Here is a 56,065-nt window from a genome sequence, read left to right on the forward strand (position 1 = left end):
CGAGATCGAGAAGCGCCTCGTCGCCAAGTCGAAGGAGCTGACCGAGCGCCTCGACAAGGGCGAGGCCATCGAGACCGTGGCGCAGGAGGCGGGCGTGCCGCTGAAGACGATCACCGAGATCGGCCGCAACCAAGCGAAGGACGACCTCTCGACCGAGATCGTCGAGCGCATCTTCACCACCCCGGTCGGTAAGGCGGCCTCGGCGCCCGCTGGCGAGGGACGCGCGGTGTTCAAGGTCACGGCCGCCACGATGCCGGCTTTCGTGCCGGGCACGCCGAGCGACGGGCAGCTCGTGACCTCGCTGCGTACGGCGCTCGCCGACGACGTGCTCGGCGAGTTCATCGCCGAGGTGCAGAAGAGCGCCGGCGTCAATGTGAACCAGACCGCCCTGCGGCGGGCGTTCGGCGGCGAGTACTGAGGTCCCCCTATGACCGAGCCTGCGCACGAGGCCGTAGCGCGCGCCTATGACGCCGGACGGGCAAGCCTGCTCGGCCTCACCCTGGTGGCCGATCTGGAGACGCCGGTCGCGGCCTTCCTCAAGCTGAAGGCGGTCCATGCCGGCCCCGGCTTCCTGCTCGAATCGGTCGAGGGCGGCGCGGTGCGCGGGCGCTACTCGATGATCGGGCTCGACCCCGACCTGATCTGGCGCTGCCGCGACGGGCGCACCGAGATCGCCCGCGACGCAGGCCTCTCAGACTTCGTGGCCGACGAGCGGGCGCCGCTCGCCTCGCTGCGCGCCCTCATCGCCGAAAGCGCCGTGGGCGACGATGCCGAGAGCGCGGCTCTGCCGCCGATGGCCGCCGGCCTGTTCGGCTATCTGGGCTACGACATGGTCCGCGCCATGGAGCGGCTGCCCGAGCCGAACCCCGATCCGCTCGGCGTGCCGGATGCGATCCTGATGCGTCCGCGGGTGATGGTGGTGTTCGACGCGGTGGCCGACGCGCTCACCGTCGTCACCCCCGTGCGTCCAACGGATGGCGTGAGCGCCCGCGCCGCGCTGGAAGCCGCGCAGGCCCGGCTCGACCGGGTGGCGGAAGCCCTCGAAGGCCCGTTGCCGGTCGAGGCACGCCTCGACGTCTCGAGCCTTCCCCTGCCCTCCCCGGTCTCGAACACCGAGCCGGACACGTTCCTCGGCATGGTGGCCAAGGCCAAGGAGTACATCGTCGCAGGCGACATCTTCCAGGTGGTGCTGTCGCAGCGCTTCGAGGCGCCCTTCACCCTGCCGGCGCTTGCGCTCTACCGCTCCTTGCGCCGCACCAACCCGGCCCCGTTCCTGTGCTACCTCGATTTCGAGGCGTTTCAGATCGTCTGCTCAAGCCCCGAGATCCTCGTGCGGGTGCGCGAGGGCAAGGTGACGATCCGCCCGATCGCCGGCACCCGCCGCCGCGGCGCCACACCGGCCGAGGACCGGGCGCTGGCCGACGAACTCCTGGCCGACCCGAAGGAGCGCTCCGAGCACCTGATGCTGCTGGATCTCGGCCGCAACGATGTCGGCCGCGTCTCGAAGATCGGCAGCGTCACCGTCACCGACTCGTTCTTCCTCGAATACTATTCCCAGGTCATGCACATCGTCTCGAACGTCGAGGGCGACCTCGACCCGAGCCACGACGCGCTCTCGGCGCTGGCCGCCGGCTTTCCCGCGGGCACCGTCTCGGGCGCGCCGAAGGTGCGGGCGATGGAGATCATCGACGAGCTGGAACGCGAGAAGCGCGGACCCTATGGCGGCTGCATCGGCTATTTCGGTGCGCGCGGCGAAATGGACACCTGCATCGTCCTGCGTACGGCCATCGTGAAGGACGGCCGCATGCATGTGCAGGCGGGTGCGGGCATCGTCTACGATTCCGATCCGCACTCCGAGCAGCAGGAATGCGTGAACAAGGCGAAAGCCCTGTTCCGAGCGGCGGAGGATGCGGTGCAGTTCGCGAGCCGGGCCAAGCGCGGGCAGTAGGCGCTGCAGCGAAACCGGGCGTGAGCCCCCGCGCTGCGGCGGGGGCCGCGCCTCGACAGCCTCAGGCCGCCTTCACGTCCGCGAGAAAGCTCGCGACCGTGCGGCCGAGCCCTTCGGAGTCGCGGGCGACCTGGCGGGCCGCGTCGAGAACCTGCGTCGCCGCCGATCCGGTCTCGCCCGCGCCTTGCCGCATGCCGGCAACGCTGCCGGTGACATGTTCGGTGCCGCGCGCCGCCTCCTGAATGTTTCGGGCGATCTCGCGGGTCGCGGCTTCCTGCTCCTCCATGGCCGCGGCAATGCTGGCCGAGACCTGCTCCAGGCCGGCGATCTGCCCGCCGATGGCGCGGATCGCGGCGACCGCCGCCTTTGTCGCGTTCTGAATCGCGCCGATCTGGGCAGAGACCTCCTCCGTCGCCTCGCCGGTTCGCGCGGCAAGCTCCTTCACCTCCGTAGCGACGACCGCGAAGCCGCGGCCGGCTTCCCCGGCGCGGGCCGCCTCGATCGTGGCGTTGAGCGCCAGCAGGTTCGTCTGACCCGCGATCCCCGAGATCATGGCCACGACAGCGCCGACGCGCTCGGCCGTCTCGCTCAGGGCGTGGATCGTCGCGTCGGTCTCCGCGACGCGACCGACCGCTGCCTCGATCAGGCTGATGGACTGGGCGACCTGGGCGGTGATCTCCGCAATCGAGGCCGACAATTCCTCCGTGGAGGCGGCGACGGTCTGGACGTTGGCCGCGGTCTGCGTCGCGGTCGAGGACGCCGCCATCGCCTGCGTGGTCGTCTGGTCGGCGATCCCGCTCATCGAGCGGGCGGTCATCTCCATGTCGGCGGCCGCCGTGTTGAGGCCGCTGGTCATCCGGGTGGCGTCGGTCTCGAAGGCGCGGGTCACCGCGTCGAGCCGCTCGGCGCGCACCATCTTGGCCCTGGTCTCACGGGTCTGTTCGGCCTCGAGCCGCTGCCGGGCCAGAGCGCTGTCCTTGAACACCGCAAGCGCCCTGTTGAGGGCACCGACTTCGTCGCGCCGCGCCACGTCATCCACCGGCGTGGCGAGGTCGCCGGCCGCGAGTCGCTCGGTCGCCTGAACCGCCCGTCGGATCGGGCGCGCGATCCCAAAGACCGTGATCAGGCCCGCCAGCGAGGCCAGCACTCCGACACCGACGACGGCGACGACGATGAGGCGCGTCATGGTCGCGCGCCCTTCCTCCTTCACCGACCGGATCGTGGTCTCGGTGCTGGCCGCATTGACGCTCAGGTGGGATGAGAGGCGCTCCTCGAGGCGTCGGCGTGCGGCCCGCCCCTCGCTGATGGAGATGGCAATCGCCCCCTTCTGATCGCCCTGCAGGGCGCGCTCGATGCTCTTGTCGACCACGCTGAGATAGGTGTTCACCACGCTGCGGGTCTCCGCATAACGCTTGTGCAACTCGCTCGTCTCGGCCGCCGCGAGGATGTTGTCGATCTGTCGGAAGATCTCCGCGCGACTCGCGTCGAACAGCGCCTTCGACGTCTTCATCTCGGCGAGGTCGGTCTCGATGATGATGTTCTTCTCGTGAATCGTCGCTTCCTTGACCGCGCGATCGAAGTCGCTGACCGCGATGCGGCGGCGAACGGTGTAGTCCGTGAGTTGCGCCACCCGTTCCAGCGTCCCCTCGATGCCGGATTTGGCCGTGAGCACGAGGCCGACGCTCAGACAGATCAGGAGGCCGATCGGGATCGCAAGCTTCAGGGGCAACTTGAGATCATTGAGTTTGCGCATCATCGATTTCCGAGCACGGCTTGAAGTAATTTGTCATTCAAACAAATGATAAGACGAGGGTTTTAATAGGCGGTTTCACGCCCGCGGTTTTTCAATGTCCGGTTGAGCTGGGGCTCTTGCCCCGCACTGGGGCAACGACCGGCTGCGGCCACGGTCATGCTCACGGCCGCGTCGGTTCCACCGAGCGTGTGTGGGGGATGCGGTGCGCCCCGGGCACCCGTTGACCCCGGCCCGATCAACCGTCACATCGACGGGGAAACTCCGCAAAGCCGGCGGCCATGTCCAACGTCCTCGTCATCGACAACTACGATTCCTTCACTTGGAATCTCGTCCACCTGATCGGCCCGCTCTGCGGGCGGATCGACGTGGTGCGCAACGATCAGATCGATGTCGCCGGCATCCGCGCGCGGGCGCCGGACGCGCTCGTGCTCTCGCCGGGGCCCTGCACCCCGAACGAGGCGGGCATCTGCCTCGACGTGGTGCGGGAGTTGGGCTCCGAGATCCCGATCTTCGGCGTGTGTCTCGGGCTCCAGACCATCGGGCAGGCCTATGGCGGCGACGTGGTGCGTGCGCCCTCCCCCATGCACGGCAAGGTCTCCACCATCCGCCACGAGGCGAAGGGTGTGTTCCGCGGCATCAACGAGGGCTTTGCCGCCACGCGCTACCATTCGCTGGTGGTGGACCGCGCGAGCTGCCCGCAGGATCTCGCGGTGACGGCGGAGGCCGACGGGCTCATCATGGGCTTGCAGCACCGCGAACTGCCGGTGCACGGCGTGCAGTTCCACCCCGAGAGCATCCTCTCGAACCACGGCACACAGATCCTGCGTAACTTCCTCGACATTGCCGCCGCTTGGCGGAAGGACGCCGCGCCGCGCGCGTGACAAGCCCGGCCGCGGCGTGCATTGACGGCTCCATACCCCCTCCCCCTCCTGACCATGGGTGGAGGGCCCGAACAGAGCCACGACCCCGATGGACGCCTTCAAAACTCATCTCGCGATCGTCGCGTCCGGCGCCCCGCTGAGCCGCGAGCAGGCCCGCGCCGCCTTCGACGACCTACTCTCGGGCGAGGTCACGCCGATCCAGGCCGGCGCCTTCCTCACCGCCCTCTCGGTGCGTGGCGAGAGCGAGGACGAGATCGTCGGCGCGGTCTCGGCGATGCGCGCGCGGATGTTGCCCGTTGCAGCACCCGAGGGCGCCATCGACATCGTCGGCACCGGGGGCGACCATTCGGGCAGCTACAACGTCTCGACGCTGGCCGCGATCCTCTCCGCCGCCTGCGGCGTGCCCGTGGCCAAGCACGGCAACCGCGCCGCGACCTCACGCTCCGGCGCCGCCGACGTCCTAGCCGCGCTCGGCGTGAAGATCGGGCTCCCGCCCGAGGCCCTGGCGCGCTGCCTTTCGGAGGCGGGGCTCTGTTTCATGTTCGCGCAGACGCATCACGGCGCCATGCGCCATGTCGCGCCGGTGCGCACCGAATTGCCGTTCCGCACCATCTTCAACATGCTCGGGCCGCTCTCGAACCCGGCCGGGGTCACCGCGCAGGTGTTCGGCGTCTCGCGCCCGGCCTGGGCCGAGCCGCTGACACGGGTGCTGGCCACGCTCGGCAGCCGCCGTGTCTGGACCGTGCACGGCTCCGACGGGCTTGACGAGATCACCACCACCGGCCCGACCGCGGTGGTCGCGCTGGAGGACGGCGCGTTCCGGCACTTCACCCTCGATCCGCGCGAGGTCGGCCTGCCGCTCGCGACCCTGGACGACCTCCGCGGGGGCGACCCCGAGCACAACGCCGCCGCTTTGGCCGCCGTGCTGGAGGGCGCCCGCAACGCCTATCGCGACATCGCCGTGCTGAACGCGGGGGCCGGCCTCGTGGTGGCAGGCGCCGCCGGGACGCTCGCCGAGGGCGTCGCGCAGGCGCAGGAGGCGATCGATTCCGGCGCGGCGCGGGGCACGCTCGCGCGCCTCGTCGCCGTTTCCAATGCGTGATAGACGGCTTTGAGCGGTTCTAAGGAATAACCGATGGACGACATCGTGGCCGACGTGACCGTCGGGCCTGCCACCTCGACCCCGGAGCGGGCGAGCGTGCTGGCCCGGATCGAGGCCTATAAGCGTCGCGAGATCGCCGAGGCGAAGCTGCGTCTGCCGCTGGCCAAGCTGGAAAAGCAGGTCGCCAAAGCCGACCCGCCCCGCGGCTTTGCTGACGCCATCGCCCGGCATATCGCGGAAGGCCGTCCGGCCCTGATCGCCGAGATCAAGAAGGCCTCCCCCTCCAAGGGGCTGATCCGCGCCGATTTCGACCCGAAGACGCTGGCCAAGGCCTACGCAAAGGGCGGCGCCACCTGCCTTTCGGTGCTGACCGACACGCCCTCCTTCCAGGGCGCACCGGACTTCCTGATCGAGGCGCGGGCGGCTTGCGACCTGCCGGTCCTGCGAAAAGACTTCATGTTCGAGCCGTATCAGGTCTACGAGGCCCGCGCCTGGGGCGCCGATTGCATCCTCGTCATCATGGCCTGCCTCGATGACGCGGAGGCCGCCGCCATCACCGAGACCGCGCACGATCTCGGCATGGACGTGCTGGTCGAGGTCCACGACGCGCAGGAACTGGAGCGGGCCCTGCCGCTCGGCACCCGTCTGGTCGGCGTCAACAACCGCAACCTCAAGACCTTCGAGGTCTCCTTCGAGACCGCGATCACCCTGAAGCCCGGTATCCCGGCCGACCGGATCGCGGTGGCCGAGAGCGGCATCGGCGGACATGCCGACGTGCTGCGGCTGAAGCAGCACGGGCTCAACACCGTCCTCGTTGGCGAGAGCCTGATGCGGCAGGACGACGTGACCGCGGCGACGCGCTCCCTGCTGTTCGGGGAGCAGGGCCGGTGAGCGGCGCCACCCTTACCCATATCGACCGGACCGGCGCGGCCAACATGGTCGATGTCTCGGACAAGGCCGCGACGTCGCGCACCGCCGTGGCCGAGGGCGTGGTGGTGATGAAGCCCGAGACCCTGGCTCTGATCCGCGAGGGCGACGCCAAGAAGGGCGACGTCATCGGCACCGCCCGGCTCGCCGGCATCATGGCTGCCAAGCGCACGCACGAGCTGATCCCGCTCTGCCACCCGCTGCTGATCACCAAGGTGCGGCTGACCTGCGAGCCCGACGATTCCCTTCCCGGCCTGCGCCTGACCGCGGAGGTGAAGGTGCAGGGCCAGACCGGCGTCGAGATGGAGGCGCTGACCGCCGTCTCGGTGGCCTGCCTGACGGTCTACGATATGGTCAAGGCCGCCGACCGCGGCATGCGCATCGAGGGCATCCGCCTCCTGTCGAAGGAGGGCGGCAAGTCCGGCGCGTGGAACGCCGGCTCATGAGCCTGCTCCCCGTCGCCGAAGCGCTCGCAAAGATCCTCGCCGCCATCCCCGGCCCGGTCGCGGTGGAAGAAATCCCCATCGCGCAGGGCGCCGGCCGCACCCTGGCCGCCGACCTCACGGCCCGGCGGACCCAGCCGCCCTTCCCGGCTTCCGCCATGGACGGCTACGCCGTCCGCGCCGCCGACGTGGCGACGGTCCCGGCACGCCTACGCCTGATCGGCACCAGCGCGGCCGGTCACGGATTTTCCGGAACATTGGCCGCGGGCGAGGCGGTGCGCATCTTCACCGGCGCACCGGTCCCCGAAGGCGCCGATGCGATTCTGATTCAAGAGAACGCCGAGGCCGAGGGCGAGACCGTCACCGCCCGCGAGCCGGCGGCGGGTCGCTTTCTGCGCCGCGCCGGCCTCGATTTCCGCGAGGGCGAGACGCTGGTGCGGGCCGGCGAGACGCTCGACGCGCGCCGCCTCGCGCTCGCGGCCAGCGCCGGTCACGCCGTGTTGCCGGTGCGGCGCAAGCCCCGGGTCGCCGTCCTCGCGACCGGTGACGAGCTGGTGCGGCCGGGCGAGCCGGCGGCGTGGGACCAGATCGTCGCCTCGAACGGCCTCGCCCTCGGCGCGCTGAGCCTGGAAGCCGGCGCGGAGGTCATCGATCTCGGCATCGTCACCGACGATCTCGGTGCCCTGCGCGAGGCGGTCGGTCGCGCGCGGGCGGCCGAAGCTGATCTTCTGGTGACACTTGGCGGCGCCTCGGTCGGCGATCACGACCTCGTCCAGGCGGCGCTCGGGGCCGAGGGGCTGGAACTCGGCTTTTGGCGGGTGGCGCTCCGGCCCGGCAAGCCGCTGATGCACGGGCGGCTCGGGCCCATGGCGGTGATCGGCCTGCCGGGCAATCCCGTCTCCTCGATCGTCTGCGGCCTGCTCTTCGTGGTGCCGGCGATCCGCGCGCTCCTCGGCGACCCGCGCGCGGGCGAGGACCGCAGCGAGCCGGCGCTTCTCGGCCGCGATATGCCGGAGAACGACGCCCGCCAGGACTACCTGCGCGCCCGCCTCGATACGGCGCCGGACCGGCTGCCGGTCGTCCATCCCGAGTCGCGCCAGGATTCCTCGATGCTCTCGGTGCTCGGCACCAGCGAGGCCCTGCTGATCCGCTCAGCCCATGCGAGCCCCGCCAAGGCGGGCGACCCGTGCCGCATCATCCGGCTGGATCGGCGCATCGTCTGAGCCGCCATCGCGGCTGATGCCGCTGGTTGTGGCCCCGACGGCGCAAAAGTCTTGCATCCGCCTGATTTTCTGCCGAAGAGGACGGCCTTCACCGGCAAAAAGCACGGGACCGTGCGGCGGACGCCGCCGGGCAAGCATGGGCGGGGAGCGTTGGGACCGATGAGTGAGACGCGGGAGCTGGGTTCGGCCGATATCCAGAAGGTGCTGGAACTGCTGCCCCACCGCTATCCCTTCCTGATGATCGACCGCATCATCGAGATCGACCGGGATGAGAGCTGTATCGGCATCAAGAACGTCACGGCGAACGAGCCGCAATTCACCGGGCACTTCCCCGGCTTGCCGGTCTTCCCCGGTGTGCTGCTGATCGAGGGCATGGCGCAGACCGCGGGCGCGATCTGCTGCCGCCACATCATGAATGACGACTTGAAGACCAAGCAGGTCTTCTTCATGACCATCGACAAGTGCAAGTTCCGCAAGCCCGTTGTGCCCGGCGACCAAGTGCGCTTCCACATGACGAAGATGAACCAGCGCAAGACCATGTGGTGGTTCCGCGGCGAGGCCCGCGTCGACGGCGCGCTCGTGGCCCAGGCCGAGATCGGTGCCATGCTGGTGACGGAGTGAACGCAGTGCGGGACGGGATCCATCCGAGCAGCGTCGTCGAGGACGGCGCCCGGCTCGGGGACGGCGTGCGGATCGGTCCGTTCTGCCATATCGGGCCCGACGTCGTGCTGGGGGACGGCTGCGAACTCGTCAGCCACGTCGTGGTCGCCGGCCGGACGACGGTGGGCGCACGCACCCGGATCTATCCCTTCGCGTCGATCGGCCATCCGCCGCAGGATCTGAAGTTCCGCGGCGAGCCCTCGACGCTCACGGTCGGCTCCGACTGCCTGATCCGCGAAGGCGTGACCATGAACCCCGGCACCGCCGGCGGCGGCCTGGAGACGGTGGTCGGCAACGGCTGCGCGTTTCTGGCCAACAGCCATGTCGGCCATGATTGCCGCGTCGGCGATCACGTCATCTTTTCGAACAACGTCATGCTCGCCGGCCATTGCACGGTGGGCAACTACGCCATCCTCGGCGGCGGTGCGGCGGTGATCCAGTTCGCCCGCGTCGGCGATCACGCCTTCGTCGGCGGCCTCTCGGGGCTGGAGAACGACTGCATCCCCTACGGCATGGTGCTCGGCAACCGCGCCTACCTCTCCGGGCTCAACATCATCGGCCTGCAACGCCGGGGTTTTTCGCGCGAGGACATCCACGCCCTGCGCCGGGCCTATCGGCTGCTCTTCGCCCAGGAGGGCACGCTGATGGAGCGCGTGGAGGACGTGGCCGCCGAGTTCGACACCCATCCGGCGATCCACGAAATCCTCGCCTTCATCCGGGCGGGCGGCAAGCGCTCGATCTGCACGCCCCGCCCCGTCTCCGCGGCGGCCTGAGGCGGCCCGCCGTGATCGATCCCGCCCGGCCCCTCGCCCTGGTGGCCGGCGCGGGCCACCTGCCGGAACTCGTCGCAGCCTCCCTCGATCGGGCGCGGCGGCCGTTCCGCGTGCTGGCCGTGCGCGGCTTCACCGAGCGGGCGATGCGGCGGCGCGCGGATGCGGTGGTCAATCTCCTCGATATCCCCGGCACCCTGCGCATCCTGAAGGAGTGGGCCCCCGCCGCCGTGGTGCCGGCCGGCGGCGTCACCCGCCCGAGCCCGGCGGCACTCCTCAACGCGGCGCATGCGGTTCGCAACCGCGATATCCTGAAGAGCTTGGCCGGCGGTGACGACCGGCTGCTGCGGGCCGTGCTCTTGCTGCTCGAAGAGAACGGGCACCGGGTGCTCGGCGTCCACGAGGTCGCGCCCGACCTGCTCGGTCGCCTCGGCAGGCTCGGCCGGGTAGAACCGGATTCCGACGCGACCCTCTCGATCGCCTCGGGTCGTGCCATGCTCGGCGCCCTGAGCCCGTTCGATGTCGGGCAGGCCGCCGTAGTGGCGGGCGAGCGCGTCATCGCCGTCGAGGGCCCCGAGGGCACGGACCGCATGCTGGCCCGCGCCCGTGCGCTCAACCGCAAGCCGTTCGGCCGCGGCACGCCCGCAAAGGGGACCGTGCTCGTCAAGCTGCCGAAGCTCGGCCAGGATCTGCGGATCGATCTGCCGGCCATCGGCCCGCGCACCGTGCGCCGCGCCGCGGAGGCCGGCTGCGCCGGCATCGCCATCGGCGCCGGCCATACCCTGGTGATCGATCGGGAGGCGACGGTGGCGGCTGCGGATGCGGCGGGCCTGTTCCTGATCGGCGTGGAGGTCGCCCCGTGACGCATCGGCGGATCTGGCTCGTGGCGGGCGAGGATTCCGGCGACCAGCTCGGCGCCAAGCTGATCCGGGCCCTGCGGGCACTCTCGCCCGAGCCTCTGACGCTCGGCGGCGTCGGCGGAGAGGCGATGGAGGCGGAAGGCTTCCGCTCGCTCTTCCCGATCGATGACGTCGCGGTGATGGGCTATCTGCCCGTGCTCGCCCGCGCCCGTACCCTGCTGCGGCGCATCCGCGAGACGGTCGACGACGTCGTGGCGGGCCGGCCCGACGTGCTCGTCATCATTGACAGCCCCGGTTTCACCCACGCCGTCGCGACCCGCGTGCGCAAGCGCCTGCCGGATCTGCCGATCATCGATTACGTCTCGCCGAGCGTGTGGGCGTGGCGGCCGTGGCGGGCCAAGGGCATGGTGCCCTTCATCGACCACGTGCTCGCCCTCCTCCCCTTCGAACCGGACGCGCATCGCCGCCTCGGCGGGCCGCCCTGCTCGTATGTCGGCCACCCGCTGATCGAGCGTCTGGCCGAGCTGCGCCCCTCCCCCGACGAGGCCGCGATCCGCGAGGGGCGCCCCCCGGTCCTCGCCGTGCTGCCGGGCTCGCGCCGCTCGGAGATCGAGCGGTTGATGCCGGTCTTCGGGCAGGCGACCGCCAACCTCGCCCGACGGGTCGGCCCCTTCGAGATCGAGCTGCCGGCGGTGAGCCGTCACCGCGCCCTGATCGAACGACTCGCCGCCGCGTGGGAGCGGCATCCACGGATCGTCCATGGGGAGGCCGACAAGTACGCGACCTTCCGCCGGGCGCGGGCCGCGCTCGCGGCCTCCGGCACCGTGACGCTCGAACTCGCGCTCGCCGGCGTGCCGATGGTGGTGGCCTACAAGGTATCGCGGGTCGAGGAAGTCATCGCCCGACGGCTCATCCAAGTGCCGACGATCGTGCTGCCGAACCTGATCCTGTCCGAGAACGCTATGCCGGAATTCGTGCAGGCCGATTGCACGCCGGAGCGGCTCGCCGAAACGCTGGCACCGCTCCTTGCGGGCGGCCCCGCCCGCCGCACGCAACTCGACGCGCTGGCCCGCATCGATGGCCGAATGCGGCTGCCCGGCGACGAGGAACCGAGCCGGGCGGCGGCCCGGATCGTCTTGGAGGCACGGCGGGCGGCATGAGCGAGGAAGCAACGCCGAGGATCGCGATCTACGTCGATGCCGACGCCTGCCCGGTGAAGGACGAGGTGTACCGCGTCGCCGGGCGCTACGGCCTCCACGTCTTCGTCGTCTCGAACAGCTTCCTGAACCTGCCGCGCGAGCCCTGGATCGAACGGGTCGTCGTCGGGGACAAGTTCGATGCGGCCGACGACTGGATCGCCGAGCGGGCGAGCCGGGGCGCTATCGTGATCACGGCCGACGTGCCGCTCGCGAGCCGATGCGTGAAGGCCGGAGCGGTCGCGCTCGCGCCGAACGGAAAGGCCTTCACGGAATCGTCGGTCGGTCTCGCGCTCGCGACCCGCAACCTGATGCAGGATCTGCGCGAGGCCGGCGCGATCACCGGCGGTCCGAGGCCGTTCTCACCGAAGGACCGCTCGGCCTTTCTCGGCGCCCTGGATCGCGTGGTCATGCGCCTGAAGCGCGATCTCAAGCTCTGACATCGTGTGCCTCCGGACCGCTGGGTCCGGAGGCGCCCTTTAGAGCATCGTCCTGGATATCGGATCCAGGACGATGCTCTAGGCTTCTGTTTTGCATCATCTTTTTCCGAAAGCCGGAGGCCGCCTTTCGGGATGATGCTCCAGCTCAGCTCCGCTGGCCGATCGGCGTGTAGTCGCGGCGGTCCGGGCCGATATAGAGCTGGCGCGGGCGGCCGATCTTCTGGGACGGGTCCTCGATCATCTCGGCCCACTGCGCGATCCAGCCGACGGTGCGGGCGAGCGCGAACAGCACCGTGAACATCGAGGTCGGGAAGCCGAGCGCCTTGAGGGTGATGCCCGAGTAGAAGTCGATGTTCGGGTAGAGCTTCTTCTCGATGAAGTACTCGTCCTCGAGGGCGATCTTCTCGAGCTGGACGGCGACCTCCAGCAAGTCGTCCTTGATCCCGAGTTCGTTCAGAACCTCGTGGGTCGTCTTCTGCATGATACGCGCACGCGGGTCGTAGTTCTTGTAGACCCGGTGGCCGAAGCCCATCAGGCGGAAGGGATCGTTCTTGTCCTTCGCCTTGGCGACGTATTTCTGCACGTTCTCGGGATGCCCGATCTCCATGAGCATCTTGAGCGCCGCTTCGTTCGCGCCGCCATGGGCCGGGCCCCACAGGCAGGCGATGCCGGCCGCGATGCAGGCAAACGGGTTGGCGCCCGAGGAGCCGGCCAGACGCACCGTCGAGGTCGAGGCGTTCTGCTCGTGGTCGGCGTGCAGGATGAAAATCTTGTCCAGCGCGCGGGCGTAGATCGGGTTGACGACGTATTCCTCGCACGGAACCGCGAAGCACATCCGCAGGAAGTTCGACGTGTAGTCGAGGTCGTTCTTCGGATACACGAAGGGCTGGCCAATCGTGTACTTGTAGGCCATCGCCGCCAGCGTCGGCATCTTTGCGATCATGCGCAGCGAGGCGATCATCCGCTGCGACTCGTCCGAGATGTCGGTCGAGTCATGATAGAAGGCCGAGAGCGCGCCGACGCAGGCCACCATCACCGCCATCGGGTGCGCGTCGCGGCGGAAACCCTGGAAGAAGCGGTTCATCTGGTCGTGCACCATGGTGTGGCGCGTGACCCGGTAGTCGAAATCCGCCTTCTGGGCCGAGCTGGGCAGCTCGCCGAACAGCATCAGGTAGGCGGTCTCGAGGAAGTCGCCGTTCTCGGCGAGCTGCTCGATCGGGTAGCCGCGATAGAGCAGCACGCCCTCGTCGCCGTCGATATAAGTGATCTTCGACTCGCAGGAGGCGGTCGAGGTGAAGCCCGGATCGAAGGTGAACTTGCCGGTCTGGGCGTAGAGCTTGCCGATATCGACCACGTCGGGGCCGATCGTTCCAGTCTTGATGGGCAATTCGACGTTTTTGTCGCCCACGATGATGGTGCTGGCGGAAGCGCTCATGGGATCGCGGACCCTCTCCTGCGACGGGAACAGCACTGGACCGGAAGGCAACGCCTCCCGCCCCGTTGTGGCGCCGCAGCAGAGCACTGCGCCCGCTCACTGAAGCACCGGGTTAGCGGATCGGTCGGCGCCCAGCAACGGTGGGCTGCTCCCGGCCTCTTCGCATATGCGAAAAACAGGCTGGATCTGTCACTCCGCGAACGGGATGAAATCGGATCCGGCCCGTTCGCTCATCCAGCTCTCGACGATTTCGAACGCTCTGCAAGAGCGAAGATGACGCTGAAACACGCGTCCAGGCAAGACTTTCCCGCCCTCGCCCCGACGATGGGCCGCCGTCGCAAGGTCAGGCTGTCATTCGCGCTGGATTGTCATTCGTGGCGCCACGAAGCCCATCAGCGCGCCGAGACGGCACGCGGTGCACCAGCTGAGCCGATGCACCCGGATGTTCTCTGCGGGGATCCGTCGCGTGGCCGTCTCAGGCCGGCAGGCGATCCCGGAGGCGGGCAAGCGCCTCGTCGCGGCCGAGCACGGCCAGGACGTCGAAGACCGGCGGCGAGGTGGCGCGCCCCGTGAGCGCCGCCCGGAGGGGCTGAGCGACCTGGCCGAGCTTGACCCCCTGACTGTCGGCGAACTGGCGCACCGCAGCCTCCGTCGTCGCCGCGTTCCAGTCCGGGAGAGCTTCGAGCGCCGGCAGGAGCGCGCGCAGCCGCTCGGGCGCGTCCCCCGCAAGCAGGGCCTCGGCCTTGGCGTCGAGGGCAAGCGGACGCGCGGCGTAGAGGTAGTAGGCGCTGTCGAGGAGTTCGACGAGCGTCTTGGCGCGCTCCTTCAGGCCGGGCATCGCCGATACGAGCTTCTCGCGCAGATCCGGCGTCAGCGCGGTCGGCAGGCCGCGCTCGGGGCCGCGGGCCGGCAGGATCGCGTCGATCGCATCCACCAGCACGGAATCGGCGCTGCCGCGGATGTAGAGCCCGTTGAGGCTTTCCAGCTTCGTGAAGTCGAACCGCGCCGCCGAGCGGCCGATCGCCTTCAGGTCGAAGGCGGCGATCATCTCCTCGGTGGAGAACACTTCCTGATCGCCGTGGCTCCAGCCGAGCCGCACGAGGTAGTTGCGCAGGGCCGCCGGGAGATAGCCGCGGTCGCGGTACTCCTCGACGCCGAGCGCGCCGTGGCGCTTCGACAGCTTGGCGCCGTCCGCCCCGTGGATGAGCGGGATATGCGCCATCGCCGGCACGTCCCAGCCGAGCGCCCGGTAGATCTGGCTCTGGCGCGCGGCGTTGGTGAGGTGGTCGTCGCCGCGGATCACCTGCGTGACGCCCATGTCGTGGTCGTCCACCACGACGGCGAGCATGTAGGTCGGCGTACCGTCGGAGCGCAGCAGCACGAGGTCGTCGAGATCGCGGTTGGCCCAGGTGACACGGCCCTGCACGGCGTCCTCGACCACGGTCTCGCCCTCGCTCGGCGCGCGCAGGCGGATCACCGGCTTCACGCCCGCCGGCGCCTCGGACGGGTCGCGGTCGCGCCAGCGGCCGTCGTAGCGCGGGGCGCGGCCCTCGGCGCGGGCGGTCTCGCGCATCTGCGTCAGCTCTTCCGCACTGGCATAGCAGTGATAGGCGTTGCCCGAGGCGAGCAGGCTCTCGGCGACCTCGCGGTGCCGCTCGGCGCGGGCGAACTGGTAGATCACCTCCCCGTCCCAATCGAGGCCGAGCCAGCGCATCCCGTCGAGGATCGCGTCGATCGCCCCTTGCGTCGAGCGCTCCCGGTCGGTGTCCTCGATGCGCAGCAGCATCCGCCCGCCGAAGCGGCGGGCGTAGAGCCAATTGAACAGAGCCGTGCGCGCTCCCCCGATATGCAGGAAGCCCGTGGGTGAAGGCGCAAAGCGCGTGACGACCGGTGACGACATCGGCGGCTGGGAGGCTTCTTCAAAAAGTGCGGGATGGCGCGCGTGCGGCTGCGGCCGGTCTCGGCGGGCGTGTAGCACGAGCGAGCCGATGCGTTAAGAATTCGTCATGGCTGCCCATCGCGCGGGCATCGCAGGTCTCCGAGCGCGGCGGGGTAGAGGCAGGGCACATGGCAGGGGGCGGCGGCAGGGCGATGCGCGGGGCCGTTCCGGCCCTCCTCGCCGGTCGCCTCCCCGCCCCCGCGCAGCTCTGGCAGGCCGCGCGCGACGGCTTGCGCGGCAGCGTCGCCCGCGAAGCCGAGCAGCGGCGGTTGTTTCCCTGGCTCGCCGTCGCCTTCGGGGCCGGCATTCTCGTCTTCTTCACGGCGACCGATGGAGAGCCTTCCCTCGCCGCGCCGCTGATCGCGGCGGGGCTCTGCCTTTCGGTGACGCCGCTGCTGCGGGCGCGCCCAGTGGCGCTCGCGCTGATGCTCGGCCTCGCCGCCGTCTTCCTCGGCTTCGCGGCAGGCGTCTGGCGGGTCGCCTCCGTCGCGGGGCCGGTGCTGACCCGCGTGACCATCGCGCCGCTTGTCGGCCTCGTTGAAGGGCTCGATGAGCGCGAGGGCGGCGCGCGGCTGATCGTGCGCGTCGAGCGGTTCGGCGATCTCAATGCGGAAAGCCGCCCGCGCCGGGTGCGGGTCTCCTACCGTGCCGCGCAGGCCGTGCGGCCGGGTGACGCCATCCGCGCCACCGCCCGCCTCTTGCCGCCGCCGGAGGCGGTGCGGCCGGGCGGCTACGACTTTGCGCGCGACGCTTACTTTCGCGGGATCGGCGCCGTGGGCTCGCTGGTCGGCAAGGTCGAGGTCGGGCCGCCGGCCGAGCCTCTGGCCCTGTCGCTGCGGTTGACCGCCGCCATCGACGCGGCGCGCAATGCCTTCACCCGCCGCATCACCGACGCGATCGGCGGACAGGCCGGCGCGGTGGCGGCGGCCCTCGTCACCGGAAAGCGCGGACTGATCTCCAACGAGACCAACGACGTGCTGCGCGCGGCGGGGATTTACCACGTCGTCTCGATCTCCGGGCTCCACATGGTGCTCGCCGCGGGCGTCGTATTCTGGCTGGTGAGGGCCGGGCTCGCCCTGGTGCCGATGCTGGCCCTCGCCTGGCCCATCAAGAAGATCGCGGCGGGGACGGCGATGCTGGGCGTGACCGCCTATTGCGCCTTCTCCGGCTGGGACGTCGCCGCCGAGCGCGCGCTGATCATGACGCTGGTGATGCTCGGCGCGATTCTCGTCGATCGCCCGGCGCTCAGTCTCCGCAACCTCGCCCTCGCGGCGATCCTGGCGCTCGCCCGCGAGCCGGAGGCGCTGCTGGGTCCGAGTTTCCAGATGTCGTTCGGCGCGGTCGCCGGCCTCATCGCCTGTGCGCCGCTCATCGACGGGCGGGTTTTCCGAACCCACAGTTCGTCGCGGATCGCGCGGTCCGCGTCCTGGGTGGCGAAGGCGGTGGTCGGAACGCTGGCCACGACGCTGGTGGCGCAACTCGCCACCGCGCCATTCGCGACCTACCACTTCCAGACCGTGCAGCCCTTCGGCCTCGTCGGCAACGCGCTGACGCTGCCGCTCGTCTCGCTCGCGGTGATGCCCGCGGCGGTACTCGGAATGCTGGCCTACCCCTTCGCCCTCGACCGTCCGGTCTGGTGGCTGATGGGGCTCGCGGTGCGCGGCATGCTCGACATCTCCGCCTGGATCGCCGGGTTCGGGCAAGCCAACGTCGTGCTGCCCGCGTTCGGAACGGGCGCCCTGATGCTGCTCGCCGCCGCCCTGCTGCTGGCGACACTTCCCGTGTCGCGGCTGCGTCTCCTCGCCCTCGTGCCGGCGGGGCTCGGTATTGCCCTCGCCGCGAGCCCGATCCGCTACGACATTTATATCGACCGGGACGGGGCCGGCGCCGCGGTCCGCGGCAAGGACGGGCGCCTCGTGGTTCTCGGACGCCCGCCCGGCTTCGTGCTCGAACAATGGTTGAAGGCCGATGGCGACGGGCGCCCTCCGGAGGCCGCCACTGGCGCCGCCGGGCCGCGCTGCGACCGGATCGGCTGCACCCTCACGGCGATGGACGGGCGCGCCGTCGCTCTCGTCATGGACAAGCGTGCCTTCGCGGAGGATTGCGCCCGGGCCGACATCCTCATCACCCGACTGCGTGCCCCGCCGGGCTGCGCCGCACCGCTGATCGCCGACCGGACGTTCCTGGCGGTGCGGGGCGCCACGGCGATCCGCCTCGGAACGGAAGGGCCTGAAATCGTCACCGCCCGCGGGGCCGATCAGCCGAAGCCCTGGCAACCCCGGCCTGCCAGCGCGGCGACGCCGGCAATTGAGGCGGGCCCCCAACCTTCCAATGATCCAAGTGCGGCGGATCCATCAGACCCGCCGCCCTCCGAAAATCCTCAGTAACGGCGCACGAGGCTCACGAGCTTGCCCTGGATGCGCACCCGATCGGGCCCGAGCACGCGGGTCTCGTATGCCGGGTTGGCAGCTTCCAGCGCGATCGACGAGCCGCGGCGGCGAAGGCGCTTGAGGGTCGCCTCCTCGTCGTCGATCAGCGCGACGATGATGTCGCCATTGTTGGCGGTCTCCTGTTTGTGGATCACCACGAGGTCGCCATCGAGAATGCCGGCCTCGATCATCGAATCGCCGCGCACTTCCAGCGCGTAATGCTCTCCACCAGACAGGAAGTCGGGGGACATCGAAATCGAATGGCTCTGGCTCTCGATCGCCGAGATCGGCACGCCGGCAGCGATCCGGCCCATCACCGGCACCATCACCGATTGGCCCTTGCCGTCATGGGCCTGAAGCATGGGAGGCTTCGGCGCGGCGGGCTTGGCCGAAAGACCGCCCTCGACCACGCTCGGCGTGAAGCGACGCGGCTCGGACGATGCGGGCTTGGCCGCCGGCATGTCGGGCATGCGCAGGATCTCGATCGCCCGCGCCCGGTTCGGCAGACGGCGGAGAAACCCGCGCTCTTCCAGCGCCATGATCAGGCGGTGGATGCCGGATTTGGATTTCAGGTCGAGCGCGTCCTTCATTTCGTCGAAGGACGGCGGCACACCGCTCTCCTGCATCCTCTGCTGGATGAACTGGAGCAGTTCGAGTTGCTTGCGGGTCAGCATGCGGCACCTGCTGTCGACCGCGGGCCGGGGGCGCCGCAGAATCGTTGAAAACAAAGCACGAACAGCCTAGACGTTCCTCTCCTGTTCCGCAAGCATCCCTCCGGAAGCGACAGAGGCGGCGGAGCTGTCGCCCCGCCGCCTCTCACGTCGTGCCGTGCCTCGGGATCAGGCCGGGATCACATCCACGATCTCGTAGGTGTCGGGGTCGATGATGACGATGTCGTCCCCGACGAGAATGAACTGCAGGCCGCGATAGGCCGGCACGACCGAGAGGATCGCCGGAGGCAGCGGGTGCAGCGAGACCGAGCGCGGGATCGCCGTGCCGACGCGGACGGCGAAGTTGACGTTCGTGACGGCGCGAACGCTGGAACGGGAGATCGACTGGCGGAACTCAGTGCGCTGCGTCGAGCTCAGGTTCCTCGAGGCGCCCCGTGCCTCGACGGCCGTGCCGCGACCACCGCGCTCGCCGCGTTCACCCGCAGCATCTCGGCCGCCGCGCTCGCCCGGCCCGTCACGGCCATCCCGTCCACCGCGCTCGCCCGCGCCGCTGCGGTCGGGCTGCCCGGACTCGCGGTTGCCGCGCTCGCTCGGCTGCTCGGCGCGGGCCGGGCCGCCCTCGCGCCCGCCACGGGCGCCCGGCTCTCCCGCCTCGCCGCCGCGTGCCGCCCCGCCGCTCTCGCCGCCGCGGGCAGCGCCGCCGACATCGGCGCCGCCACGGGCACCGCCAGCGCCGCCGGCCTCGCCCGCGCCGCCCCGTGCTCCGCCGGCCGCACCGCCGCCCACGCCGCCAGCGCCTCCGCCGGCACCACCAGCACCGCCTGCGCCCATCCCGGCACCTCCAGCGCCAGCACCCCCAGCGCCGGCACCTCCAGCGCCGGGGCCCCCGCCGCCGCCAGCACCGCCGCCGCCGCCTTGAGCGAGTGCGGTCGCCGCGCCTAACATCAGAATTGCGGCCGTCGCCGTACTGCGAAAGAGTTTCGTCATGTTCCGTCCCTGTCTTTTCTCAGCGACCGACCTGGTGCCGAAGCTAGGGACGCAACGGCAGCCCTCGGAAAACCGTTCCCGGCGGATGCCATCCGGTTGTTTGTTCAGAGCAATCGCGGCGATGCACGAACGGATACGGTGACGGCTGCCGGCAGTCCGGAACGTAACCGTTGATGTGCTTGGCAAAACTCGGACGGCAGTATCGCACTTGAGCCAACACGCTTGCTGCGCCGGGCCCGCTCCTTCGCGGGCGGAAGGCCGTGATACGGTGGCCGGTATGATATGCCAGCTGCCGTCCCGGAGCGCGGGGGCGATGGGCTCGGTGAGTCCAACGCTCTAAGCGTGGGAGCGCAACGTTCTCCGGCATCTGTCATGGAATGGCCGCCGACCGCGTCGGCGTGGGGCCGGTGTCGGTGAGATACCGGCCTCTGATAAGGGCTCACGGCCGCTCGCGGGCCGGACAATCAGGGGAAACGCATGCTGGACACCAGCGCTGCCGCGCCGCCGCTCGACGAGGCCGCCGACCGCCGCCGCCGCATCATGGCCATCGTCGGTTCCTCATCGGGCAATCTCGTCGAGTGGTATGACTTCTACTGCTACGCCTTCTTCGCTCTCTACTTCGCCCCGGTGTTCTTCCCGGAGGGTGACGACACGGGCCAGCTCCTGAAGTCGGCCGCGGTCTTCGCGGTGGGCTTCTTCATGCGGCCGATCGGCGGCTGGCTGTTCGGGCGCATCGCCGACCGTCTCGGGCGCAAGACCTCGCTGATGATCTCGGTGCTGATGATGTGCGGCGGCTCGCTCGCCATCGCCCTGCTGCCGACCTACGCGACCGTCGGCCATCTCGCGCCGGTTCTTCTCGTGATCGCGCGCATGGTGCAGGGCCTTTCGGTCGGCGGCGAGTACGGCACCAGCGCAACCTACATGAGCGAGGTCGCGACCAAGGGGCAGCGCGGGTTCTTCGCCTCGTTCCAGTACGTCACGCTGATCGGCGGCCAGTTGCTCGCGTCGCTGGTGCTCGTCGTACTCCAGAGCGTGCTGACGGCCGAGCAACTCACGGCCTGGGGCTGGCGCATTCCCTTCGTGATCGGTGCGCTGGCCGCCGTGGTTGCCCTGTTCCTGCGCCGCTCGCTCTCCGAGACAATGAGCGCGGAGAACAAGGATTCGAAGGAAGCCGGAACACTCTCCGGTCTGCTCAAGCACTGGCGGGCCTTCGCCGTGGTGCTGGCCTATACGGCCGGCGGGTCGCTGTCGTTCTACACCCTCACGACCTACATGCCGAAATACCTCTTCAACACCGCCCATATAGACAAGGTGACTGCGTCGCAGATTACGACGGTGGCACTGTTCGCCTACATGGCGATCCAGCCCTTCTTCGGCTGGCTCTCTGACCGGATCGGCCGGAAGACGAACATGCTGCTGTTCAGCGGCCTCGGCATGGTGATGATCGTGCCGTTGATGACGGCCATCGGCACCACCACCGATCCCGTCCTGTCCTTCGGCCTCATCATGACCGGGCTCGTCGTGATCAGCTTCTACACCGGCATCAGCGGCATCGTGAAAGCGGAGCTGTTCCCGACCCAGGTGCGGGCGCTCGGCGTCGGCTTGTCCTACGCGGTGGCCAACTCACTGTTCGGCGGCACGGCGGAGGCGGTCGCGCTCTGGCTCAAGCATGTCGGCGCGGAGACCAGCTTCTTCTGGTACGTCGCCGTGATGCTGGCGATCTCGTTCATCGCTTCACTGGTGATGCCGAACCCGAAGCGCCACGGCTATCTCGACGGGGACGGCACCGTGGAGGAGGCGCTGGGACGCAAGACGAGCCCGGTTCTGGCCTGATCGGCGCGAGGGTGTCGTTCCGGACATTGATCCGGAACGACACCCTCGCCTCGTGTTGGCGCATCGTCTTTTTCGAAACGCCGAGAGCCACCGCTCGGGGCGGTGCCTTGAGCTCAGCCGAGGCGCAGGATTGCCCGCGCCTCGGCCGGCGTCGCCGGCCGGGCGCCGTGCTCCGCGCAGATCCGGGCGGCCAGACGGACAAGGTCGGCATTGCCATCGGCGAGCCGCTCCTTCGAGAGGCGCACGTTGTCCTCCAGGCCCGTGCGCACGCCCTGCGCCCCCCGCGACACGGCCCAGCCCATCACCGGGCTTTGGAAGCGGCCGATGCCGAAGGCGCCCCAGGTCGCGCCCGGCAGCAGGCGTCGGGTCTCCGCCAGCAGGATGTCGAGCAGGTGCGGGTCGGGTGGCAGCGCGTTGCGGATGCCCATGACGAACTGGAGATGGGGCTCGGCGCCGATCACGCCCTCGTCCACGAGACGGCGCGCGTTGTGGATGTGAGTGAGGTCGAACACTTCGATCTCCGGGCGTACGCCCTCTTCCCGCATCCGCCGGCCGAGCGCCGTGAACGAGGCTGCCGGGTTCTCGTAGACGCCCTCGCCGAAATTGACCGAGCCGGTGGTCAGCGAGGCCATGTCCGGCCGATGGATCAGGCAGGCGCCCCGCTCCACCGGATCGGGGCCCGACCCACTCGTCGAGAACTGCACGATCATGTCCGGGCAATGCCGGCGGATGCCCTCCTGCACCTGTCCGAAGCGCTCGGGATCGAGCGACGGCCTCTCGTCGTCTTCCCGGACGTGGATATGGGCGAGCGCCGCGCCGGCCTCGTAGGCGGCGTGGGTCGATTCGATCTGCTCGGCGGGCGTGATCGGCACGGTCGGGTTGTCGGACTTGCGGGCGACCGAGCCGGTGATCGCGACGGTGACGACGACGGGTCTCATCGCGGCCGGCCCCTCAGCCCAGCGCCTGTTCGACCGCGCGGCCGCAGGCCTGCGTGTCGGCGGTGCCGCCGAGATCGCGCGTGCGCAAACTCCGCTCCGAAAGCACTCGCTCGATGCCGGCGACGATCTCGGCGGCAGCCTCCCGCTCGCCGAGATGCTCCAGCATCATCGCCCCCGACCAGATCTGGCCGATCGGGTTGGCGATCCCCTGTCCGGCGATGTCGGGGGCCGAGCCGTGCACCGGTTCGAACACGGACGGATAGAGCCGCTCGGGATTGATGTTGCCCGAGGGCGCGATGCCGATGGTGCCGGTGCAGGCGGGCCCGAGATCGGAGAGGATGTCGCCGAAGAGGTTCGAGGCGACCACCACGTCGAACCGGTCCGGGTTCAGCACGAAATGCGCGGTCAGGATGTCGATATGGTACTGGTCCCAGCGGATCTCAGGGTAGCCCTCGGCCACGGCCCGCACCCGCTCATCCCAGAACGGCATGGTGATCGAGATGCCGTTCGATTTGGTCGCCGAGGTGAGGTGACGCTTGGGCCGACTCTGCGCCAACGCGAAGGCGAACTTCAGCACGCGATCGACGCCGTGGCGGGTGAACACCGATTCCTGAACCGCGAACTCGCGCTCGGTGCCGGCGAACATCCGCCCGCCCGCGTTGGAATACTCGCCCTCGGTGTTCTCGCGGACGACCCAGAAGTCGATATCGCCGGGCTTGCGGCCGGCCAGCGGTGAGGGCACGCCCGGCATCAAGCGGACCGGGCGCAGGTTGACGTATTGGTCGAACTCGCGCCGGAACTGGATCAGCGAGCCCCAGAGTGAGATGTGATCGGGCACGCGCTCGGGCATGCCGACGGCGCCGAAGAAGATCGCGTCGTGGGAGCCGATCTGCGCCTTCCAGTCCTCGGGCATCATCCGCCCGTGCGCCTCGTAGTAGTCGCAGCTCGCGAAATCGAACCAGTCCTGCACGATCTCGAAGCCGTGGCGGGCGGCGGCCCGCTCCAGAACCCGAACGCCCTCCGGCATGACTTCCTTGCCGATGCCGTCGCCGGGGATCACCGCGATCCGGTAGCTGCGCTTCGTCCCGCCCATGGTGGTCGCCTTCGTGTCCGCCCCGGCGTCTCACTTGCGCCAGTGTCTCGCGGCGTCAATGGCGGGAGGAGACAAGCGGGGACTCCGCTGCCGGTCGAGGCGCGTTCGGATTCGGACGTGGGGGTGGGGGCCGGGGCTCAGTTGATCGAGCCGGTGGTCTCGCCGGGGCAGGTCTCCTGAGCGCGGGCGCGCAGGACGCGCTTCAGACGCAACGGCTGCGCGCCGTCGGCACCGTTCAGCGTGCCGACAAGCGCGTCGGATCCGGCCGTGCCGCGGAAGCTGACGAGACCGGCGCTCGTCTCGACATGGAAGGCGACATCCTTCGTGCTGTCGTCGATCGACACCGCGGTCTCGATCGGGGCAGGCAGGCCCGCCCCCTCGTAGACGAGGTTGTCGCCCTTGGGCCAGCGCTTGAGCGTGATGCGCCGGCCGGCCTGCGCGCCGTCCGCCGGCATCGTGCAGAGATCGGCGTAGACGTAGGTGCCGGAGACCCAGCTCGTGCGCGCCTCCGCCGGCAGGGCGGCGAGACCGGCGATCGTCAACCCAGCGACCAGGCCACCGAGGAGACCGGAGCGTGCGTGGTGGCCGGCTGACGACATGTCGATCCTTCCTGTCCGGCACCATGTCGGTGCCCGGAACGGAAAGGCTCAGGCCCTATCCCGTTCCGTTGCTATCGGATTGCAAGGTGCGCGCCAGCACCTGCCGGATGTCACGCGCCGGCGCCCTGCCATGCCTCGTGTCCCGCCCGGTCGAGAACGGCGAAATCCTCTTCGCTCAGGGTGAGGGTTGCGCCCGCAGCATTCTCGGCGAGGTGGCGGGGATCGCCTGTGCCGGGGATCGGCAGCATCACCGGCGATCGCTTCAACAGCCATGCGAGGGCGACCGCGCTGCCGCTCGCGCCGAGACGCCCGGCGATCGATTCCAGGGCCGAACCGGGGCCGGCCAGCGATCCCTTGTCGAGGGGCGCCCACGGGATGAAGCCGATGCCGTGCCGCTCGCAATGCGTCAGCACCGCCTCGCTGGTACGATCGACGAGATTGTAGCGGTTCTGCACGCTCGCCACGGGGAAGAATTTTTGGGCGGCCTCGATGTCCTCGACCGAAACCTCGGACAGGCCGACATGGCGGATCAACCCCTCCTCCCGCATCCGGGCGATCGCCTCGAACTGCACCTCGCGGGGGCAGTCCGGGCCGATTCGATGGAGCTGCCACAGGTCGATCCGCTCAAGACCGAGCCGCCGCAGGCTCATCAGCACGCATTGGCGCAGGTAATCGGGATTGCCGACCGGCTGCCAGATATCGGGCCCGTGCCGCGTCAGGCCGCCCTTGGTGGCGATGACGAGCCCCTCGTAGGGGTAAAGCGTCTCGCGGATCAGATCCTCGCTGACGAAGGGGCCATAGCTGTCGGCGGTGTCGATCAGGTCGATCCCGAGGCCGGGCACCGCCCGCAGGGTCGCCTTCGCCTTCTCCCGGTCGGGCGGGTCGCCCCAGATGCCGGGCCCGGTGATGCGCATGGCGCCGAACCCGAGTCGGTGAACGGTGAGATCCCCGCCGATCGCGAAGGTGCCCGATGCTTCGACGCTCGCCATGCCCGTGTTCCTCTCGCAGCCTTCGCGCTGACGGGAGAACCCGAAAGGCCGCTGCCGGGTCCGTTGGCGGCGCAGGGCGCTTCAGAACTCGCGGATCAGCCGCAGAGCCGCGACGAGCCCGGCGTCACGGTCCGTTCGGAACTCGACACCGAGGCCGGCCTGGAGGCTCGTCAGTTCCGAGAGCCGGCGGTGGATCTGGGGAATGACGAGGGCGCGGGTGCGGTCGTCCCCGGCGATGTCCTGCCTCAGGTTGACTTCGAGCCCCAGCACCGTCTCCGGATCGAAGTCGTAGAAGACGGAATGGTTGAGGAGCAGCGCGGTCGGTCCGAGCCGGCGCAGGCCGACCTGCCGCAGCCCGGCCATGCTCAGCATGCTCCAGTGCGCGTCGAAGCGGTATCCGGAGATGTAGAGCAGCGAATTGCGGAACGTCGCGCTGCCGCGCTCGACTTGGCCGAGATACTGCCAGCCGTGGATCCAGCGCCCGCCCGCCCCCGTGCCGAAGGTGCCCTGGAGGGCGAACTTGACCTGCGTCAGGCGCCCGTCCTCGAACGGAAGCTCCAGCTCGAACGACTGGCCGTCGGCGTAGGCGTATTCGAGTTCGGGGGCCCAGTCCGTCGGTCCCCGGTCCAGCGGCCGGACCGCCAGGACGTTGACCTCGCGCTCCCCCGCCCGTGCCCCGAGCGGACGCAGCAGGTCGAACACCATCGGTTCGGGGATGCGCGGGTTCTCCGCCGCAAGCGGATCGGCCCGGGCGATGGCCGGTAGGGCGGCGCAGGCGGTCAGGGCCAGCGCGACGCTCCGGATCATCGCCTCCCTCGGGCCGAGCCCCAACGCCGCTCGGCCCGCCGCGAGGGCGAGCCGATCGAAAAGGCCGTGACGGGAGCGGGCGGCACCGGTCTCAGGGTCCGTGCGTCTCATGTGGCAACGTTCGGCCCCGTGGCGGAGCCGGCCGTTGGTAGACGCTGACGGGTGGACCGCTAATCCGTCCGCTCGGTGGGGCCGTCAGGCGGCCCGGATTGCAGCGAGGAAGTCCTCGACCTCACGCCGCACGTTTTCGGACTGCGTCGAGAGTTCGGACGAGGCCATCATCACCTGCTGCGCGGCCGATCCGGTCTCGCTCGACAGCGCCTGTACCTGCGCGACGCTCATCGACACGTCCTGGGTGCCGCGGGCTGCCTCGGAGGCGTTGCGGGCAATCTCGTTGGTCGCGGCGGTCTGCTGTACGACGGTTGCCGCGATCGAGGCGGTGATGTCGTTGACCGAGACGATGGTCCGGCCAATCTGCTGGATCGCACCGAGTGCCTGGGTCGAGGCGGTCTGGATCGCGCTGACCTGATCGGAGATCGCCTCCGTGGTGCGGGCGGTTTGCGCCGCGAGTTCCTTGACCTCGGTGGCGACGACGGCGAAGCCGCGGCCCGCCTCGCCGGCCCGCGCCGCCTCGATGGTGGCGTTGAGGGCGAGCAGGTTCGTCTGGCTCGCGAGCCCGGAGATCATCGTCACCGCCTCGCCGATCTTCTCGGCCGCGCGGCTGAGATGGCTCATCGAATCGGTGGTCGTCCGGGCCTCGTGGCTGGCATGACCCGCCACGTCGTTGGATTGCTGAACGCGCCGCTCGATCTCGCTGAGCGAGGCGACCATCTCCTCGGCCGCTGCGGCGACCGTCTGCACGTTGACGGTGGCTTCCTCGGCCGCGGCGCTGGAGGTGACCGCCTGCCCGTTGGTGTTGTCGGCGACCTGCGTCATCGACCGGGCGGTGCTGTCCAGTTCGGTCGCCGCCGAGGTCACGATGGCGATGGAGGCGGCGATCTTTTCCTCGAAACCGCGCACCAGCCCATCGACACGATCGGCCCGGCGCTGGCGAGCGGATTGTTGTGCCACCCGCTCCGCCTCGAGTTCGATGCGGGCCACGGCGTTCTGCCGGAACACCTCGACGGCCTCGGCCATCCGACCCATCTCGTCCACCGCGTCCCGAGACGGCACCTCGATGGCCGTCTCGCCCGCGGCGAGGCGGCTCATCGCGGCGGTCATCCCTGAGATCGGGCGGATCAGGCTGCGGGCAATCAGGAAGGCCAGGGCGGCACCCGTGGCCAGGATCAGGCCGAGCAGGATGAGCTGGACGGTCTTCGCCCGCGTCATCAGGGCGTTGCTCTGCTCGACCCCGTCCTGAAGCGCCGTCTCGAGCTTGCTGCGCACCGACAGGCCCGTCGCGTTGATGCCGTCCACCCTCGGCTTCAGCGTCTCCTCGAAGAACGCCTCGCTCTCGACGATGGCCTGGGAGGCGGCGACGATGCTCTTGTTAAGCCGGTTCAGGGTCTCGCCGACGAGCTTTGCCGTCTCTTGGTCGGCGGCGGCGAGATCGAGACCCTTCAGTTTCGCCAGGGCCGCCTCGGCGTTGCCGAAGGCGTTGGCCGAGAGGGCACGGCCCTTCGGGTCCTTGGTGGCAAGGAAGCGCCAGTTCATGATGCGGAACAGAAGCAGCGTGCGCTCGACCTCCACGGCCTGAGCGATCACCGCATCCTGGCCCGTGGCCCGCAACTGGGCGACGAGGGCGCCGGAAGCCTTGGTCAGGTCGTCGCCGTTGGCGTAGACGCCGGCCCGGTTCTCGCGGATCTGCGCGCCGAGCTCGACCAGCTTCGGCAGCGCCTTGCCGAGATCGGTGGACTGATCCCGAAGCCGCTCATAGGCCGCGCGCCGCTCCGCGCTCGGTGTGCTCTCGATGAGCTTCTCGGAGCCCTGCCGGATCGAGTCCAACGACGCGAACATCCCGGTCGTGTAGTCCGGCGCCTGGGTCAACCTGTACTGGGCAGCCTGACCGATCAACCGGTCGGATAGACCATTGATGGTGTAGAGGGTCCGGGCTGCGGATTCGAGCTGAGCCCGCGCACGGAACATCTCGTCGAGACTGTCGAGCTGCGTGTAGGAGAACGCTCCCATACCGCAGGACAAGGCGACCAATGCTGAAAATCCGCCGTAGAGACGCGTGCGAATACCGGTTTTCATCAGACTGCCATCGAGCGAACAAATGTTGTCTCGTTGTGCCGAATGACGCCTTTCCGGGATCTTAACTTACGATGGTCGGAGCCTCATAAGTCGGCAGTTATGCATAAAAACCAGACAGTTGACCTGAGGATGTTCAAGTAACCTGAGAGAGCGTTCAGGCGGGTCGTGCCGCCTCCTTCGAACTCGTGCGACGCTTGATGCAAAACCGGGTGCGGCGGACCGCGCGGTTGCGGCCGCTTGGTGAGGCGCCGTCTGCGGGTCGCAGAGCGTCGAGACCGAACGAAAAAACGCCCGCTCTGGGAGCGGGCGCGAAGTCGGGATGAGATGCAGGGCGGTCGGCGGGGCCGGAGGCGGCCCCGCCGGGATGTCCGAGGGGATCAGCCCTCCTTCTTGCCGAGAGCTACGGCGACGAAGCGAGTCTGGCCCTTGGCGCTCTTCACCCGCATCAGCACCGCCTTGCGGCCGTTCGATTCTGCGGCGCGAATCTGCGCCTGGACGTCGGAAGGCTTCGAGACGCTGGTGCCGGCGACATCCAGGATCACGTCACCCTGGGCGATGCCCTTGGCCGCGGCCGGACCGTCGGGATCGACATCCATCACCGCCACGCCCTCGTCGCCGAGGCCGATCTCGCTGGCAGGGGCCAGGCTGAGTCCGAGGCGCGCTTGGCCACCAGACGAGCTATCACTGCGGCTCGCGACCTTGGCGTCGGTCGGCTGCGTGCCGAGTTCGACCGTCGCGACGTCGCTCTTGCCGCCCCGCAGATAGGCGAGCTTCACCTCGGTGCCGGGCTTGAGGCCGGCGATGCGGCGCGAGAGGTCGCGGGCATCGTTGACCGGGGCGCCGTTGACCGACTCGATCACGTCACCCGACTTCAGACCGGCCTTGGCCGCGGGCGTGCCGTTCTCGGCGTGATCGACCAGAGCGCCCTTGGCCTTGTCGAGGCCGAGCCCGTCGGCGATGTCCTTGGTCACCGGCTGGACCTGCACCCCGAGATAACCGCGGACCACCTTGCCGTCGGTGCGGAGCTGATCGACCACCGTCTGCACCGTCTCGGCGGGGATCGCGAAGGCGAGGCCGACCGAGCCGCCGGACGGCGAGGCGATCGCCGTGTTCACGCCCACGACCTCACCGTTGACGTTGAAGGTCGGGCCGCCGGAATTGCCCTTGTTGATCGGCGCGTCGATCTGCAGGAAGTCGTCGTAGGGGCCGGCGCCGATGTCACGGCCGCGGGCCGAGACGATGCCCGCCGTCACCGTACCGCCGAGACCGAATGGGTTGCCGATGGCGACGACCCAATCGCCGACGCGCGGGGCGCCCTTGCCGAACTGGACATAGGGGTAACTGCCGCTCTCGGTGATCTTGAGCAGCGCGATGTCGGTCTTCGGATCCTTGCCGATCACCTTGGCATCAAGGGTGCGGTTGTCGTCGAGCGTGACCTGCACGGTCTTGGCTTTGTCGACGACGTGGTTGTTGGTGACGACGTAGCCGTCCGCCGAGATGATGAAGCCCGAGCCGACCGCGCCGCGCTCGCCACGCTGCGGCATGCCGCGCCCGCCCTGACCACCCGGACCGCCCTGGCCGAAGCGCTTGAAGAACTCGCGCAGTTGCGGCGGCACCTGCTGCAGGTTGGGGCCGCCCGCGCTGTCGTCGTCATCGTCGGCGCTGTTGTCGAGCTTCACCTTCACGGCGACGACGCCCGGCTTCACCTTGTCGACGACGTTGGCAAACGAGCCCGGCGGGTGCTCAGGCGCCTCGATCGGGGTCTTCGGCAGGGCCTGGGCATAGGCCTGGGTCATGGGCTCGGTCAGGCCGAACCCGGCCGCGCCGCCCGCGACGAGGGCGGCTGCGGCGACGGAGGCGAAGGCGCGGCGGCGGACAGTCATGGTCATGGAGGTCTCCGACGGGAAATGGGCCGGTCAGCTGCCCTTCCGTTGAACGTCGGGGCGGCGATCCGTGAGGAGACTCCTAGAGGCCCGAGCCTGACCGCCGGATGGCGCGAAGATTACGGTTTGGACAGGTCCGCCTCCTCGGGCGCCGAGGCCGTCAGGCCCGAGCGCCAGCGCAGGTCGGCAAGCAGGCCCGACGGATGGGTGTCGAGCACCGGCGTGATCGGCAGCCCCGCTGCATGGAGGAGCCCCGCCGCCCAGTGGTTGCAGACATTGCTGTACGAGAAACGCCCATGCGCCTCGTAGAACAGGCTCGGGCCGTAGAGCCCTGGGCCAAGAGCGGCCGGCTGGCCATCGGTGAGCCGGAAGCTCGCCTCCAACCGCGCGAGGAGCCGGGCCAAGCCTTTGCGCGAGAGCGGGACCGGGACGATGTCGGCCTGCGGGAAGCTCGCGCGGGCGGGGCGTGCGAGGCCGACAACCTGGATCACGCCGTCGCTTCCACCGGGTGTGAACAGCGCCGAGAGGGCCAGCCGCCAGTCGAAGGCGGCGAGTGTCGGCGTCGCCCGGTAGAAGCGCGCCTCGCCCCAGCCGAATTCCAGGGCGTCGTAGGCGCGAAAGCGCGTGGCGAGATTGCGTAGGGCGGTGCCCGCCCCCTCCCCCGTTAGGCTGTCGCGCGGCAGGACGAGACCGGAATGCCAGCCGTGGCTGACGAGGAGCACCGTCTGCGTATCCGGCTCGGCCGGCGGGTAGAGGCTCGGGTCGCCGGAGCGGGCCGTCCAGAGCGTGAGCGCGAGAAGCGCGGCGGCCAGCCCGGCCAAAGCCAGTCCGGCAAAGGCCAGACCGAGCCGCCGCAGCTTTCTCATGCCTCGCTGAGCCGGACCAACGCTTCCTCGATCTTGACGAGCCGGGCCGCCTCCGCGTCGCGGCGCTCGCGCTGCTCGTCCACCACCTCTTCGGGCGCGCGGGCGAGGAAGTCGGCGTTGCCGAGCTTGCCGTCGATCTTGCCGATCTCAGCCCGCGCCTTGCCCGCCTCCTTCTTCAGCCGCGCGACCTCGGCCGCCAGATCGACGATGCCCTCGAGCGGAAGTGCGGCCACGCTGCCCCGCACGAGGAGCTGGACGGCGTTCTTCGGCGCGGCGTCGGCAAAACCGATCTCGGAGAGGCGGGCGAGGCGGGTCAGCGTCTCGCTCCAACGCTCGACCCGAGCACGGACGCCCTCATCGGCGCCCACCAGCACCAGCGGCACCTGGGCGCCGGCGGGCACGTTGGTCTCGGAGCGGGCCGAGCGGACCTCGGAGATCAGATCGACCAGCCAGCCGATCTCTTCCTCGGCTTGCTTGTTCGTATAGGCCGAGAGCTCGGGCCAGGATTCGAGCGCGAGCAGGCCGCGCGGTGTCGGCAGCACCTGCCCCTTGATCGCCCACAGCTCCTCCGTGAGGAAGGGCATGAACGGGTGCAGCAGCTTGGCGATCTGGTCGATCAGGAAGGCGACCGTCGCCTGCGTCTCGGCGCGTGCCGCCGGATCGACGCCCTCGCCCTGAAGCACGGGCTTGGCGAGTTCGAGATACCAGTCGCAGAACACGTTCCAGACGAAGCGGTACGCCGCGGCCGCCGCATCGTTGAAGCGGTAGACCGTGATGCCCTGCGCCACCTCCGCCACCGCCTTGGCGGCCTCGGTGAGCGCCCAGGCGTTGAGCGTCTCGCGCACGGCCTCGGGCCGGAAATCGGCCTTCAGTTCGCAGCCGTTCATCTCGGCAAAGCGCGCCGCGTTCCAGAGCTTGGTCGCGAAGTTGCGGTAGCCCTCGACCCGCTGCGGCCCGAGCTTGATGTCGCGGCCGGGGGCGGCGAGCGCGGCCAGCGTGAAGCGCAGCGCGTCGGCGCCGAAACGGTCGATCAGATCGACCGGATCGACCACGTTGCCCTTCGACTTCGACATCTTCGCACCCTTCTCGTCGCGGACGAGGGTGTGCAGGTAGACGGTCTCGAACGGCGCCTGATCGGTGAGGTGCAGGCCCATCATCATCATCCGGGCGACCCAGAAGAAGATGATGTCCTTGCCCGTGACCAGGGTGTTGGTGGGGTAGAAGCGGGCCAGTTCCGGCGTCTTGTCCGGCCAGCCGAGCGTCGAGAACGGCCAGAGCGCGGAGGAGAACCACGTGTCGAGCACGTCGGGATCGCGGGTCAGCGCGACCTCACGGCCGTGCTTGGCCTTCGCCTGCGCGACCGCGTCCGCCTCGCTCTCGGCGACGAATATGCCACCCTCCGCATCGTACCAGACCGGGATCTGGTGGCCCCACCAGAGCTGGCGCGACACGCACCACGGCTCGATGTTCTCCAGCCACTGGAAGAAGATCTTTTCGTAGTTGTCCGGGACGAAGCGAGTCTGCCCGTCGCGCACCGCCTGGAGGGCGCGCTCGGCCAGCGGCTTGACGTTCACGTACCACTGGTCGGTCAGGTACGGCTCGATCACCACGCCCGAACGGTCGCCATGCGGCACCGCATGGGTGTTGGGCTCGACCAGACGCAGCAGGCCGCGCTCCTCCATCAGAGAGACGACGCGCTTGCGGGCCTCGAACCGGTCGAGGCCGTCGAGCGCCAGCGCGGCTTCCTCCGGCTCGGCGCCGTCGAGGAAATCGGCGTTGCCGGCGATCTGGATCCGCGCCTCGGCATCGAGGACGTTGATCGGGCGGCAACCGTTGCGGCGCCCGACCTCGAAGTCGTTGAAGTCGTGGGCCGGGGTGATCTTGACCGCGCCGGTGCCCTTCTCCGGATCGGAATAGGCGTCGGCGACGATCGGGATCAGCCGGTTGACCAGCGGAAGGCGGACGCGTTTTCCGACAAGGTCGCGGTAGCGCTCGTCATCCGGATGGACGGCGACGGCCGTATCGCCGAGCATCGTCTCGGGACGCGTCGTCGCCACGGTGATGATCGCGCCCGTCGGCGTGCCGGCCTCGTCCACGACGGGGTAGTCGAAGTGCCAGAGATGGCCCTTCACCTCGATCTGCTGCACTTCGAGGTCCGAGATCGCGGTCTGGAACTTCGGGTCCCAGTTCACGAGGCGCTTGTCGCGGTAGATCAGCCCCTGCGCGTGCAGATCGACGAAGGTCTTGAGCACGGCGCGGCTCAAGCCCTCATCCATGGTGAAGCGCTCCCGCGACCAGTCACAGGAAGCGCCGAGCCGCTTGAGCTGGCCGATGATCGTGCCGCCGGATTCCTCCTTCCAGGCCCAGACCCGGCGCAGGAATTCCTCGCGTCCCAACTCGCGGCGGCCCGGCTGCTGCGTCTCCATCAGCTTGCGCTCGACCACCATCTGCGTGGCGATGCCGGCGTGGTCCGTGCCCGGCTGCCACAGCACGTCCCTGCCCCGCATCCGCTCGAAGCGGACGAGGATGTCCTGGATCGTGTTGTTGAGCGCGTGGCCCATGTGCAGCGAGCCCGTCACGTTCGGCGGCGGGATTACGATGCTGAAGGGCTCGGCGCCGGCCCGCTCGGGGCGGCCGGCGCGGAAGGCCTGGCCCTCTTCCCAGGCCGCGGAGACGCGCGCCTCGACGGCGGCGGGGTCGAAGGTCTTATCCATCATGGGCGGGGCGGGCTTTTCGAGGCGGCGTTCTAAAAGATGTCGCCGCCGCTATCGGCCCGCCGCGGGGCCGTCGTCAACCGTCGGCCCGTCAGTGCCGCGGGCAATCGCTTGAAGCGATCACCCTGGTTTTCTTCTAGCCTCAAGCGCCGGCGGCCGCCTCCGCGGCCTCAGGCTGCCGCTCCGCTCGATGCTTTCCGGGGCTCATGCCCCGAAAAGCCCGCTCCGCGCGGCGCTCTTCGCGCCGCGAAGCCGCCCAAGCGACTTCGATCGACGGCTCTGCAGGTGCTGCGGTGCAATCACCCCGTGATCGAGGGCCGAACGGCTCACCGCCCGCGGGCGACCCGCTCGATCTCGATGCGCACCAGCCGCTCGACCATGTGCGGAAGGTTCTCGTCGAGCCAGCTCTTCAGCATCGGCCGCAGCATGTCCTTGACGAGATCCTCGAGCGTGCGGGCGTTCTGCGACAGCACCGTGTGGGCGAGGAGCTGGAAGTTCTGACCGACACTCTCGCCGGTGCTGGACGAGACGAGCCGTTCCGTCACCTCTTCCTCGACCGCCGCGCGGACCCGATCGGTCACTCTCGGGGCGGGCGGCGGCTCGGGGGCAAAGTCGAAGGGATCCGGCTTGGCTGCCGCCGGGGGCTCGAAATCGGGCTCCGGTTCCGGGTCGAAATCCGGCATGCGGAAATCGATTTCGGGGATGTCGAAGGCAACCGGCTCGGGCTTGCGCACCGGCTCTGCCACTTCGGCGAGATCGAGCACGTCGTCGTCCGGCGGCAGCGCGGGGGCCGGCGCGGGCGGCGCTTCGGCCTCGACGGTCTTGGGAGCTTGGTCGTCGGCAATGATGCGGCGGATCGAAGCCAGGATCTCCTCCATGGAGGGCTCCTGCGTCTTGTCCTGAACCTTAGGGCTCGCTGCGCTCATCGGGACGATACTCGGTGACGATTGACAAGACGATGACTTGGTTAACGAACTATTGCATCGCCTTGCCCGGCATCAACCATGGTCCGCCGCCGGCCAACAGGAAAACGTCGTCCGCGGCGAGGCTGTCAGCGCCCGTCGGGGGTGCGCAGGCCGAACCAGAGATCGCGCACCTGATCGAGATGTTCGCGGGCGCTGTACGGGGTGACCGGCAGGCTGGTGAAGCGGACGGTGAGCCGGCCGACGGCCTGGACGACATCGTAGGAGTTCACCACGCGGTCGCGCTGGGCGCGGATCAGGGCGACGCGCGCGGAGAGCAGTTCCTGCTGCGCGTTCAGCACGTCGAGGGTGGTGCGCTGGCCGACGCGAGCCTCCTCACGCACGCCGTTCAGCGCCACCTCGTTGGCCTGAACCTGCGCCTGCGAGGCGATCACCTGCGCCTTCGAGGCTTCGAGATTGCCCCAGGTCCGCACGATCGAGGCGCGGATGGTGTCGCGGTCCTGGTCGGCGACGAGGCGGGCGCGCCCGACATTCTCCTTGGCCTGCCGGATCGCGGCGTATTCGGCGCCACCCTGATAGAGCGGAATGTTGACCCGTCCGACGATGGAGGCGGTGACGCCGTTGTCGCCGGGGAACTGCTGATCGTACCGCTGCTGCACCGCTCCGGTGATCTGCGCCTGCGGATAGAGCGCGCCTTCGTTCACCTTCACCTGCAGCTCCGCCACGTCCACGGCGTGCAGCGAGGCGAGGATCTGCGGATGCTCCTTCAGGCCGATGAGAATCGCCTGATCGAGCGAGGCCGGCACGTAGCGGTCGAGCGGGCGCCCGGGGGCGAGCTGGCGCGGTTCGACGCCGACGATCTGGCGGAAGATACCGATCGAGGCACGCAGGGCCGCCTCCGCCGCGCTCACCTGCGAGCGCGCGCCGGCGAGGCGTGCTTCGGCCTGGGCGACGTCGGTGCGGGTCACCTCGCCGACATTGAAGCGGTCGCGAGTCTGACGAAGCTGCTCTTCGAGCACCTCGACGTTGTTGCGCTGAAGCTCCAACGTCGCCGTGTCGCTCAGGACGTTCATGTAGGCCTGAGCGGCATTGAACAGCGTGTTCATCTCGGTCTGGCGCAGGCCTTCCCGCGTGCTGAGCACGGTCGATTCGGCCGCGCGCACCCGGTTGTCGGTCTGAAAGCCGTCAAAGACGTTCTGGTTGATGGTCAGGCCCGCGCCGCCCGGGCGGGTCGTGAGATTGATCGGCCCGCTGGCGCCGACGCCGCCGATCTTACCCTGGAATTGCTGGATGCCGATGTCGGCCGAAAGCGCGGCGTTCGGTCGGTAGCCGGCCTGGAAGCGATTCACATCCTCGTCGGTCGCGCGCAGGTTCGCCCGCGCCGCGTTCAGCGCCGGGTTGGCCTGATAGGCGCGGGACAACGCGCTCTCGAGGGTCTCGGCAGCCGCCGGACTTGCGACAGCCAGTGCCGAGACGACGGCGCCAGCCAGCCGAAGCGCGGACCGCGCCGCAGGGTTCCGTTCTTTCACGTCGATCAGCCCTTGCGGTTTCTCGATATGCCGTCCCGCCGCACTGCCGTGTCCGCTCCGGTGCGTCGCCTCAGCAAATGCCCCGGAGGACATCTGCAGGACGACCCGCACCGTGAGGGTCGCGGCAGGGATGCCGCATGCACATCCATGCGATGGAATGGCTAGCCCGCCTCGTGCCCGAGAGTAGCCGAGCTTGCGCTACCGACGACAGGGCTTACCGCACCGCGTCGTCGGATTGCGGGCGGGTGCCTCAAAAAAGCGACACCCCAGCGGACTAATCCCTCATGGCCGTGTGCCGGCCCGCGCGCGTGCTTTCGCGCAGTTTTCGGCGGTCGCCGTACCCGGCGCGGCAGTCGGCCTGAGATGGAATGGATTCGGTGCGTCGGCCGGGCGCGACGCGCACGGATTGCGTGGGTTCCAGGGGCCTGACGACGGCCCCGGCGTAGCCTCGGTGCCACTCACAAAGCGTTCGCTGTGCCGCCGTGTCCGGAGGGAAGACGGGGGCGGTCGGGAGCGCTTTGAAATAAAGACCGAGAGACGCCAACCGGATGCAATCAGGTCGGATACGGCTCTATGAGCGCGCTTAGAACGCGAAGCCGGGTTCGGTCGCGAAGCTCTTCAGGGCCGGCAGCGAGGCATCGAAAAGCGGGCGGGCCCCGAAGGCATCGCCCGCCCGCACGAACAGGGTCGCCTTGGCGTTGCGGTGCGGACCGAGCACGCAAACCAGGCGCCCGTCGTCACGCAATTGATCGAGCAGGGCCTGCGGCCGGACTTCGACCCGTCCCTCGACGAGGATGGCGTCGAAAGGCCCACCCTTGGCCGGAGCGGTCAAGGCGCCCTGGACGAGGTTGACGGTGTCGCCGAGGCGCTCGCGGGCGGCGCCGATGAGATCCGGGTCGGATTCCAGGGCGACGACCTCGGCGCCGAGCTGCCGGAGGACGGCCGCGCCGTAGCCGTAGCCGGTGCCGACATCGAGGGCGCGGGTGCCCGGACGGATCTTGAGTGCCTGAATCAGGCGCGCCAGCAGCATCGGGGCCGGCATCGCGCGAATCCCGTCCGCGCCCGTATCGAAGGTCAGCGTCTGGTCGATATAGGCGAAATCCTCGCGGCCCGGCGGGACGAAGCGTTCGCGGGGTACGGTGTCGAAGGCATCGAGCACCGCGACGTTGTTCACATCGAAGGTCCGGAGCTGACAATCGACCATGAGGCGCCGCGCCTGAGCATAATCGAGCATGAGCCGTCCATCCCTCGCCGCCGCGCCAGACCGTTTCCCCGCCCGCCCGTCGAGCGGCGCCGGCCCGAGCGGGTCGGGTTGTCGTGGATCGTTCCCAGAATTGCAAGGCTCGCACGAGCGCCTTGCATGGCCAGAAACGAGCAGATTGTCAGGGGTATCGGAAAGTTTGGAGGCCTCGCCCGGAATCGAACCGGGGTGCAAGGATTTGCAGTCCTCTGCGTAACCACTCCGCCACGAGGCCTCGTCGCGAATGCGCGACACTCCGGGCCGAGCGGCCGGTCCGGAGCGAGGCGTCTCTAGCAGAGGCTTGACCCGCTCGGCAACGGTCTTGTCGCTCGATCGACACAAACGCCGCCGCCGCACCGCGACCCGGTGGAAAAAGTGCGTCGTCGGCTCAGAAGGCGCAAAAAGCGGTGATAGGACCCTTGCGTCCGAAACCGGCGAAGGCTAATGACCCGCCACCGCCGCTGAGGCGGCCCGGTGATCCCCGATAGCTCAGTTGGTAGAGCAAGCGACTGTTAATCGCTTTGTCGCAGGTTCGAGTCCTGCTCGGGGAGCCAAATCTTTCAAGCACATAGCGGGTCTACGGCAGAGGCGTGTTGCCGCCGTTGTTCCTCGGCCGTTTTTAGACGCCGAGCTTCTCGCCGCGCCGTTCGTAGCTCGGCCGCGCGGCCCGACGGAACCATCGATCCGCGGTTTTAGAGCATCGTTGTCGATATCGGCGTGGGCGTCGCGGTGCTCATCACGTTGTCCGGCACCGCCCCAGCCTCGCAAGCCTCACTGATCGACCCTGCCCTGCTGTCCATGTTCCAGATGCCGTCCGGGCAGCCGGAGGCACGCGCCAGTTCGCAGTACGTGCGGCTGAAGTGCAGGCGCCGCCAAGGGGGCCGGAGCCTTCGCTGGTGACCAGGGACTAGCGCCGGGCGGCGGCATGTCGGCGAGCCGTTCGGGTTCTTGGCTGAGATCGTGCTCGGCGATCTCGTTGCCGGTCGACCCCGACGTCGACTGGGCCACCATGGATGCGCGATCCTCGAACAGCAGGGCCGGCGGTCGCCCGCGGGCGCGTTCGAATCGGGATGTGTTCCAATCCATGATCAGCAAGCCAAGTCGTCGTCGTGTCCTTCACCTCGTCGGATCGGCCCGACCCAATCTCGACGTCGGCGCTGGTGTTGTGGAGCGCCAGCAGCGTGCGAACCATCGGGTGCGGGCTCGTCCCGGTCGCAAGCCGCGTAAGAGCCGCGCCAGTCCTTCTCCTTGCCGGGACAATCAGGACCTGCGCCCGGTGCTCGGTGAGGGCCAAGGTGCCGTCCAAGTCGAACACGACGAACGCGGGCTCTCGCCGGCGTGAGGCTCTGATCGAGTGCGGGGATCGCTGGTCGCGCTCTCTCGTCGGCAGGACGTGCAGTCGTGAGCGCTCGACGGGTTCGAACGACTCGGGGGGGCAGTTCGATAAATGCGTAGTGGAGAATGGCGTGTGTGTTTTAAAATCTGGTCAGACCAAGCTAAATAAAGTCATCGTCTTATATTTGATTGAATACGGCTTCTGATCAATAGTTGATTTGGGTTTGTATTTGCCATATTTAACTGAAGTGCGTCATCGCACAGACGACTTTGTGTTGATTTTATAGATTGATGCATCCTAAACCCAGATATAGCGGCGTCTGCGGCCTTCCATAACTCTTCGTGACCCGCGTTGACGACGGTTGAGCCTCGCAGAAATGCGTCGCCAGCCGTGGAATTATGGATCTCAAAAAAGCAACAGAGACACTTATCGTTTTCGCCGATTTGGACCTTCTCGTTGAACGGGTGCTTGCGCTGGTGCGGGCGCATAATGCGCTGAGGCGGGACGGTTTTCACCTGATATCCGATGACGATTTGGTCGAGATCTATCGATTGCTCACCGAGCTTCATGAGGTGGCGATCGATGGCGTTGATCCAGACTTGGTCGCGCCGACAATTCTTCAACTGCGCCTGAAGCTCACCGTCTTGGAAGTGACGATCAGGGCCCATCTCAACGCGCCAAACCCCCAATATTTGCATTGAGGTCATGCTGAGGCAGATCGGATAACCGCCTTTGGCTTACGAATTTCGGTTGGGAGCCGAGGGGGCGCCCTCCGATACGCGGTCTGTGAAGCTATTCACCAAAATAGGGTGCATGCGTCCGTAGCCCCATCAAGCGTGACCGGCATGGGTCTAGGTGTCTGGTTCGCGATGTGGTGATACGGTTGGCCACCGTGCTGCGCGAAATGCGCCGTGGGCGCGGTTCTCTGCAGCAGCGCCACGACGACTGACGCAGTCCGTTGCGCGATACAGCGACGTCAAGACAGCGTGAGGGCGGCTGCCAAGCACGACGGCGTCGGTCCGAGCGCCGTGTAGAAGTGGTGCGATCAAGAGACGACGGCCGATGCCGCCATGGGCCGAAGGAGCCCCGCTCGACGTTGAAGACACCGGAGGAGAGACGGTCATCGTCGCTATCCGGCGGCACACGGTGCTAGCGCTGGACGACGGCCTCTACTGCCTGCAGCCCACCATCCCGCACCTGACCTGTTCGTCGCTGCGCGGCTGCCTGAGCCGGCTGCCGGAGATGGATGGCGACAAGCCCGAGAAGAAGCGCTTAACCGAATACGCCATCGGCTACCTGCGCGTCGATATTGCCGAGGTCAGGACAGAAGGAGGCGAGCTCTACCTCTTCGTCGCCATCGATCGAAACTCGTAGCACGTCTTTGCAGAGCGAGAGGCAGAAGCTAATCGCTACACTGCATCGGACTTCTTACACGCGCTGGTCGCGTTCGCCCCGTACAAGATCTACGCGGCGAGCCTAGGCGACGAAGTTCGAGATGCTCGCGCCGCACTGCAAGCCGCAGGTGGACGAGCCGCCGGTCGCGCATTGCTGCCCTGAACTGCCAGTCGTGCCAGCACCTTCAAGACGAAGTGTGTGGCTTGGAGACTGGTGATCCAGCGCAGAGGGGCCGTCGGCGTCAGCTCCGCCAGACAGTCCCCTCTGACATAACTCAGCGAGCGGACGCTGCTGTGGCGTCGGCCACGATCTTGCGGTTGGCGGGCGCAGCAACCGTGATGTGAGGCGTGGTCGTAAGCTCGGACGCCGGACGGACCGAAGCAGTGGCGCGAGCCTGTTCGCGGAACAGCGGCGGGGTCAGATGAATGCTCTCATCAGCCACGGCGGAGTTCGCCACAGCGACAGACGCGAGAGCGACGAGGGAAAGAAGCTGCATCGTACGCATGGATCATCTCCGGTGTGGTCAGCCTGTCACGGCGACCGATGGAGGATTGAACCATGGAATTTGTGCAGTGCGATAATCGCTGTGTGCATCGCACCATAATGCGCTGTCAGGCGTCTCGTCTCGATATTATGCAGAACCTCTAGGCATGTTGCGTCGCTTCGGGTCCATGAGCCATGCGCTCGGCGGATATCAAGAAAATCTTGAAATGCTCAAAAAGATTTATTCTGACGCGTTATATTTCGCTTAGGCGCCTCCACGACCGTTTGAGTGCATAGGCCTGCGCAAAAAGTATTTCCGCTACGCAATGAAACCAACCCTCGCTCGGCCAGGCATCGCAATTTAAAACCTGGATACTGATAGGTTGCTGTCGTTGCTTGGCCTGGGCAGATCGCGGATATGCCGATCGTGCACGCGTGAGTGGATCGACCTATTTGGCCGACCATGCTGAGAAAGCTCGCCCAATGACGAAAACCCGGAGCCCAAGGAGGATCGTGGGACTGCCAGTCGGCGCGCCGGGCGTGTCCCGATAGCCGCTCACGTTGCCGAACAGGATCTTTTGCGGATCGGTGCCGATCGCCTTGTGCCCGCCTGTGATCATCACCCCCACCAATCCAGACGCGACGTCCCGTGCTCGGGATGGACGCCGAAGATCTGCGGCGTGGTCCGGCCTAAGCGCACGGCCTCGGCGCCGAAGCGCCTGATGAAGTCGGTGCAGGCCTTGTAGATGTTCGCGCAGGCCGTGGTGCCGAGATACCGGCAGGGCGGTGAAGTCGGTTGGAGTGCGCCGAAGGCTCTGCGCCCTTGATCCGCTTCGGAGCGGGCACCAGTCCGTGACGGGGCATCAGTGCAGCCCACCGACATGGAAACCGTCGGTTCCCTCAGCCTCGCCGGTCGGAGGTAAGAAGAGTTGCACCGGCCCGGTACGCGCAGTGGATAGCACGTGCCGGCGCCGAAGGTTTCAGGGGCTCGTTCACCAACAGAGAATGGCGTCACTCCTCCCGTCGGATGCGAAGCCGATCGACCGTAAGCTCGCCGATCTCTAAGCGGCCGATCCGGGCTCGCCCGATTGACAGCCGCCCGATCGCGAAAGCTCCTACGGCAAGCGCACCAACGGCGAACGCTCCAACGGCGAGTGCCCCGACGGCGCCCCGCTTGACCGCGGCCTCTCGGATCGCTACGGATGTCAGCGGATCAGCAGGTAGCTTGCGGATCATCGTGGCAGACCTTTCGCTCGAAGGAGGTCCCGGCAGAGTGCGAGGCATTGGAGTTCAGCCTTGCCGCCAGCCTATCTCGGCGATCGCGCGCAAGCGAGACTGGATATCACCGCAGGGTGAATCTCGCGTCAGCGAATCACCCTCTCCGTGTTGCCGTCTCTTAAAAAAGTCAGCCACTCCACCCCGACTGTTCATCGCTTTGTCGCAGGTTCAAGGCCGGCTGGGGGAGCCAAACTCTTCCAAGCTCTCGGAAGCCTGCGGTTTCCGCACTTTACGGTGCGCTGGAATGAGCGCGAGAGCGACGGCTGCGCAGTGCTGATCGTGTGTGATCCGCCCGACCGGCTTTGCTGAGTTGCCCCCTGGATCGCGCTTGGGCTCGCTTGAAGGGCGTTATGCGCATCGGCCTCGCGCCGCCTCTATAAGAGCGAGAGCCGCCCGGTCTTCCGAGGCGGCTCCCTTTTACGATGTGCTCGGCCGTTGATCGTGACACGAGTTGTCGTCGGCGACAGCTCTCACGTGACCGCTGCCTCAGCGCTTCTCGTCAACGACGGGGGCAAGAATGCGCGGGGTCTGCTGGTGTTGGACCACCCGCCATTCCTCGTGCGACAGCCGGCGGTAGGTCGAGGTGCAATGGGCCTCGTAGGTTTCTTCGCCCCGTGAGGCTTTCACGGAGTAGGCGATGACGATCAGGCCTTCCTGGGGACGCGCGATCCGGCCATCGTCGAATTCGACGCCGGACCAACGGGGCGTGTTCGCGACCGCTTCGATCGCTTGAGCGCCGCCGAAGACGTAGGGCGGCTGCGGCAAGGCCATCAGGCACTCGTCGTCGACGAGTTCGCGGTAATGATCCGGGTCACCGGTCCAAAGGCTCTTTTCGAACGACCAAACACGATCATCGTCCACGGGGTCCTCCTCAGGCTCTCGAAGTGCCGGGACAAGACCTGCGCGCGGTGATCGTTCCTGGAGTGCACCCACCCTGATGGTCGCGTGCGTCGCCCTGCCGGCATCGGACCGGTCAAAACTCTCATGCTCACCAAGAAGCCGGCGAGCTTCACGTCGACCTGTTCCGCCAGCGCCCTCAGGCGCTGGCGACCTCGAACTCCATGCCGCGTCCCGGTCCCTGGTCGGCATAATCCACGAGCGTCAGCCCGCGCTCGATCAGCGTCTCTTCGAGAATGTCGCGGTGCTTGCGCACCATCTGCCCGATCGCCAGCGGCGTCAGGCGCGGGCTCGAGCGACGCAGCGCATCGACGCCGACATGGGCCGGCATGCCCTCGTTCTCGGCGATCCGTGCGAGCGCCAAACCCAGGTCGCGCGCTTTCGTCTCCGCGGCCGATTTCGGCTTGAAAGCCATGTGATGCCTCTTCTATCGATACTTTCGTCAGGCGGCCTGCAGCGTCTCGGCGAAGTCTTCCGGCACCTCGCCGAACCGACCGAGAATCGTTGCGCTTTCCAACTCCCCCGTTTCGTCGTCGGCCACGATCTGGATCGCGGCGGTGCCTGGCAGCCGTGTGGCCATCGCCTCGGCCCGCTTCAGTGCACCGTTCACCGTCGGCGACACTTGCTGGTCGCCGGGGCACAGACGTTTGCGCTTCAGAATGAAGGTCTGCACGAGGTAGGTCGTCCGCATCGTCACCGTCGGTTCTCCCGCACCAGGACCGAGCCGGCCGCCATTCACGCGTCGGGCAGGCCGACGCGGTCACGGAAGCCCGAGCCGGAAATCGGCCGCCCGCTTGTTCTATTTTCGTTCTAGCATGAAAGATGGCGCTGCGTGAGCCTGTTTTGCAGCGCCGACACGCTTGGCGGGCGGCTGTTTGCAGCGTTCGCGATCAGCCACCACCGATGCCGGAGATCACTTTGCCGGTGCCGTTGCAGTCCGGGCAAGCTTTGGCTTCGATCTGGCCGCTTCCGCTACAGCGGGGACACAGGTTCTCACCCGTTCCGGGTGTTCCGGGCGGTGCTTCATCGCCGGGTTTCGCGGGTTCCGATTGCGTCATAATTACGCTCCCTCATCTGAGGTCAGGGAGAACCCGCGCCGTTTTAGCCGTGTTCCCGGCGCCGACGTTTACGACGAGGGGCCCGCATCGACGTCACGCAGGATAGCGGGCACCTCGTCGATGATCTCGCGTGCCAGGAAGCCGACTGGTCCGACGCGCTCGGCGAGCCGTCGCCCGGCTTGCCCGTGCAGATAGACCCCCCATGCTGCCGCTGTCGTCGCCTCCGTGCCGCGTGCGAGCAGCCCCGCGACGATGCCCGCCAAGACATCACCGGAGCCGGAGGTCGCCAGCCCGACGCCGCCGCCGCTGTAGAGCCATGGCTCACCCGAGGGGGGCACGATCCAGCTCTGCGCGCCCTTCATGATCACGACGCATCCAAGCGTTTCGGCAGCCCGCTGAGCTGCCACCAGAGGATTGGCTTCGACCTCGCTTCTGTCGATGTCCAGGAGCCGGGCCATCTCGCCGGCATGCGGCGTGATCACCGCGCGGCCACCGCAGGATCGAACCGCGCCGGCCTGCGCGCCAAGCCCGGCAATGACGCCGGCATCGAGCACGAGCGCCGAGGAGGCTCCAGCCGGAAGAAGTGCGTGGACGAGCGCGTCGGCCGTGGCCCCGGCGCTCAGCCCCGGGCCGATCAGGATCGCGTTGCAGCGCTCCGCCAAGGCCGGCAGGCGCGCCGCGGCCGCGGCCGGGTCGATCCCACCCTCCTCCGTCTCGGTGAAGCCGATGACCCGCGCCTCGGGCACCGCGAGAGCCATCGCCGATGCGGCGCTCTCCACGGTCGCGATTCGGAGGCGACCGGCCCCGGCCCGGAGCGTGGCGACGCCCGCCAGAAAGGCGGCGCCCGGAACTTCGGCGGATCCACCGACCACGAGGACCGTGCCGCGCTGCTCCTTGCTGCCCTCGTCGGGGATCGGCAGGGGCAACTCCCGAAGGCGATCGAGTGTGAGGTGGTTTACCTTCATCGGGCGGCTGCGTGTGCGTCCGGATCGGTCCAACGTCGCGGCGTCATCCTTCGCAGGTCCGAGGATGGTGCCGGACGGTAAAGCGTCGGACGGCGCGTCCGTATCCCTGCAGCGTACGAGCGACCTCGTTCGATTTGGCCGCTTCAAACGTGTCACTGGCTCCAATTAGCAATTGGATACAAAATCGCGGCCTCGGGTTCCCCGATGGACAGATCATCGGGAACCATCATGAAAAAACTTCTCATTCTCGCAAGCGCGGCCGGCCTCGTGGCTGCGAGCCTCGTCCCGCTGACGGCGACATCGGCCGATGCCCGCTCCCGTCACAAGAGCCGTGGGATCGTCACGAGCGACGGCAGCGTGACCGGCGGACGCGGCCGGGGCCAAACGATCTCTCGTGGCGCCACGGGAGCCAGCACCATCAGCCGCAATTCCGCGGCGGGCGGCAATGCCAATCAGCCCGAGCGTGCGGTTCCGCAGGGGAGCGGTGGCGGTGGAAGCGGTGGCGCCGGCGCGCAGTGAAGCCACTCGGCGCCGGCGAACGGCGCGGGCGGCGATCACGACGACAATCGATGCGAAGAAAGTGTGTGATCGATGGCACTCCGTTCCGAGACCCCGCCCCCTCCGGCCGACCATGTGCCGGACGCACCCGCTCCGTCGGAGCGTCCGACCAGCGCGCAACTGAAGGCCGAGATCGATTCCGGCCGCACCGGCGATAAGATCCCCGCTCACGATCCCGGCTTGTCGCCCCTCGGGACCGATGACGAAGCGGCCGGGACGCCTGCGGATGCGTCCCGCGTCGCGCTGGCACGCGAAGAGGAGACCCGGCCGCGCCGCCAGAGGGCCAGCCGAATGCAGACCGGGCACGGTGCCAATCGTTGGGTTATGCCGGCCTATTACGGGGCCATCGTGGTGGCGGCCCTGGCGGTCGGACTCGTCGTGTGGCTGTTGCGCTGACCTGACAGATCGCTGCGATCGGGCGATCCCAGCCATTGCCCCGGCGGCGTGATCCGGTCGGCCCGCTTCGGACGCCCTGCCGGCGCGTGTCGATGCACGATTGTTCCAACTTTACGCGATGGTGCAACGGCATCTTATCGGGCGCCTGCCACGCTTCGATGCTCACGCGGGGACATCGATGTCCAATCATGCAGGATTTCTGGTCGACGCCCCTCCGACGCCCGGTGAACCTGGGTTGATCGCGGTCGATGAGCACACCTCGATCGGGTGCTGGGTCCACGACATCTCCGCGCAGGACGTCGAGATCGTCGTTCCCGACGCGTCCCTCGTCCCGGACGTATTCCTGCTGACATCGTCGGCCCAGGAATCCATCAAGGTGTGCCGCACCCTGTGGCGAACCGACGAGATGATCGGCGCACGGCATCTCTAGGGCGTCGTCCAGACAATGGTCGCCGGCCTTCGACACCGCGGTACGATAAGGGCGGCTTCGAGCATCGCTTCGGAAAGCGCATCGATGCGTGTGCAACGAACCACGCAGGCCGTTGCCGGGTTGATCGAGCCGGAGGTGCCTCATGGCCAAGACCAAACAGACGGACAAAGTCGAAGCCCCGGATCGACCGCGCCTGACGCCCCAGGGCCATAGCAGCGGCACAGCTTCCGGGGAGGACAGCACCGATCCCCAAGGCGGCGCGAAGCAGGGCCAAAGCGACAAGGCGGAAGGCGAGCGGCGCGAGGGATAAGCGCTGAAGCTCTGGTCGCCTGAAACGCGGTGATCCGCGTGTTCCCTTGAGGTCAACGCGTGACGGGCCGGCTTCTCAGGAGAAGACCGACCCGCCTGTCGCCTGCGTACCGCATTGGGGGGCTGGCAGCCCAACGACAGTGATTCAAACGGACCGAGTGCCGCGGATCATCCCGAGCCGTAACGACCGGGAAAACTTCGATAAGGCCGCCAAATCGTTGCCACAGCGGTCTTTTTTCAGCGAAATCGCTGCGGAACGAGGGAATTTTATCCCCATCATGTGCGCGAGCACACGAAGTTCGCTTTCCGTGACGGTGGCTGCCGAAGAAGGCGTTTCCCCCAAACCGCACGGAATCTCTCGGATATCCCGGCTTTACATCGGTGCGTTCGACCGGAGCGTGGGCAAACGTTGGCCCGCCACGGTTCACGTCCGGCACCTTGCATCATTAGCGACGAATTTCCGGCCGCGTCGTCAACGGTAAGTTCTTATTAACCATCTCGATGCAATCCTCGTGACCATCGCTCCCCCTTGCCGGTTGCGACACAGTTCCTTCAGATTCGGCCTGGTCGATTCATGGTACATCTCGCGACGGACTGCCCCAGCGGATTGATCGTCGAAGCCGCCATGCCCGCTCTAAATGGCGAGAGTCGCGATCGGATCGGACAGGGCCTGCGTGAGGCCTATGTCGAGCGCTGCGACGCGCAGCCGATCACCGACGCGCAGGTCGAATTGCTGCTGCAACTCCGGCAGAAAGAGCGCGATCGCCGCCGCAGCGCCTGAGGATCGGGTCTCCCCGTCTCAAGAGGCCGTGGCTTGACGATTACTGCCAGCGCCGGGCCTTCGGCTGCTGGCGCCGGACCTCGGCGGCCCGGATCATGGTCAGCACTCGATCGAGATCCTTCAGCAAAGACGACTCGGTCGCGCGTGCCGAGGCGATCTCCTGGTCATCGCTGCCGAAGCGCTGACGCTGCTGCTGCAGCGTCAACTCGTCCTCAAGGGCCGCCCGCTCCGCATGGAGCGCGAGGTAGGCCGCGTCCTGAGGATCGGCCGGATCGAGGAAGGGCTCTTCCTCGCGGGGTGAATGTGGCTCCGTCACGATGACGGTCTCCTCGGACGTTTCAAGCGCAGACCCGGTCCCACTCAGGATCTCAAGAATGAGATCTCGTGAAGATCACTCTCGTGGAACGACTGAGCGTGCCTCACGAAACTTCCGGGCGCTGACCATCGTTGCATCGGCCGCTATGGTGCGGCGGACATATTGTCAGAGAAACTGACCCGCGCACCTGTTCCGGTAACGCTCCCGGGGGACGAGTGGTCCCGTCGCGATCCCATCCTCCGTGAAATTTCGTCTTCCCCCGGGGCTTTCCGGGAGCTTTCCAGGGGCTGTCATGTCACCGTCATGTCGCCGTCATAGAGGCGGCGCGTCGGTGCACTAGATGGCAGCAGCGTCGCAGCGAGACCGGTTTCAAATCAGGACCGGCCCCGACAATGCGCCCGACACCCTACGGAGATGCTCGTGAAACCCTTCACTTACGCTCTGGCCGTCGGCCTCGCGGCCGCCCAGCTCGCGACCTCAGCCCTGGCCGCCGACATCACCGGCGCCGGTGCCACCTTCCCCTTCCCCGTCTATTCGAAATGGGCTGAAGCCTACCGCAAGGATACCGGTACGGGCCTGAACTACCAGTCGATCGGCTCGGGCGGTGGCATTAAGCAGATCCAGGCCAAGACCGTCGATTTCGGCGCCACCGACGCGCCGCTGAAGGCCGCCCAGCTCGAGAAGGACGGCCTCGTTCAGTTCCCGACCGTCATGGGCGGCGTGGTCCCGGTGATCAACGTCCCGGGCATCGAGGCCGGCAAGGTCAAGCTGACCGGTGAACTCCTAGCCGACATCTATGCCGGCAAGATCCTGAAGTGGTCCGACCCGAAGATCGTCAAGCTCAACGACGGCGTGAAGCTGCCCGACGCGAACATCACCCCGGTCTACCGCTCGGACGCCTCCGGCACGACCAACATCTTCACCACCTACCTCTCCTCGGTCTCCGAGCCGTGGAAGAAGGAATTCGGCGCCGCCACCACGGTGAGCTGGCCGGTCGGCCAGGGCGGCAAAGGCAACGAGGGCGTGACCGCCACCGTGAAGCAGGTTCCGAACTCGATCGGCTACGTCGAGTCGGCCTATGCCAAGCAGAACAAGCTCGCCTACACGCTGATCCAGAACAAGGCCGGCAAGTACCCGCAGCCCGACGACAAGGCGTTCCAGGCCGCCGCTGCCAGCGCCGATTGGAAGTCGACCCCGGGCTTCGGCATCACGCTGACCAACCAGGCCGGCGAGGAAGCGTGGCCGATCACCGCCGCCACCTTCATCCTGGTCCACAAGGAGGCCGCGGACGCCGCTAAGGCCGGCGACGTGCTGAAGTTCTTCGACTGGGCCTACAAGAACGGTGACAAGCTCGCGACCGAACTCGACTACGTGCCGCTGCCGGACAACGTCGTCGGGCTGATCCACGAGGAGTGGAAGGGCATCAAGGGCAAGGACGGCAAACCCGTCTTCGGCATGTAAGCAACCGTCTCAGGCCCTCTCCCGCACCCGGGAGAGGGTCTTTCTCCGAGTGTCCGGCTCGCCTCACGAGCCACGGCGCGCTAAACGCCCTCCATTCGAAGAGCCCTTCCGCGGATGACCGCCTTGACCCAGTCCATCGCCCTGGCCAGCGAGAGCGGCGTGCCCCGCACCGCCCCGAGCAAGACCGCCGACCGCCTGTTCAAGGGCGCGGCCTACGGCTCGGCTCTGCTCGTGCTACTGGTGCTCGCGGGCATCCTCGGATCGATCATCTACGGGGCGATGCCCGCGTTCAGGGAGTTCGGCTTCGGCTTCCTCACCTCCAGCGCCTGGAACATCGGCACCGAGCAGTTCGGCGCGCTGCCCGCCGTGATCGGCACCGTCGCCGCCGCCCTGCTGGCGCTCGTCATCGGCGTGCCGGTTTCGCTGGGCATCGCGATCTACCTGACGCAGCTCTGCCCCGGCTGGGCGCGCAAGCCCGTCGCCATGACCATCGAGCTGCTCGCATCGGTGCCGAGCATCATCTACGGCATGTGGGGCCTGTTCGTGTTCGCGCCGCTGTTCGCCCGCTTCGTGCAGGTGCCGGTCTCGAACCTCGTCGAAGGGCTCCCGATCGTCGGCACGATCCTTTACGCGCGCATCCCCTCCGGCGTCGGCGTGCTCACCGCCGGCATCATCCTCGCCATCATGATCGTGCCGTTCGTCGCCTCGATCACCCGCGACATGCTCGACCAAATCCCGACCGTGCTGCGCGAGAGCGCCTACGGCATCGGCTGCACCACCTGGGAGGTCGTGCGCCATGTCCTCGTGCCGCAGGCCTCGGTCTCGATCATCGGCGCGATCATGCTCGGCCTCGGCCGCGCGCTCGGAGAGACCATGGCGGTCACCTTCGTGATCGGCAACGCCAACCGCCTCTCCGCCTCGATCTTCGATCCGGGTTCGACCATCGCCTCGCGCATCGCCAACGAGTTCAACGAGGCCGACGGGCTCCAGCTCTCCTCCCTGATGGCGCTCGGCTGCCTGCTCTTCATCATCACCTTCGTCGTGCTGATCATCGCGCGCCTGCTGGTGCGGCGCACCAAGGTCGCCTGAACCGAAACGTCCGCAACGCCGCCAGCCTCGGAAAACGACGCGCCATGGATGCCAGCACTCCCCTCGCAACGGCCGAACGCCCCCGGAGGGCGAGTCGTGTGCGCTCCGGCCGCCGGATCGCCGACCGCGTCCTGATCCTGGCGAGCACCTTCGCCACGTTGCTCGGCATCGTGGTGCTCGGCTCGATACTGCTGATGCTGATCGTCGAGGGCGTGAAGGGCTTCACCCCCGCCCTGCTCACGGAACCGACACCGGGGCCGGGCTCCGTAGGCGGCGGCATCGCCAACGCCATCCTCGGCAGCCTCGTGATGACGTTCATCGGCATCGTCATCGCCACGCCGATCGGACTGATGGCCGGCACCTTCCTCGCGGAATACGGCCGCACCTCGAAGATCGCGGACATCATCCGCTTCCTCAACGACGTGCTGCTCTCCGCCCCCTCGATCCTGATCGGCCTGTTCGTCTACACGCTGATGGTGCGGCCGATGGGGACCTATTCCGGCTGGGCCGGCGCGGTGGCGCTGGCCATCATCGCCACCCCCGTGATCGTGCGCACCACCGAGGACATGCTGCGCCTCGTGCCAAGCCAGATGCGCGAGGCCGGCGCCGCGCTCGGCGCGCCCCGCTCCCTGGTCATCCGCGCGATCACGTGGCGGGCGGCGAGTGCGGGTGTCGTCACCGGCATCATTCTGGCGCTCGCCCGCATCGCCGGCGAGACCGCGCCGCTGCTGTTCACGGCACTCAACAACAACAGCTGGTTCAACGCGAACCTGCTCGGCGGCGTGCCCAACCTGCCGGTGATGATCTACCAGTTCGCGTTGTCGCCCTATCCGAACTGGCAGAGCCTGGCCTGGGCGGGCGCCCTTCTCATCACCGTCACCATCCTGGCCCTGTCGGTGGTGGCCCGCCTTGTGATCAAGGACCAGCGGGCGCGCTGAGGCCGCCCCCCGGACAGACCTCCTACCTGCGAGACAATCCGATGAGCGCCTCCCCCGCGATCCGCAGCCAGTTCGAAGGTCGAAGCCCGGCCGACGTCAAGGCTCCGGTGCGCATCGCCTGCAAGGATCTCAACTTCTACTATGGCAGCTTCCATGGCCTGAAGGACATCAACCTCGATTTCCGCGACCGGCAGGTGACCGCGCTGATCGGGCCTTCGGGCTGCGGAAAGTCGACGCTGCTGCGCACCTTCAACCGCATCTACAGCCTCTATCCGGAGCAGCGCGCGGAAGGTGAGATCCTGCTCGACGGGCAGAACGTTCTGGACCCGAAGATCGACCTGAACGAATTGCGCTCGCGCGTCGGCATGGTGTTCCAGAAGCCGACCCCCTTCCCGATGTCGATCTACGACAACGTCGCCTTCGGCCTGCGCCTCTACGAGAAGCTTCCGAAAGCGGAACTCGACGTGCGCGTGGAGGAATCCCTGCGCAAGGCGGCGTTGTGGGACGAGGTGAAGGACAAGCTCAAGCAGTCCGGCACCGGCCTCTCCGGCGGCCAGCAGCAGCGCCTGTGCATCGCCCGCACCGTGGCACAGCGCCCCGAGGTCATCCTGTTCGACGAGCCGACCTCGGCCCTCGATCCGATCTCCACCGGCCGCATCGAGGAGCTGATCGAGCAGTTGCGGACCGAGTTCACGATCGTCATCGTGACGCACAACATGCAGCAGGCCGCCCGCATCTCGCAGTTCACGGCGTTCATGTATCTCGGTGAGCTGATCGAATTCGACGCGACCACGAAGATCTTCATGAACCCGGCCAAGCGGCAGACCCAGGACTACATCACCGGCCGCTTCGGCTGAGATCGGCCGCGACTGCACGACAGTCGCAGCCCCCTTGCGCCCTCGTTGAGACGCGCCCTCTTCCGCCGGACCCGTGTCCATCGCAGCTTGAGAGCGCCCTCGTCCGACCGCCTGATCGGGAAATTCGCGACATGGCCGACCATATCGTCTCCTCCTACGACACCGACCTCGAGAACCTGCGCCGCTCCATCGCTGAGATGGGCGGCGTGGCCGAGAAGATGATGACGGATGCCACCGACGCGCTGGTGCGCCGGGATACCACCCTCGCCCAGGCGGTGATCGTCGCCGACAAGCGCCTCGACCTGCTGCAGCGGGAGATCGAGGAGCGTTCGGTTCTCCTTATCGCCCGCCGTCAGCCGCTGGCCATCGACCTGCGCGAGACGATCTCCGGCATCCGCGTCTCGGGCGACCTGGAACGGATCGGCGATCTCGCCAAGAACATCGCCAAGCGCGTCGTGGCGATCAGCGATCAGGCGCAGCCGCAGAAGATCGTGCTCGGCGTCCAGCACATGAGCGACCTCGTGCAGGAACAGCTCAAGGACGTGCTCGATGCCTATGCGAGCCGCGACGTGACCGCCGCCCGCGAGGTGTGGGAGCGGGACAGCGCCATCGACGCGCTCTACAATTCACTGTTCCGGGAACTCCTCACCTACATGATGGAGGATCCGCGCAACATCTCGTTCTGTACGCACCTGCTGTTCTGCGCCAAGAACGTCGAGCGGATCGGCGATCACACCACCAACGTCGCCGAAACCATCGAATACCTCGTCACCGGCGAGACGCCGACGGCCGAGCGGCCCAAGAACGACGCTTCGAACTACGCGACGATTACGCCGAGCACCTGACACCGAAGGTTTTTCGGCGGGCGCGGCGATCAAGAAACGTCTCCGGCTCCTCTCTCGAGGGCCGGGCGTGACGGATGGAAAGACGGGCGATGACGAGTGCGCACATCCTGATCGTCGAGGACGAGGAATCGCTGACGACCCTGCTGCGCTACAATTTGGAAGCGGAGGGTTTCCAAGTCGATGTCGCGGTTCGCGGCGACGAGGCCGACCTTCGCCTGCACGAGACCACGCCCGACCTCGTACTCCTCGACTGGATGGTGCCGGGGCTCTCGGGGATCGAGCTGTGCCGGCGCATCCGTGCCCGCCGTGAGACCGAACGCCTGCCGGTCATCATGCTCACCGCCCGGGGCGAAGAGACCGACCGTGTGCGCGGCCTCTCGACCGGCGCCGACGACTACGTCGTCAAGCCGTTCTCCGTGCCGGAGTTGCTCGCCCGCGTCCGTGCGCTCCTGCGCCGCGCCAAGCCCACCCACGTCTCCGACATGCTCGTGGCCGGCGATATCGAGCTCGACCGCGTCAGCCATCGCATCCGCCGGCAGGGCCGCGAGATCCATCTCGGGCCGACCGAGTTCAAGCTGCTCGAATACCTGATGCAGAGCCCCGGCCGAGTCTTCTCGCGGGAGCAGTTGCTCGACGGCGTGTGGGGCCATGACGTCTACATCGACGAGCGCACGGTCGATGTTCATGTCGGCCGCCTGCGCAAGGCGATCAACCGCCCGCGCCAGAGCGATCCGATTCGCACCGTGCGCGGCTCCGGCTACTCGTTCGACGAGATGTTCGCCGGAGCGGAGTGATACGGTCTCCGCCTGATCGAAGGGGGAACGGTCTCGCTCAGCCCGCGCGGCGCTTGAGCCAACTCCAAATCCGCCATCCCGAATGGATCAACCGCGTTTCGGTCTGAGGGGCGGTCCTGTGAGTCGGGCAACGCCCGTCCCCACTCGGTACACGCGGGCAATCGCCCGTCATGGCGGGCGTGCCCGGCCGTCCTCTCCCGGAGGCGTTAGCGGAAACCGGCGACGCGGCGGTCGCGCTTGCGCTCGGCGGCCGGCTGATAGGCGATCTGCGCGTGCTGGGTGCAGTACGGAAGGCCTGTGATCGCGCGGCCGCCGCAGAAGCGGAAGTCCGGCGAGGTCGGGTCGCCCATCGGCCAGCGGCACATCGATTCGCGCAGATCCATGATGGTGACCCGCTCGGAAACCGCGAGGGCCACCGGCTCCGGGGCGGGCTTCTGCGGCAGCGGGAAGTCCGGTGCGGGCCTGTGTGCCACGATCGCAGGCGGCTCCGGCAGCGTCGGCTCCTCGGCGACCACGACCTCCATCTCGACCTCGGCAGCCAAGCCCTCCCGGCGACGTCCCTGCGACGCCGCACCCATCGACTTGACGCGACCGGACAGCCCGAGGCGATGCACCTTGCCGATGACGGCGTTGCGCGAGACGCCACCGATCTGCAGGGCGATCTGGCTGGCGCTCAGGCCGTCGTCCCACAGGCGACGAAGCAGCTCGACGCGCTCATCCGTCCAGCTCGGGACCGCTTCCGTCATTGTCCCCTCCACGTCGAAACATCCTTGAACGTGAGACCGGCCGGCAGCGCGGCGCTGCTGGCGCGCATGGCGACAGCAGGCATGGCCAGGGCCCGCGATCCGGCCCTGCACATGTCGGTTAACAGACGCCAAAGATGCCGTTGGCGACGCTGTGGAGACTACAGGACAGCTCGGCCGCGGAGCAAGGGTCCGCGCGTCTCACCGTCCGGTTTCCCCCGGCAATCGGGCCCGTCGGACGGTGAGACGGATCGGTTTCCGTGGTGGAGCCAGCGAATCCTCCGCCATCCGTTAACACGTTGCGTAAACTTGATCTTTTCCGAGCATCCGGATCGGGCGAGGGCCGGCTGGCCGGGGTGCCGGGCGGTTGCGCGTATCGCCGAGATGTCCGCGGTCGCGTCGGAAGCGCGATCGAAAAAGATTGTCCGGGCGGACGGGATGACTATGTGACGGACGTCGTCCGCCGGCCTGCCGCCTGTGGACAACCCACTTCAAGCGGACTTTGGGAGATCGCATGCGACTGCGCCTCGCGCCGGCCCTTTTCCTCCTTGCCGCGATGCCGGGAAACGCGATGGCCGCGGGGCCGGCCGCACCGGTTCCGAACGAGGCCGCGATCCGGCTGGCCAACCACCGCGCGGTCTACGACCTGTCGCTGGCGCGCTCCGAAGGGACGCGGGCGGTCGAGGGCGTGCGCGGGCGCATCGTCATCGATTTCTCGGGCGACGCCTGCCGCGGCTACACCATGCAGACGCGTCAGGTGACGATGCTCAATTCCGGCGAGTCCGGCGACCGCACCTCGGATCTGCGCAGCACCACCTTCGAGAACGGCGACGGCAAGAGCTTCCGCTTCCGCACCACGACCGTTCTCAACAACGCGCCCTCTCCGGCCGTCGATGGGACAGCGGAGGCGGCCGACGCGCTCAAGGTGAAGCTCAAGGAGCCCAAGCGCGACCAGTTCCAGGCCGAGGGCGCGGTCCTGTTTCCGATCCACCACATGATCCGCCTGATCGAGGCGGCCAAGGCGGGCGAGACGACGGTCTCGGCCAAGGTGTTCGACGGTTCGGATGACGGGCGCAAGGTCTACGACACGCTGGCCATCATCGGTCGCCCGAACGCGGCGCCCGCCGCCGACACCGAGCGCGACAAGCCGCTGCGCGAGGGCGACCACGGCACCATGCGCCGGTGGCCGGTGACGCTGAGCTACTTTACCGCCGGAGCGGGTGAGCGCACGCCGATCTACACCCTCACCTTCGACCTCTACGAGGATGGCGTGAGCGGGCGGCTGCACCTCGATTACGGGGATTTCGCCATCGACGGGAATCTGACGCGGCTCGACCTCGCCAAAGCCGACCCGAAGGCCGATCCCACCTGCAAGAAGTAGTCGCCGCGCCTCAGGTCCGGCGACGCTCCGGCTCGCCGGTGAAGACGAGCCCGCGCTGAATCGCGGCGCTGCCGAACTTTTCCCGCAGCCGGTCGAGCGCCGCCTCACGGCGGGCGACGCGCTCGATACCCTGATCGGCGAGATCGCCGCGGTCGGCGTGGATCGCGCCGCAGAGATCGCCGCCGCCAATGCCGATCAGCCGGAAGGCCGTGCCGTCGCAGGCCGCCCGCAGCATCGGTTCGCCCTCGCGGAAGAGCCGGTCGGCGAGCTGGGTGGGTTTCAGTCCGCCGCGGGTGCGGGTGCGCAGCCGGAATCGGGCATCCTTCAGCTTCAGCGTGACGCTGCCGGCGGCGAGTTCTGCCCGCTTGAGCCGTGCCGACACCTTTTCGCAGAGCTGCCAGAGGATCGGCCGCAGATCCTCGAACCGGGTGAGATCGGTCGAGAAGGTCGTCTCAGACGAGACGCTCTTGGCCTCCCGGGTCGG

Annotated in this window: 53 protein-coding genes, 2 tRNA genes and 1 pseudogene (2 of these 56 cut by a window edge); 29 read left to right on the forward strand and 27 right to left on the reverse strand. The window is 68.0% G+C overall.

Going from position 1 to position 56,065, the window contains the following annotated elements:
• Positions 1-418: the 3' end of a peptidylprolyl isomerase gene (locus tag MSPGM_RS24175; protein WP_003602147.1), read on the forward strand. 1,487 nt of this gene lie to the left of the window's left edge; the window shows 418 of its 1,905 coding nt (coding positions 1,488-1,905); its start codon lies beyond the left edge, outside the window; its stop codon occupies positions 416-418.
• Positions 419-427: 9 nt separating this feature from the next.
• A complete protein-coding gene (gene trpE / locus MSPGM_RS24180; protein WP_015857601.1) occupies positions 428-1,948 on the forward strand; it encodes an anthranilate synthase component I in 1,521 nt (506 codons plus the stop codon).
• Positions 1,949-2,009: 61 nt separating this feature from the next.
• Here the strand turns inward: trpE and MSPGM_RS24185 are convergent, their stop codons facing one another.
• Positions 2,010-3,704 carry a methyl-accepting chemotaxis protein gene (locus MSPGM_RS24185; RefSeq protein ID WP_003602150.1) on the reverse strand — a complete coding sequence of 565 codons (1,695 nt, stop codon included), beginning with the start codon at positions 3,702-3,704 and terminating at the stop codon, positions 2,010-2,012.
• 275 nt (positions 3,705-3,979) lie between these two features.
• On the opposite strand from MSPGM_RS24185, the gene MSPGM_RS24190 reads away from it, so the two are divergent.
• The 10 genes from MSPGM_RS24190 to MSPGM_RS24235 all read left to right on the forward strand — a co-directional run bounded on the left by MSPGM_RS24190 (position 3,980) and on the right by MSPGM_RS24235 (position 12,203).
• Positions 3,980-4,582, forward strand: a complete 603-nt coding sequence (locus MSPGM_RS24190) for an anthranilate synthase component II (protein ID WP_003602152.1) — start codon at positions 3,980-3,982, stop codon at positions 4,580-4,582.
• An 88-nt stretch (positions 4,583-4,670) separates the two neighbouring features.
• Entirely contained in the window at positions 4,671-5,684 is a 1,014-nt protein-coding gene (gene trpD, locus MSPGM_RS24195) for an anthranilate phosphoribosyltransferase (RefSeq protein WP_015857603.1), read from the forward strand.
• A 33-nt stretch (positions 5,685-5,717) separates the two neighbouring features.
• Entirely contained in the window at positions 5,718-6,575 is an 858-nt protein-coding gene (gene trpC / locus MSPGM_RS24200) for an indole-3-glycerol phosphate synthase TrpC (protein WP_003607428.1), read from the forward strand.
• Positions 6,572-7,057 carry a cyclic pyranopterin monophosphate synthase MoaC gene (moaC, locus tag MSPGM_RS24205; RefSeq protein WP_003607429.1) on the forward strand — a complete coding sequence of 162 codons (486 nt, stop codon included), beginning with the start codon at positions 6,572-6,574 and terminating at the stop codon, positions 7,055-7,057. Before trpC ends, moaC begins: the two co-directional genes overlap by 4 nt.
• Entirely contained in the window at positions 7,054-8,277 is a 1,224-nt protein-coding gene (glp, locus tag MSPGM_RS24210) for a gephyrin-like molybdotransferase Glp (RefSeq protein WP_015857604.1), read from the forward strand. The genes moaC and glp overlap by 4 nt, the downstream gene beginning before the upstream one ends.
• A gap of 159 nt (positions 8,278-8,436) precedes the next feature.
• Complete coding sequence (gene fabZ / locus MSPGM_RS24215; protein ID WP_003603892.1) at positions 8,437-8,898, forward strand: 3-hydroxyacyl-ACP dehydratase FabZ; 462 nt, start codon at positions 8,437-8,439, stop codon at positions 8,896-8,898.
• Between the two features lie 5 nt (positions 8,899-8,903).
• Complete coding sequence (lpxA, locus tag MSPGM_RS24220; RefSeq protein WP_003603893.1) at positions 8,904-9,710, forward strand: acyl-ACP--UDP-N-acetylglucosamine O-acyltransferase; 807 nt, start codon at positions 8,904-8,906, stop codon at positions 9,708-9,710.
• 11 nt (positions 9,711-9,721) lie between these two features.
• Positions 9,722-10,570, forward strand: a complete 849-nt coding sequence (locus tag MSPGM_RS24225) for an LpxI family protein (protein WP_261926036.1) — start codon at positions 9,722-9,724, stop codon at positions 10,568-10,570.
• Complete coding sequence (lpxB, locus tag MSPGM_RS24230) at positions 10,567-11,727, forward strand: lipid-A-disaccharide synthase (RefSeq protein WP_003603895.1); 1,161 nt, start codon at positions 10,567-10,569, stop codon at positions 11,725-11,727. The genes MSPGM_RS24225 and lpxB overlap by 4 nt, the downstream gene beginning before the upstream one ends.
• Positions 11,724-12,203, forward strand: coding sequence for a YaiI/YqxD family protein (locus MSPGM_RS24235; RefSeq protein ID WP_003603896.1), 480 nt, complete (start codon positions 11,724-11,726; stop codon positions 12,201-12,203). The genes lpxB and MSPGM_RS24235 overlap by 4 nt, the downstream gene beginning before the upstream one ends.
• A gap of 145 nt (positions 12,204-12,348) precedes the next feature.
• On the opposite strand, the gene gltA is transcribed toward MSPGM_RS24235, so the two are convergent.
• A complete protein-coding gene (gene gltA / locus MSPGM_RS24240) occupies positions 12,349-13,638 on the reverse strand; it encodes a citrate synthase (RefSeq protein ID WP_003603897.1) in 1,290 nt (429 codons plus the stop codon).
• A 475-nt stretch (positions 13,639-14,113) separates the two neighbouring features.
• The gene (gene gltX, locus MSPGM_RS24245) at positions 14,114-15,538 is read right to left on the reverse strand and encodes a glutamate--tRNA ligase (protein WP_003603898.1); all 1,425 of its coding nucleotides are present in this window, start codon (positions 15,536-15,538) and stop codon (positions 14,114-14,116) included.
• Positions 15,539-15,705: 167 nt separating this feature from the next.
• Between gltX and MSPGM_RS24250 the strand changes: the two genes are divergently transcribed.
• Positions 15,706-17,964 carry a ComEC/Rec2 family competence protein gene (locus MSPGM_RS24250; protein ID WP_003603899.1) on the forward strand — a complete coding sequence of 753 codons (2,259 nt, stop codon included), beginning with the start codon at positions 15,706-15,708 and terminating at the stop codon, positions 17,962-17,964.
• Here MSPGM_RS24250 and lexA read toward each other — a convergent pair.
• Both lexA and MSPGM_RS24260 read right to left on the reverse strand, forming a co-directional pair.
• Complete coding sequence (gene lexA / locus MSPGM_RS24255; RefSeq protein ID WP_003603900.1) at positions 17,958-18,680, reverse strand: transcriptional repressor LexA; 723 nt, start codon at positions 18,678-18,680, stop codon at positions 17,958-17,960. The two genes, MSPGM_RS24250 and lexA, sit on opposite strands and share 7 nt — an antisense overlap.
• A gap of 165 nt (positions 18,681-18,845) precedes the next feature.
• Complete coding sequence (locus MSPGM_RS24260) at positions 18,846-19,508, reverse strand: DUF1236 domain-containing protein (RefSeq protein ID WP_244426819.1); 663 nt, start codon at positions 19,506-19,508, stop codon at positions 18,846-18,848.
• A gap of 633 nt (positions 19,509-20,141) precedes the next feature.
• On the opposite strand from MSPGM_RS24260, the gene MSPGM_RS24265 reads away from it, so the two are divergent.
• Positions 20,142-21,497, forward strand: coding sequence for an MFS family transporter (locus MSPGM_RS24265; protein WP_003601254.1), 1,356 nt, complete (start codon positions 20,142-20,144; stop codon positions 21,495-21,497).
• A 113-nt stretch (positions 21,498-21,610) separates the two neighbouring features.
• Here MSPGM_RS24265 and MSPGM_RS24270 read toward each other — a convergent pair whose 3' ends face one another.
• The 13 genes from MSPGM_RS24270 to MSPGM_RS24330 all read right to left on the reverse strand — a co-directional run bounded on the left by MSPGM_RS24270 (position 21,611) and on the right by MSPGM_RS24330 (position 37,506).
• Positions 21,611-22,435 (reverse strand): 3-keto-5-aminohexanoate cleavage protein, encoded by an 825-nt coding sequence (locus MSPGM_RS24270; RefSeq protein ID WP_003601255.1) that lies wholly within the window; start codon positions 22,433-22,435, stop codon positions 21,611-21,613.
• 13 nt (positions 22,436-22,448) lie between these two features.
• The gene (locus MSPGM_RS24275) at positions 22,449-23,528 is read right to left on the reverse strand and encodes a tartrate dehydrogenase (RefSeq protein ID WP_003601256.1); all 1,080 of its coding nucleotides are present in this window, start codon (positions 23,526-23,528) and stop codon (positions 22,449-22,451) included.
• A 137-nt stretch (positions 23,529-23,665) separates the two neighbouring features.
• Positions 23,666-24,127 carry a hypothetical protein gene (locus MSPGM_RS24280; protein ID WP_003601257.1) on the reverse strand — a complete coding sequence of 154 codons (462 nt, stop codon included), beginning with the start codon at positions 24,125-24,127 and terminating at the stop codon, positions 23,666-23,668.
• A 110-nt stretch (positions 24,128-24,237) separates the two neighbouring features.
• On the reverse strand, positions 24,238-25,116 hold the full coding sequence (locus MSPGM_RS24285; protein ID WP_003601258.1) for an aldo/keto reductase: 879 nt from the start codon (positions 25,114-25,116) through the stop codon (positions 24,238-24,240).
• An 81-nt stretch (positions 25,117-25,197) separates the two neighbouring features.
• Positions 25,198-26,034, reverse strand: a complete 837-nt coding sequence (locus MSPGM_RS24290) for a hypothetical protein (RefSeq protein ID WP_015857607.1) — start codon at positions 26,032-26,034, stop codon at positions 25,198-25,200.
• Between the two features lie 84 nt (positions 26,035-26,118).
• Complete coding sequence (locus MSPGM_RS24295; RefSeq protein ID WP_015857608.1) at positions 26,119-28,050, reverse strand: methyl-accepting chemotaxis protein; 1,932 nt, start codon at positions 28,048-28,050, stop codon at positions 26,119-26,121.
• A 443-nt stretch (positions 28,051-28,493) separates the two neighbouring features.
• Positions 28,494-30,005, reverse strand: a complete 1,512-nt coding sequence (locus MSPGM_RS24300; protein ID WP_003601261.1) for a Do family serine endopeptidase — start codon at positions 30,003-30,005, stop codon at positions 28,494-28,496.
• Between the two features lie 113 nt (positions 30,006-30,118).
• Positions 30,119-30,865 carry a DUF2459 domain-containing protein gene (locus tag MSPGM_RS24305; RefSeq protein WP_003601263.1) on the reverse strand — a complete coding sequence of 249 codons (747 nt, stop codon included), beginning with the start codon at positions 30,863-30,865 and terminating at the stop codon, positions 30,119-30,121.
• Complete coding sequence (locus MSPGM_RS24310; RefSeq protein ID WP_015857610.1) at positions 30,862-33,582, reverse strand: valine--tRNA ligase; 2,721 nt, start codon at positions 33,580-33,582, stop codon at positions 30,862-30,864. Before MSPGM_RS24310 ends, MSPGM_RS24305 begins: the two co-directional genes overlap by 4 nt.
• A gap of 323 nt (positions 33,583-33,905) precedes the next feature.
• A complete protein-coding gene (locus tag MSPGM_RS24315) occupies positions 33,906-34,505 on the reverse strand; it encodes a PopZ family protein (RefSeq protein ID WP_190273127.1) in 600 nt (199 codons plus the stop codon).
• A 125-nt stretch (positions 34,506-34,630) separates the two neighbouring features.
• On the reverse strand, positions 34,631-36,124 hold the full coding sequence (locus MSPGM_RS24320; protein ID WP_012255747.1) for a TolC family outer membrane protein: 1,494 nt from the start codon (positions 36,122-36,124) through the stop codon (positions 34,631-34,633).
• A gap of 490 nt (positions 36,125-36,614) precedes the next feature.
• The gene (locus MSPGM_RS24325) at positions 36,615-37,265 is read right to left on the reverse strand and encodes a protein-L-isoaspartate O-methyltransferase family protein (RefSeq protein ID WP_003601272.1); all 651 of its coding nucleotides are present in this window, start codon (positions 37,263-37,265) and stop codon (positions 36,615-36,617) included.
• A 167-nt stretch (positions 37,266-37,432) separates the two neighbouring features.
• Positions 37,433-37,506: transfer RNA gene (locus MSPGM_RS24330), tRNA-Cys, on the reverse strand.
• A gap of 243 nt (positions 37,507-37,749) precedes the next feature.
• Here MSPGM_RS24330 and MSPGM_RS24335 point away from each other — a divergent pair.
• The 3 genes from MSPGM_RS24335 to MSPGM_RS24345 all read left to right on the forward strand — a co-directional run bounded on the left by MSPGM_RS24335 (position 37,750) and on the right by MSPGM_RS24345 (position 39,981).
• Positions 37,750-37,825, forward strand: a tRNA-Asn gene (locus tag MSPGM_RS24335).
• Between the two features lie 1,180 nt (positions 37,826-39,005).
• Complete coding sequence (locus MSPGM_RS24340) at positions 39,006-39,308, forward strand: hypothetical protein (RefSeq protein ID WP_043766610.1); 303 nt, start codon at positions 39,006-39,008, stop codon at positions 39,306-39,308.
• Positions 39,309-39,669: 361 nt separating this feature from the next.
• On the forward strand, positions 39,670-39,981 hold the full coding sequence (locus MSPGM_RS24345; protein ID WP_003601278.1) for a hypothetical protein: 312 nt from the start codon (positions 39,670-39,672) through the stop codon (positions 39,979-39,981).
• 295 nt (positions 39,982-40,276) lie between these two features.
• On the opposite strand, the gene MSPGM_RS24350 is transcribed toward MSPGM_RS24345, so the two are convergent.
• The 6 genes and pseudogenes from MSPGM_RS24350 to MSPGM_RS24370 form a co-directional block, all read right to left on the reverse strand.
• Positions 40,277-40,507: a hypothetical protein gene (locus tag MSPGM_RS24350; protein ID WP_003600810.1), complete on the reverse strand. Its 231-nt coding sequence runs from the start codon at positions 40,505-40,507 to the stop codon at positions 40,277-40,279.
• A gap of 427 nt (positions 40,508-40,934) precedes the next feature.
• Positions 40,935-41,368: pseudogene (locus MSPGM_RS25440) on the reverse strand (hypothetical protein).
• Between the two features lie 881 nt (positions 41,369-42,249).
• The gene (locus MSPGM_RS24355) at positions 42,250-42,624 is read right to left on the reverse strand and encodes a DUF4440 domain-containing protein (RefSeq protein ID WP_003600807.1); all 375 of its coding nucleotides are present in this window, start codon (positions 42,622-42,624) and stop codon (positions 42,250-42,252) included.
• A gap of 175 nt (positions 42,625-42,799) precedes the next feature.
• Entirely contained in the window at positions 42,800-43,075 is a 276-nt protein-coding gene (locus MSPGM_RS24360; protein WP_003600805.1) for a hypothetical protein, read from the reverse strand.
• 27 nt (positions 43,076-43,102) lie between these two features.
• Positions 43,103-43,357: a hypothetical protein gene (locus MSPGM_RS24365; protein WP_003600804.1), complete on the reverse strand. Its 255-nt coding sequence runs from the start codon at positions 43,355-43,357 to the stop codon at positions 43,103-43,105.
• 429 nt (positions 43,358-43,786) lie between these two features.
• The gene (locus MSPGM_RS24370; RefSeq protein ID WP_003600803.1) at positions 43,787-44,683 is read right to left on the reverse strand and encodes an NAD(P)H-hydrate dehydratase; all 897 of its coding nucleotides are present in this window, start codon (positions 44,681-44,683) and stop codon (positions 43,787-43,789) included.
• A gap of 228 nt (positions 44,684-44,911) precedes the next feature.
• On the opposite strand from MSPGM_RS24370, the gene MSPGM_RS24375 reads away from it, so the two are divergent.
• The 5 genes from MSPGM_RS24375 (at position 44,912) to MSPGM_RS24395 (ending at position 47,157) form a co-directional block, all read left to right on the forward strand.
• Positions 44,912-45,202: a hypothetical protein gene (locus MSPGM_RS24375; RefSeq protein ID WP_003600802.1), complete on the forward strand. Its 291-nt coding sequence runs from the start codon at positions 44,912-44,914 to the stop codon at positions 45,200-45,202.
• 72 nt (positions 45,203-45,274) lie between these two features.
• Positions 45,275-45,637: a hypothetical protein gene (locus MSPGM_RS24380; protein ID WP_003600801.1), complete on the forward strand. Its 363-nt coding sequence runs from the start codon at positions 45,275-45,277 to the stop codon at positions 45,635-45,637.
• A 100-nt stretch (positions 45,638-45,737) separates the two neighbouring features.
• Complete coding sequence (locus tag MSPGM_RS24385) at positions 45,738-46,067, forward strand: PilZ domain-containing protein (RefSeq protein WP_244426821.1); 330 nt, start codon at positions 45,738-45,740, stop codon at positions 46,065-46,067.
• A gap of 142 nt (positions 46,068-46,209) precedes the next feature.
• Entirely contained in the window at positions 46,210-46,377 is a 168-nt protein-coding gene (locus MSPGM_RS24390; RefSeq protein WP_003600798.1) for a hypothetical protein, read from the forward strand.
• 573 nt (positions 46,378-46,950) lie between these two features.
• Complete coding sequence (locus tag MSPGM_RS24395) at positions 46,951-47,157, forward strand: hypothetical protein (protein WP_003600796.1); 207 nt, start codon at positions 46,951-46,953, stop codon at positions 47,155-47,157.
• Between the two features lie 40 nt (positions 47,158-47,197).
• Here the strand turns inward: MSPGM_RS24395 and MSPGM_RS24400 are convergent, their stop codons facing one another.
• Positions 47,198-47,473 (reverse strand): hypothetical protein, encoded by a 276-nt coding sequence (locus MSPGM_RS24400; RefSeq protein ID WP_003600795.1) that lies wholly within the window; start codon positions 47,471-47,473, stop codon positions 47,198-47,200.
• A gap of 420 nt (positions 47,474-47,893) precedes the next feature.
• On the opposite strand from MSPGM_RS24400, the gene pstS reads away from it, so the two are divergent.
• The 6 genes from pstS (at position 47,894) to phoB (ending at position 53,457) form a co-directional block, all read left to right on the forward strand.
• On the forward strand, positions 47,894-48,934 hold the full coding sequence (pstS, locus tag MSPGM_RS24405) for a phosphate ABC transporter substrate-binding protein PstS (protein WP_015857616.1): 1,041 nt from the start codon (positions 47,894-47,896) through the stop codon (positions 48,932-48,934).
• 114 nt (positions 48,935-49,048) lie between these two features.
• Positions 49,049-50,023 carry a phosphate ABC transporter permease subunit PstC gene (gene pstC, locus MSPGM_RS24410; RefSeq protein WP_003600792.1) on the forward strand — a complete coding sequence of 325 codons (975 nt, stop codon included), beginning with the start codon at positions 49,049-49,051 and terminating at the stop codon, positions 50,021-50,023.
• Between the two features lie 44 nt (positions 50,024-50,067).
• Complete coding sequence (pstA, locus tag MSPGM_RS24415) at positions 50,068-50,961, forward strand: phosphate ABC transporter permease PstA (RefSeq protein ID WP_015824741.1); 894 nt, start codon at positions 50,068-50,070, stop codon at positions 50,959-50,961.
• 41 nt (positions 50,962-51,002) lie between these two features.
• Complete coding sequence (gene pstB / locus MSPGM_RS24420) at positions 51,003-51,818, forward strand: phosphate ABC transporter ATP-binding protein PstB (RefSeq protein WP_003600786.1); 816 nt, start codon at positions 51,003-51,005, stop codon at positions 51,816-51,818.
• A gap of 131 nt (positions 51,819-51,949) precedes the next feature.
• Positions 51,950-52,663, forward strand: a complete 714-nt coding sequence (gene phoU / locus MSPGM_RS24425; RefSeq protein ID WP_003600785.1) for a phosphate signaling complex protein PhoU — start codon at positions 51,950-51,952, stop codon at positions 52,661-52,663.
• Positions 52,664-52,752: 89 nt separating this feature from the next.
• A complete protein-coding gene (phoB, locus tag MSPGM_RS24430; RefSeq protein ID WP_003600784.1) occupies positions 52,753-53,457 on the forward strand; it encodes a phosphate regulon transcriptional regulator PhoB in 705 nt (234 codons plus the stop codon).
• Between the two features lie 206 nt (positions 53,458-53,663).
• Here phoB and MSPGM_RS24435 read toward each other — a convergent pair whose 3' ends face one another.
• The gene (locus MSPGM_RS24435) at positions 53,664-54,203 is read right to left on the reverse strand and encodes a GcrA family cell cycle regulator (protein ID WP_003600783.1); all 540 of its coding nucleotides are present in this window, start codon (positions 54,201-54,203) and stop codon (positions 53,664-53,666) included.
• A gap of 511 nt (positions 54,204-54,714) precedes the next feature.
• Here MSPGM_RS24435 and MSPGM_RS24440 point away from each other — a divergent pair.
• Positions 54,715-55,581: a cell envelope integrity EipB family protein gene (locus MSPGM_RS24440; protein ID WP_003600782.1), complete on the forward strand. Its 867-nt coding sequence runs from the start codon at positions 54,715-54,717 to the stop codon at positions 55,579-55,581.
• Positions 55,582-55,591: 10 nt separating this feature from the next.
• Here MSPGM_RS24440 and MSPGM_RS24445 read toward each other — a convergent pair whose 3' ends face one another.
• Positions 55,592-56,065 carry the 3' portion of a DNA polymerase IV gene (locus MSPGM_RS24445; protein WP_003600780.1) on the reverse strand. 804 nt of this gene lie beyond the right edge of the window, so 474 of the gene's 1,278 nt are visible here — the last part of the coding sequence; its start codon lies beyond the right edge, outside the window; the stop codon is at positions 55,592-55,594.

The sequence above is a fragment of the Methylorubrum sp. GM97 genome, assembly GCF_024347855.1.
GTDB classification, from domain to species: domain Bacteria; phylum Pseudomonadota; class Alphaproteobacteria; order Rhizobiales; family Beijerinckiaceae; genus Methylobacterium; species Methylobacterium extorquens.

Bases quoted from the DNA above. Each gene is read 5' to 3' on its own strand.
- trpE (WP_015857601.1), top strand. From the start codon at position 428: ATGACCGAGCCTGCGCACGAGGCCGTAGCGCGCGCCTATGACGCCGGA.
- MSPGM_RS24185 (WP_003602150.1), bottom strand. From the start codon at position 3,704: ATGATGCGCAAACTCAATGATCTCAAGTTGCCCCTGAAGCTTGCGATC.
- MSPGM_RS24190 (WP_003602152.1), top strand. From the start codon at position 3,980: ATGTCCAACGTCCTCGTCATCGACAACTACGATTCCTTCACTTGGAAT.
- trpD (WP_015857603.1), top strand. From the start codon at position 4,671: ATGGACGCCTTCAAAACTCATCTCGCGATCGTCGCGTCCGGCGCCCCG.
- trpC (WP_003607428.1), top strand. From the start codon at position 5,718: ATGGACGACATCGTGGCCGACGTGACCGTCGGGCCTGCCACCTCGACC.
- glp (WP_015857604.1), top strand. From the start codon at position 7,054: ATGAGCCTGCTCCCCGTCGCCGAAGCGCTCGCAAAGATCCTCGCCGCC.
- fabZ (WP_003603892.1), top strand. From the start codon at position 8,437: ATGAGTGAGACGCGGGAGCTGGGTTCGGCCGATATCCAGAAGGTGCTG.
- MSPGM_RS24235 (WP_003603896.1), top strand. From the start codon at position 11,724: ATGAGCGAGGAAGCAACGCCGAGGATCGCGATCTACGTCGATGCCGAC.
- gltA (WP_003603897.1), bottom strand. From the start codon at position 13,638: ATGAGCGCTTCCGCCAGCACCATCATCGTGGGCGACAAAAACGTCGAA.
- gltX (WP_003603898.1), bottom strand. From the start codon at position 15,538: ATGTCGTCACCGGTCGTCACGCGCTTTGCGCCTTCACCCACGGGCTTC.
- MSPGM_RS24250 (WP_003603899.1), top strand. From the start codon at position 15,706: ATGGCAGGGGGCGGCGGCAGGGCGATGCGCGGGGCCGTTCCGGCCCTC.
- lexA (WP_003603900.1), bottom strand. From the start codon at position 18,680: ATGCTGACCCGCAAGCAACTCGAACTGCTCCAGTTCATCCAGCAGAGG.
- MSPGM_RS24260 (WP_244426819.1), bottom strand. From the start codon at position 19,508: ATGGGCGCAGGCGGTGCTGGTGGTGCCGGCGGAGGCGCTGGCGGCGTG.
- MSPGM_RS24265 (WP_003601254.1), top strand. From the start codon at position 20,142: ATGCTGGACACCAGCGCTGCCGCGCCGCCGCTCGACGAGGCCGCCGAC.
- MSPGM_RS24270 (WP_003601255.1), bottom strand. From the start codon at position 22,435: ATGAGACCCGTCGTCGTCACCGTCGCGATCACCGGCTCGGTCGCCCGC.
- MSPGM_RS24275 (WP_003601256.1), bottom strand. From the start codon at position 23,528: ATGGGCGGGACGAAGCGCAGCTACCGGATCGCGGTGATCCCCGGCGAC.
- MSPGM_RS24280 (WP_003601257.1), bottom strand. From the start codon at position 24,127: ATGTCGTCAGCCGGCCACCACGCACGCTCCGGTCTCCTCGGTGGCCTG.
- MSPGM_RS24285 (WP_003601258.1), bottom strand. From the start codon at position 25,116: ATGGCGAGCGTCGAAGCATCGGGCACCTTCGCGATCGGCGGGGATCTC.
- MSPGM_RS24290 (WP_015857607.1), bottom strand. From the start codon at position 26,034: ATGAGACGCACGGACCCTGAGACCGGTGCCGCCCGCTCCCGTCACGGC.
- MSPGM_RS24295 (WP_015857608.1), bottom strand. From the start codon at position 28,050: ATGGGAGCGTTCTCCTACACGCAGCTCGACAGTCTCGACGAGATGTTC.
- MSPGM_RS24300 (WP_003601261.1), bottom strand. From the start codon at position 30,005: ATGACCATGACTGTCCGCCGCCGCGCCTTCGCCTCCGTCGCCGCAGCC.
- MSPGM_RS24305 (WP_003601263.1), bottom strand. From the start codon at position 30,865: ATGAGAAAGCTGCGGCGGCTCGGTCTGGCCTTTGCCGGACTGGCTTTG.
- MSPGM_RS24310 (WP_015857610.1), bottom strand. From the start codon at position 33,582: ATGATGGATAAGACCTTCGACCCCGCCGCCGTCGAGGCGCGCGTCTCC.
- MSPGM_RS24315 (WP_190273127.1), bottom strand. From the start codon at position 34,505: ATGAGCGCAGCGAGCCCTAAGGTTCAGGACAAGACGCAGGAGCCCTCC.
- MSPGM_RS24320 (WP_012255747.1), bottom strand. From the start codon at position 36,124: ATGTCCTCCGGGGCATTTGCTGAGGCGACGCACCGGAGCGGACACGGC.
- MSPGM_RS24325 (WP_003601272.1), bottom strand. From the start codon at position 37,265: ATGCTCGATTATGCTCAGGCGCGGCGCCTCATGGTCGATTGTCAGCTC.
- MSPGM_RS24340 (WP_043766610.1), top strand. From the start codon at position 39,006: ATGGATCTCAAAAAAGCAACAGAGACACTTATCGTTTTCGCCGATTTG.
- MSPGM_RS24345 (WP_003601278.1), top strand. From the start codon at position 39,670: ATGCCGCCATGGGCCGAAGGAGCCCCGCTCGACGTTGAAGACACCGGA.
- MSPGM_RS24350 (WP_003600810.1), bottom strand. From the start codon at position 40,507: ATGCGTACGATGCAGCTTCTTTCCCTCGTCGCTCTCGCGTCTGTCGCT.
- MSPGM_RS24360 (WP_003600805.1), bottom strand. From the start codon at position 43,075: ATGGCTTTCAAGCCGAAATCGGCCGCGGAGACGAAAGCGCGCGACCTG.
- MSPGM_RS24370 (WP_003600803.1), bottom strand. From the start codon at position 44,683: ATGAAGGTAAACCACCTCACACTCGATCGCCTTCGGGAGTTGCCCCTG.
- MSPGM_RS24375 (WP_003600802.1), top strand. From the start codon at position 44,912: ATGAAAAAACTTCTCATTCTCGCAAGCGCGGCCGGCCTCGTGGCTGCG.
- MSPGM_RS24380 (WP_003600801.1), top strand. From the start codon at position 45,275: ATGGCACTCCGTTCCGAGACCCCGCCCCCTCCGGCCGACCATGTGCCG.
- MSPGM_RS24390 (WP_003600798.1), top strand. From the start codon at position 46,210: ATGGCCAAGACCAAACAGACGGACAAAGTCGAAGCCCCGGATCGACCG.
- MSPGM_RS24395 (WP_003600796.1), top strand. From the start codon at position 46,951: ATGGTACATCTCGCGACGGACTGCCCCAGCGGATTGATCGTCGAAGCC.
- pstC (WP_003600792.1), top strand. From the start codon at position 49,049: ATGACCGCCTTGACCCAGTCCATCGCCCTGGCCAGCGAGAGCGGCGTG.
- pstA (WP_015824741.1), top strand. From the start codon at position 50,068: ATGGATGCCAGCACTCCCCTCGCAACGGCCGAACGCCCCCGGAGGGCG.
- pstB (WP_003600786.1), top strand. From the start codon at position 51,003: ATGAGCGCCTCCCCCGCGATCCGCAGCCAGTTCGAAGGTCGAAGCCCG.
- phoU (WP_003600785.1), top strand. From the start codon at position 51,950: ATGGCCGACCATATCGTCTCCTCCTACGACACCGACCTCGAGAACCTG.
- phoB (WP_003600784.1), top strand. From the start codon at position 52,753: ATGACGAGTGCGCACATCCTGATCGTCGAGGACGAGGAATCGCTGACG.
- MSPGM_RS24435 (WP_003600783.1), bottom strand. From the start codon at position 54,203: ATGACGGAAGCGGTCCCGAGCTGGACGGATGAGCGCGTCGAGCTGCTT.
- MSPGM_RS24440 (WP_003600782.1), top strand. From the start codon at position 54,715: ATGCGACTGCGCCTCGCGCCGGCCCTTTTCCTCCTTGCCGCGATGCCG.